The 56,223-nt window shown below is 75.2% G+C and carries 55 protein-coding genes (1 of these 55 only partly in view); 35 read left to right on the forward strand and 20 right to left on the reverse strand.

The window, feature by feature from the left end; genetic code table 11:
• Positions 1–128: 128 nt before the first annotated feature.
• The 3 genes from IEY75_RS17115 to IEY75_RS17125 all read right to left on the reverse strand — a co-directional run bounded on the left by IEY75_RS17115 (position 129) and on the right by IEY75_RS17125 (position 4,738).
• Positions 129–2,516, reverse strand: a complete 2,388-nt coding sequence (locus tag IEY75_RS17115; RefSeq protein ID WP_189115386.1) for a hybrid sensor histidine kinase/response regulator — start codon at positions 2,514–2,516, stop codon at positions 129–131.
• A 190-nt stretch (positions 2,517–2,706) separates the two neighbouring features.
• Positions 2,707–2,940 carry a DUF7455 domain-containing protein gene (locus tag IEY75_RS17120; protein ID WP_189115387.1) on the reverse strand — a complete coding sequence of 78 codons (234 nt, stop codon included), beginning with the start codon at positions 2,938–2,940 and terminating at the stop codon, positions 2,707–2,709.
• A 256-nt stretch (positions 2,941–3,196) separates the two neighbouring features.
• On the reverse strand, positions 3,197–4,738 hold the full coding sequence (locus IEY75_RS17125; RefSeq protein ID WP_229789821.1) for an RNA polymerase sigma factor: 1,542 nt from the start codon (positions 4,736–4,738) through the stop codon (positions 3,197–3,199).
• A 416-nt stretch (positions 4,739–5,154) separates the two neighbouring features.
• Between IEY75_RS17125 and IEY75_RS17130 the strand changes: the two genes are divergently transcribed.
• Complete coding sequence (locus tag IEY75_RS17130) at positions 5,155–5,964, forward strand: inositol monophosphatase family protein (protein ID WP_189115457.1); 810 nt, start codon at positions 5,155–5,157, stop codon at positions 5,962–5,964.
• 101 nt (positions 5,965–6,065) lie between these two features.
• Here IEY75_RS17130 and IEY75_RS17135 read toward each other — a convergent pair whose 3' ends face one another.
• Positions 6,066–6,596, reverse strand: a complete 531-nt coding sequence (locus IEY75_RS17135) for a LytR C-terminal domain-containing protein (protein ID WP_189115388.1) — start codon at positions 6,594–6,596, stop codon at positions 6,066–6,068.
• 424 nt (positions 6,597–7,020) lie between these two features.
• Here IEY75_RS17135 and IEY75_RS17140 point away from each other — a divergent pair, with 424 nt between their 5' ends.
• Both IEY75_RS17140 and IEY75_RS17145 read left to right on the forward strand, forming a co-directional pair.
• Complete coding sequence (locus IEY75_RS17140) at positions 7,021–7,317, forward strand: DUF4193 domain-containing protein (RefSeq protein WP_189115389.1); 297 nt, start codon at positions 7,021–7,023, stop codon at positions 7,315–7,317.
• Positions 7,304–8,104 (forward strand): hypothetical protein, encoded by an 801-nt coding sequence (locus IEY75_RS17145; protein ID WP_189115390.1) that lies wholly within the window; start codon positions 7,304–7,306, stop codon positions 8,102–8,104. The genes IEY75_RS17140 and IEY75_RS17145 overlap by 14 nt, the downstream gene beginning before the upstream one ends.
• Here the strand turns inward: IEY75_RS17145 and IEY75_RS17150 are convergent.
• Positions 8,073–8,576, reverse strand: coding sequence for a DUF3093 domain-containing protein (locus tag IEY75_RS17150; protein ID WP_189115391.1), 504 nt, complete (start codon positions 8,574–8,576; stop codon positions 8,073–8,075). The two genes, IEY75_RS17145 and IEY75_RS17150, sit on opposite strands and share 32 nt — an antisense overlap.
• A 93-nt stretch (positions 8,577–8,669) precedes the next feature.
• On the opposite strand from IEY75_RS17150, the gene dut reads away from it, so the two are divergent.
• Genes dut through IEY75_RS17170 form a run of 4 tightly spaced genes read left to right on the forward strand, consistent with a single transcriptional unit; the run spans position 8,670 to position 10,913 of the window.
• Positions 8,670–9,155: a dUTP diphosphatase gene (gene dut / locus IEY75_RS17155; protein ID WP_189115392.1), complete on the forward strand. Its 486-nt coding sequence runs from the start codon at positions 8,670–8,672 to the stop codon at positions 9,153–9,155.
• Positions 9,152–9,835, forward strand: coding sequence for a DUF3710 domain-containing protein (locus tag IEY75_RS17160; protein WP_189115393.1), 684 nt, complete (start codon positions 9,152–9,154; stop codon positions 9,833–9,835). The genes dut and IEY75_RS17160 overlap by 4 nt, the downstream gene beginning before the upstream one ends.
• Positions 9,832–10,203: an OB-fold nucleic acid binding domain-containing protein gene (locus IEY75_RS17165; protein WP_189115394.1), complete on the forward strand. Its 372-nt coding sequence runs from the start codon at positions 9,832–9,834 to the stop codon at positions 10,201–10,203. The genes IEY75_RS17160 and IEY75_RS17165 overlap by 4 nt, the downstream gene beginning before the upstream one ends.
• Positions 10,200–10,913 carry a DUF3159 domain-containing protein gene (locus tag IEY75_RS17170; protein ID WP_189115395.1) on the forward strand — a complete coding sequence of 238 codons (714 nt, stop codon included), beginning with the start codon at positions 10,200–10,202 and terminating at the stop codon, positions 10,911–10,913. The genes IEY75_RS17165 and IEY75_RS17170 overlap by 4 nt, the downstream gene beginning before the upstream one ends.
• Here the strand turns inward: IEY75_RS17170 and IEY75_RS17175 are convergent.
• The 3 genes from IEY75_RS17175 to IEY75_RS17185 all read right to left on the reverse strand — a co-directional run bounded on the left by IEY75_RS17175 (position 10,879) and on the right by IEY75_RS17185 (position 12,827).
• Entirely contained in the window at positions 10,879–11,403 is a 525-nt protein-coding gene (locus tag IEY75_RS17175) for a hypothetical protein (RefSeq protein WP_189115396.1), read from the reverse strand. The genes IEY75_RS17170 and IEY75_RS17175 overlap by 35 nt on opposite strands.
• Before the next feature lie 69 nt (positions 11,404–11,472).
• The gene (locus IEY75_RS17180) at positions 11,473–12,159 is read right to left on the reverse strand and encodes a potassium channel family protein (RefSeq protein ID WP_189115397.1); all 687 of its coding nucleotides are present in this window, start codon (positions 12,157–12,159) and stop codon (positions 11,473–11,475) included.
• A gap of 2 nt (positions 12,160–12,161) precedes the next feature.
• Positions 12,162–12,827, reverse strand: a complete 666-nt coding sequence (locus tag IEY75_RS17185; protein WP_189115398.1) for a potassium channel family protein — start codon at positions 12,825–12,827, stop codon at positions 12,162–12,164.
• A 169-nt stretch (positions 12,828–12,996) separates the two neighbouring features.
• Between IEY75_RS17185 and IEY75_RS17190 the strand changes: the two genes are divergently transcribed.
• A complete protein-coding gene (locus IEY75_RS17190) occupies positions 12,997–15,048 on the forward strand; it encodes an APC family permease (RefSeq protein ID WP_189115399.1) in 2,052 nt (683 codons plus the stop codon).
• Entirely contained in the window at positions 15,045–16,298 is a 1,254-nt protein-coding gene (locus tag IEY75_RS17195; protein ID WP_189115400.1) for a class I SAM-dependent RNA methyltransferase, read from the forward strand. Before IEY75_RS17190 ends, IEY75_RS17195 begins: the two co-directional genes overlap by 4 nt.
• Before the next feature lie 41 nt (positions 16,299–16,339).
• On the opposite strand, the gene IEY75_RS17200 is transcribed toward IEY75_RS17195, so the two are convergent.
• The gene (locus IEY75_RS17200) at positions 16,340–19,132 is read right to left on the reverse strand and encodes a hybrid sensor histidine kinase/response regulator (RefSeq protein WP_189115401.1); all 2,793 of its coding nucleotides are present in this window, start codon (positions 19,130–19,132) and stop codon (positions 16,340–16,342) included.
• 127 nt (positions 19,133–19,259) lie between these two features.
• On the opposite strand from IEY75_RS17200, the gene dxs reads away from it, so the two are divergent.
• Positions 19,260–21,365: a 1-deoxy-D-xylulose-5-phosphate synthase gene (dxs, locus tag IEY75_RS17205; RefSeq protein WP_229789823.1), complete on the forward strand. Its 2,106-nt coding sequence runs from the start codon at positions 19,260–19,262 to the stop codon at positions 21,363–21,365.
• On the opposite strand, the gene IEY75_RS17210 is transcribed toward dxs, so the two are convergent.
• Positions 21,362–21,772: a VOC family protein gene (locus tag IEY75_RS17210; RefSeq protein ID WP_189115402.1), complete on the reverse strand. Its 411-nt coding sequence runs from the start codon at positions 21,770–21,772 to the stop codon at positions 21,362–21,364. The genes dxs and IEY75_RS17210 overlap by 4 nt on opposite strands.
• A gap of 10 nt (positions 21,773–21,782) precedes the next feature.
• Complete coding sequence (locus IEY75_RS17215; RefSeq protein WP_189115459.1) at positions 21,783–22,157, reverse strand: helix-turn-helix transcriptional regulator; 375 nt, start codon at positions 22,155–22,157, stop codon at positions 21,783–21,785.
• Between the two features lie 269 nt (positions 22,158–22,426).
• On the opposite strand from IEY75_RS17215, the gene IEY75_RS17220 reads away from it, so the two are divergent.
• From IEY75_RS17220 to IEY75_RS17245, 6 genes are all read left to right on the forward strand, one after another.
• Positions 22,427–23,917, forward strand: a complete 1,491-nt coding sequence (locus IEY75_RS17220) for a ferredoxin reductase family protein (protein WP_189115403.1) — start codon at positions 22,427–22,429, stop codon at positions 23,915–23,917.
• A 24-nt stretch (positions 23,918–23,941) separates the two neighbouring features.
• Positions 23,942–24,430, forward strand: a complete 489-nt coding sequence (locus IEY75_RS17225) for an FMN-binding protein (RefSeq protein WP_229789824.1) — start codon at positions 23,942–23,944, stop codon at positions 24,428–24,430.
• Positions 24,431–24,441: 11 nt separating this feature from the next.
• Positions 24,442–25,200 (forward strand): FAD:protein FMN transferase, encoded by a 759-nt coding sequence (locus IEY75_RS17230; protein ID WP_229789826.1) that lies wholly within the window; start codon positions 24,442–24,444, stop codon positions 25,198–25,200.
• Positions 25,201–25,249: 49 nt separating this feature from the next.
• Positions 25,250–25,927 (forward strand): response regulator transcription factor, encoded by a 678-nt coding sequence (locus IEY75_RS17235; protein ID WP_189115404.1) that lies wholly within the window; start codon positions 25,250–25,252, stop codon positions 25,925–25,927.
• A complete protein-coding gene (locus IEY75_RS17240) occupies positions 25,924–26,967 on the forward strand; it encodes a sensor histidine kinase (RefSeq protein ID WP_229789828.1) in 1,044 nt (347 codons plus the stop codon). The genes IEY75_RS17235 and IEY75_RS17240 overlap by 4 nt, the downstream gene beginning before the upstream one ends.
• A 164-nt stretch (positions 26,968–27,131) precedes the next feature.
• On the forward strand, positions 27,132–27,311 hold the full coding sequence (locus IEY75_RS17245; protein ID WP_189115405.1) for an antitoxin: 180 nt from the start codon (positions 27,132–27,134) through the stop codon (positions 27,309–27,311).
• A 75-nt stretch (positions 27,312–27,386) separates the two neighbouring features.
• Here the strand turns inward: IEY75_RS17245 and IEY75_RS17250 are convergent, their stop codons facing one another.
• From IEY75_RS17250 to IEY75_RS17270, 5 genes are all read right to left on the reverse strand, one after another.
• Positions 27,387–28,088 (reverse strand): calcium-binding protein, encoded by a 702-nt coding sequence (locus IEY75_RS17250; protein ID WP_189115406.1) that lies wholly within the window; start codon positions 28,086–28,088, stop codon positions 27,387–27,389.
• Between the two features lie 130 nt (positions 28,089–28,218).
• Positions 28,219–29,322, reverse strand: coding sequence for an MBL fold metallo-hydrolase (locus IEY75_RS17255; protein ID WP_189115407.1), 1,104 nt, complete (start codon positions 29,320–29,322; stop codon positions 28,219–28,221).
• A 5-nt stretch (positions 29,323–29,327) separates the two neighbouring features.
• On the reverse strand, positions 29,328–30,044 hold the full coding sequence (locus IEY75_RS17260) for a TetR/AcrR family transcriptional regulator (RefSeq protein ID WP_229789830.1): 717 nt from the start codon (positions 30,042–30,044) through the stop codon (positions 29,328–29,330).
• A 70-nt stretch (positions 30,045–30,114) separates the two neighbouring features.
• Positions 30,115–31,377: an HRDC domain-containing protein gene (locus IEY75_RS17265; protein WP_189115408.1), complete on the reverse strand. Its 1,263-nt coding sequence runs from the start codon at positions 31,375–31,377 to the stop codon at positions 30,115–30,117.
• A gap of 75 nt (positions 31,378–31,452) precedes the next feature.
• A complete protein-coding gene (locus tag IEY75_RS17270; RefSeq protein WP_189115409.1) occupies positions 31,453–32,025 on the reverse strand; it encodes a DUF3000 domain-containing protein in 573 nt (190 codons plus the stop codon).
• A gap of 72 nt (positions 32,026–32,097) precedes the next feature.
• On the opposite strand from IEY75_RS17270, the gene hemE reads away from it, so the two are divergent.
• The 12 genes from hemE to IEY75_RS17330 all read left to right on the forward strand — a co-directional run bounded on the left by hemE (position 32,098) and on the right by IEY75_RS17330 (position 43,781).
• A complete protein-coding gene (gene hemE, locus IEY75_RS17275) occupies positions 32,098–33,147 on the forward strand; it encodes a uroporphyrinogen decarboxylase (RefSeq protein WP_189115410.1) in 1,050 nt (349 codons plus the stop codon).
• 146 nt (positions 33,148–33,293) lie between these two features.
• Positions 33,294–33,482 (forward strand): Flp family type IVb pilin, encoded by a 189-nt coding sequence (locus tag IEY75_RS17280; RefSeq protein ID WP_189115411.1) that lies wholly within the window; start codon positions 33,294–33,296, stop codon positions 33,480–33,482.
• A 125-nt stretch (positions 33,483–33,607) separates the two neighbouring features.
• A complete protein-coding gene (locus IEY75_RS17285) occupies positions 33,608–33,988 on the forward strand; it encodes a TadE/TadG family type IV pilus assembly protein (protein ID WP_229789834.1) in 381 nt (126 codons plus the stop codon).
• The gene (locus IEY75_RS17290; protein ID WP_189115412.1) at positions 33,976–35,112 is read left to right on the forward strand and encodes a pilus assembly protein TadG-related protein; all 1,137 of its coding nucleotides are present in this window, start codon (positions 33,976–33,978) and stop codon (positions 35,110–35,112) included. The genes IEY75_RS17285 and IEY75_RS17290 overlap by 13 nt, the downstream gene beginning before the upstream one ends.
• Before the next feature lie 15 nt (positions 35,113–35,127).
• Entirely contained in the window at positions 35,128–35,928 is an 801-nt protein-coding gene (gene cpaB / locus IEY75_RS17295) for a Flp pilus assembly protein CpaB (RefSeq protein ID WP_189115413.1), read from the forward strand.
• Positions 35,929–35,937: 9 nt separating this feature from the next.
• Positions 35,938–37,092 carry a CpaE/TadZ family protein gene (locus IEY75_RS17300; protein ID WP_189115414.1) on the forward strand — a complete coding sequence of 385 codons (1,155 nt, stop codon included), beginning with the start codon at positions 35,938–35,940 and terminating at the stop codon, positions 37,090–37,092.
• A gap of 1 nt (position 37,093) precedes the next feature.
• A complete protein-coding gene (locus IEY75_RS17305; RefSeq protein ID WP_189115415.1) occupies positions 37,094–38,497 on the forward strand; it encodes a TadA family conjugal transfer-associated ATPase in 1,404 nt (467 codons plus the stop codon).
• Positions 38,494–40,452, forward strand: coding sequence for a type II secretion system F family protein (locus IEY75_RS17310; protein WP_189115416.1), 1,959 nt, complete (start codon positions 38,494–38,496; stop codon positions 40,450–40,452). The genes IEY75_RS17305 and IEY75_RS17310 overlap by 4 nt, the downstream gene beginning before the upstream one ends.
• Complete coding sequence (locus IEY75_RS17315; protein WP_189115417.1) at positions 40,452–41,372, forward strand: type II secretion system F family protein; 921 nt, start codon at positions 40,452–40,454, stop codon at positions 41,370–41,372. The genes IEY75_RS17310 and IEY75_RS17315 overlap by 1 nt, the downstream gene beginning before the upstream one ends.
• Before the next feature lie 39 nt (positions 41,373–41,411).
• The gene (gene hemG, locus IEY75_RS17320) at positions 41,412–42,815 is read left to right on the forward strand and encodes a protoporphyrinogen oxidase (RefSeq protein WP_373290290.1); all 1,404 of its coding nucleotides are present in this window, start codon (positions 41,412–41,414) and stop codon (positions 42,813–42,815) included.
• On the forward strand, positions 42,805–43,515 hold the full coding sequence (gene hemQ, locus IEY75_RS17325; RefSeq protein ID WP_373290288.1) for a hydrogen peroxide-dependent heme synthase: 711 nt from the start codon (positions 42,805–42,807) through the stop codon (positions 43,513–43,515). Before hemG ends, hemQ begins: the two co-directional genes overlap by 11 nt.
• 83 nt (positions 43,516–43,598) lie before the next feature.
• A complete protein-coding gene (locus tag IEY75_RS17330; RefSeq protein ID WP_189115419.1) occupies positions 43,599–43,781 on the forward strand; it encodes a hypothetical protein in 183 nt (60 codons plus the stop codon).
• Positions 43,782–43,852: 71 nt separating this feature from the next.
• Here the strand turns inward: IEY75_RS17330 and IEY75_RS17335 are convergent, their stop codons facing one another.
• Complete coding sequence (locus tag IEY75_RS17335; RefSeq protein ID WP_189115420.1) at positions 43,853–44,290, reverse strand: GNAT family N-acetyltransferase; 438 nt, start codon at positions 44,288–44,290, stop codon at positions 43,853–43,855.
• 482 nt (positions 44,291–44,772) lie between these two features.
• Here IEY75_RS17335 and IEY75_RS17340 point away from each other — a divergent pair, with 482 nt between their 5' ends.
• Positions 44,773–45,495: a S1 family peptidase gene (locus IEY75_RS17340; RefSeq protein ID WP_189115421.1), complete on the forward strand. Its 723-nt coding sequence runs from the start codon at positions 44,773–44,775 to the stop codon at positions 45,493–45,495.
• Between the two features lie 305 nt (positions 45,496–45,800).
• On the opposite strand, the gene IEY75_RS17345 is transcribed toward IEY75_RS17340, so the two are convergent.
• On the reverse strand, positions 45,801–46,394 hold the full coding sequence (locus tag IEY75_RS17345; RefSeq protein WP_189115422.1) for a hypothetical protein: 594 nt from the start codon (positions 46,392–46,394) through the stop codon (positions 45,801–45,803).
• 276 nt (positions 46,395–46,670) lie between these two features.
• Between IEY75_RS17345 and IEY75_RS17350 the strand changes: the two genes are divergently transcribed.
• A complete protein-coding gene (locus IEY75_RS17350; RefSeq protein WP_189115423.1) occupies positions 46,671–47,138 on the forward strand; it encodes an LURP-one-related/scramblase family protein in 468 nt (155 codons plus the stop codon).
• A gap of 12 nt (positions 47,139–47,150) precedes the next feature.
• On the opposite strand, the gene IEY75_RS17355 is transcribed toward IEY75_RS17350, so the two are convergent.
• Positions 47,151–49,430: a WD40/YVTN/BNR-like repeat-containing protein gene (locus IEY75_RS17355; RefSeq protein ID WP_189115424.1), complete on the reverse strand. Its 2,280-nt coding sequence runs from the start codon at positions 49,428–49,430 to the stop codon at positions 47,151–47,153.
• Between the two features lie 196 nt (positions 49,431–49,626).
• Here IEY75_RS17355 and IEY75_RS17360 point away from each other — a divergent pair, with 196 nt between their 5' ends.
• The 4 genes from IEY75_RS17360 to IEY75_RS17375 are packed head-to-tail and all read left to right on the forward strand — an operon-like array spanning position 49,627 to position 53,817.
• Positions 49,627–50,517, forward strand: coding sequence for a carbohydrate ABC transporter permease (locus tag IEY75_RS17360; protein ID WP_189115425.1), 891 nt, complete (start codon positions 49,627–49,629; stop codon positions 50,515–50,517).
• Complete coding sequence (locus tag IEY75_RS17365; protein ID WP_189115426.1) at positions 50,514–51,830, forward strand: ABC transporter substrate-binding protein; 1,317 nt, start codon at positions 50,514–50,516, stop codon at positions 51,828–51,830. Before IEY75_RS17360 ends, IEY75_RS17365 begins: the two co-directional genes overlap by 4 nt.
• Positions 51,827–52,924 carry an ABC transporter ATP-binding protein gene (locus tag IEY75_RS17370; protein WP_373290289.1) on the forward strand — a complete coding sequence of 366 codons (1,098 nt, stop codon included), beginning with the start codon at positions 51,827–51,829 and terminating at the stop codon, positions 52,922–52,924. The genes IEY75_RS17365 and IEY75_RS17370 overlap by 4 nt, the downstream gene beginning before the upstream one ends.
• Before the next feature lie 23 nt (positions 52,925–52,947).
• Complete coding sequence (locus IEY75_RS17375) at positions 52,948–53,817, forward strand: carbohydrate ABC transporter permease (protein WP_189115467.1); 870 nt, start codon at positions 52,948–52,950, stop codon at positions 53,815–53,817.
• A 122-nt stretch (positions 53,818–53,939) separates the two neighbouring features.
• Here the strand turns inward: IEY75_RS17375 and IEY75_RS17380 are convergent, their stop codons facing one another.
• Positions 53,940–55,184 carry a trypsin-like serine peptidase gene (locus IEY75_RS17380; protein ID WP_229789836.1) on the reverse strand — a complete coding sequence of 415 codons (1,245 nt, stop codon included), beginning with the start codon at positions 55,182–55,184 and terminating at the stop codon, positions 53,940–53,942.
• Between the two features lie 818 nt (positions 55,185–56,002).
• Between IEY75_RS17380 and IEY75_RS17385 the strand changes: the two genes are divergently transcribed.
• Positions 56,003–56,223 carry the 5' portion of a RibD family protein gene (locus IEY75_RS17385; RefSeq protein WP_189115427.1) on the forward strand. The gene runs 469 nt beyond the window's last position, so the window shows 221 of its 690 coding nt (coding positions 1–221); its start codon is at positions 56,003–56,005; its stop codon lies off the right edge, out of view.

A 56,223-nucleotide genomic window follows, 5' to 3' on the forward strand; every position in this document is an offset into this window, starting at 1 on the left:
CCACATAGCCATGATCGACAACCTCGCCAGAAGAGTCACCGACGAAACCACCCCGACCTGGCGAGACCCCTACGACCCAGAAATATCACAAACTACGTGAACCAGACGCCCTCTCAGAGGTCGGCGCTTCAGACCCGGTACGCGCCGGTGTCGCGGCGGGCGGCGGCGGTCGGCTGGCCGGTGCGCGCCGCCTCGACCGTGCGGTGCAGGACGTCCGCCGCCACCGGCTTGACCAGGTAGGCGTCGGCGCCGTGCTCGCGGGCGCGCCCCCGCTCCTCCAGCACGCTGATGACGACGACCGGCACCGTGTCCAGGTCGGGGTCGGCGCGCAGCCGGCGCAGCGTCTCCCAGCCGCTGATCCCGGGCAGGCCCAGGTCGAGCAGGATCACCCGGGGCCGGTGTACGTGCGCGATCTCCATCCCGGTCTCGCCGCTGTCGGCCAGCACGACCCGGTAGCCGGCGGCGTGGAGCTGGCTGGTGAACATCTCGGCGGCGGCGGGGTCGTCCTCGATCACCAGCACCTCGTCGGCGACCGTCGGCGAGGCGGGGGCCGGCGTCGGGCCGGCCGGCTCGGGCGGCGCCAGCGGCAGGCGGGCGTCGGGGAGCTGGACGGTGAAGACGCTGCCGACGCCCGGCGTGGACCGCAGCGTGATGTCCCCGCCGTGGGCGTGGGCGATCCGTCGGACGAGCGCCAGCCCCAGCCCGGTACCGCCGGCCCGCTGGCCGGCCGCGCCGGCCTGGACGAACTCCGTGAAGATGCGGTCGGCGTCGGCGGGCGCGATGCCGACCCCGGTGTCGCTGACCTCCAGCAGGACGTCGCTGCCCCGCACCCGCGCGGCGACCCGCACCTCGCCGCCCTCGGGGGTGAACTTGATGGCGTTGGAGAGCAGGTTCTCGGCGATCTGGCGCAGGCGCAGCGGGTCGACCAGCGCCCGGACGGGGTCGAGGTCGGCGTGCAGCGTGACCCCGGCCCGGTCGGCCAGCGGGTGGAGGGAGTCGACGAGCTGGCCGATGCTGTCGTCCAGCCGGACCGGGCTGCGGTGCAGGTCGAGCCCGCCGGCCTCCACCTTGGCCAGGTCGAGCAGGTTGTTGATGAGCCCGAGCAGGTGCCGGCCGCTGGTCAGGATGTGGCCGACCCAGGCGGCGTGCTGGTTGTCGGTGCCCGGCCCGCTCCGGTTCAGGTCCGACTTGATCATGTCGGAGAAGCCGATGATCGCGTTGAGCGGCGTACGCAGCTCGTGGCTCATGGCCGCGAGGAAGGCGCTCTTGGCGTTGTTGGCGTCCGTCAGCGCGTGGACCGACGCGGTCAGCTCGTCGGCGAGCGCGTGCTGCACGGTCAGCGCGTTCTCGCGCTCGGCGAGTGCCGCGGCCCGCTGGGCCAGCAGGGCACCCCGCTCGGCGAGGACGGCCGCCTGGCCGGCCAGGTCCGCCAGCAGTTGCAGGTCGTCGTCGGTGAACAGGCTGCGCCGCTGGTGCCCGATCACCAGCGCCCCGGGGCCGCACCGGGACATCGGCAGGGCCTGCGCGTGCAGCAGCGGGGTACCCCAGCAGCGGTGCAGGTCGACGGTCAGCGGCGCGGCGCCCCGGACGGCGTCGACGGCGACCGGCTGCCGCGCGGCCAGCAGGGCCTGCAGCGACCCGGCGTCGCCCGCGGGGTCGGGGGCGTCGTCCGGGCGGGAGACGAGCCGGCCGTCGCGGGCGACCGCGAGCACCGCCACGTGGTCGGCGCTGGTGACGTCGCGGACGACGGCGGCGTACCGGCTCCAGAGCTGACCCGGCGTCTCCGTGGGGGAGGCGTCCAGCAGCCGGCTCGTCACGGTCCGCAGGGCCTCGGCGGCCCACACCCGGCGGAGGAACCGCGGCGGGACGAACGCCACGGCGTAGCCGACGACGGCCAGCACCACCGCGACGGTGAAGGCGTACCCGAACAGGACGCCGGCCCCGGTGGCGGGCAGGTAGCGGGTGAACCCGTCGTCCCGGGCGGCGCCGGTCACGTTCCCGGCGGCGGCGACGAACGTGGTGGTCGCGGACGCCCAGGTCGCGGCGCGGGCCCAGCGCAGCCGCCCGCGGGACGTGCCGGAGCGGCGGCGGGCCTCCACGCCGAACGCCCGCGCGGCCCACAGCGCCGTGGTCACGTAGTACGCCATGTAGGCCACGCCGAACGCCGCCGGGTACGGGCGGCCCAGGAGCATCGTCGGCGGGGCGAGCGCCACCATCGCGGCCCCCGCGGCGTACAGCCGCCACGGGCGGACGTGCCCGAGGTGCGCGGCCAGCCGCAGCGTCAGGAACGGCCGGGAGAGGTACAGGGTGCTGATGAGGGCGCCCACCACCGCGGGCGGCCGCGCGTCCAGCAGCAGCGCCAGCTCGACGGCCACGAACAGGACGCTCGGCGCGAAGATCAGCGCGACCAGCCCGTGCAGCGGGTCGCCGCCGCGCAGGTAGCGGCAGGCGGCGTAGAGGCACATGCCGGCCGCCAGCCAGCCGGCGAATGCCAGCAGCGCGTTGCTCAGTGCCACGTCGGTACCACCATCGCCGTCGCTCCGCGCCGCGGATGTCGGGCGGCGTCTCCACGCTACTAGGTGATCACCCTCCGCAGAGCCGGCAACACCTCGGTGCCGGCAATAAGTCGGACAATCTGGGATCAGATGTATGACGAGCGGGCGCCACCCTTCCGGGTGACGCCCGCTCTCGTCGTGTGTCGCGGCGCTAGGGCGCCATCTTCTCGGCGCCGCGCCAGGTGAACTCGGGGTCCGCGGCGTACTGCACCGCGGTCTTCACCAGCCGGTCGGCGTACTTGTTCGCATGGTGTCCGCAGAACACCAACTCGCCTCCGCCGGCCAGGCCCACGCGGAGCTTGGCGGCGGCGTTGCAACGGTCGCACCGTTCATCGGCGGCTGGTGGGGCCACCGCCTCGGGCGGCGGCGTGAGGGTCGGGGTCATCGCCTTCCTCCTCGGGTCGTCACCGATGAACACATCTGTTGTCCGTGAGCTCATCGTCATCGTCAACGCCGACGTCGCCATCGACGTTCCCGGTATGGCGCCGGGGGGACCTTCGTCACACCGAGGTCGACAGTCTGCCGTGCGACAAGGGTGCCACGTCAAGGATCGTGCGGCCGAGCCCGCCCCAGCCACATGGTCAGTTGGCCTCTGAGTAGCTAACCCATTACCCGCGGCTGAGGATTCCCTACCTGTTCGGTCAGTCGAGATAATCGCGCAGGACCTGGGACCGCGAGGGGTGCCGCAGCTTGGACATGGTCTTCGACTCGATCTGCCGGATCCGCTCCCGGGTCACTCCGTAGACCTGGCCGATCTCGTCCAGCGTGCGCGGCTGGCCGTCGGTGAGCCCGAACCGCAAGCGGACCACGCCGGCCTCCCGCTCCGACAGCGTCTGGAGCACCTGCTGGAGCTGGTCCTGGAGCAGCGAGAACGACACCGCGTCGACCGCCACGACCGCCTCGGAGTCCTCGATGAAGTCGCCGAGCTGGCTGTCCCCCTCGTCGCCGATGGTCTGGTCGAGCGAGATGGGCTCCCGTGCGTACTGCTGGATCTCCAGCACCTTCTCGGGCGTGATGTCCATCTCCTTGGCCAGCTCCTCCGGCGTGGGCTCGCGGCCCAGGTCCTGGAGCAGCTCGCGCTGGATGCGGCCGAGCTTGTTGATCACTTCGACCATGTGTACCGGGATGCGGATCGTCCGGGCCTGGTCGGCCATCGCCCGGGTGATCGCCTGGCGGATCCACCAGGTCGCGTAGGTGGAGAACTTGTAGCCCTTGGTGTAGTCGAACTTCTCCACCGCCCGGATCAGGCCCAGGTTGCCCTCCTGGATCAGGTCCAGGAAGGCCATTCCGCGACCCGTGTACCGCTTGGCCAGCGACACCACCAGCCGCAGGTTGGCCTCCAGCAGGTGGTTCTTGGCCCGCTCGCCGTCGCGGTTGATCCAGCGCAGGTCCCGGGCGAGCTGGTGGGCGATCGTCTCGCCCGCCTCCTCGGCGGCCCGAAGCTGCTCGGCGGAGAACAGGCCCGCCTCGATCCGCTTGGCCAGCTCGACCTCCTGCTCGGCGTTGAGCAGGGGGACCTTGCCGATCTGCTTGAGGTACGCCCGCACCGAGTCCGCGCTGGCGGTCAGCTCGGCGTCGCGGCGGGCCTGCTTGAGTGCCTCGGACTCCTCGTCGTCCCACTCGAAGTCCTTGCTGTCGGTCGCGGCGTCCGACGCGGCGGCCCGGGCCAGCTCGGCCGGCTCCTCCACCACCACGTCCTCGATCGCGGCCGCCAGCTCCTCCGGGTCGACCTCGCCCTCCGGGCCGGGGGCGGCGTCCTTGCCCCCCTTCTTGGCGGGGACCGCCTTCTTGGCCACCTTGGCCGCCGCCTTCGCGGGCACCTTGGCCGCCTTCTTTGCGGGCGCCCGGGCCGGTTCGGCGCCGGCCTCCTCTCCCCCCTTGCCGGCGGGTGCCTTGGCGGCCCTGGCGGTGGCCTTGGCCGTGGTGGCCTTCGACGCGGGCGTCGAGGCGCGGGCCGCGGCGACGCGGCGGCGGGTGCTGGTAGAGCCGTCCACCACCACCGTGATGCCGGCCTCGGCCAGCGTGCGCAGGATCTTCTTGGCCTGCGCTGGCGTGACGTCGGCGGACTCGACGGTCCGCGCCACCTGCGCCGAGGTCAACTGACCGCCGGCGGCCTCGGCGTGGGCGATCAACACATCGGTGATCGAGCGAACGTCGGCGCCGGTGTGGCGGGCTTCAGTCACGAAAGACCTTCCGGAGACGATTGAGCTGCGACGGCCGGGTGCGGCCGCGCCGTGAGCGTCCCGGGTGAGCGGTCGAGCCTGCGTGCCGCCGAACGTAAGACAAACGAACGGCCCGCGACTGGCCCGCCGATGGGACGGACTGGCCCGCCGTGGGACACAGGTGCTAGCCCGCTTCGTGGGACAGACGTGAATTGTAGCGCCGCATGGGACGCGGAGCCCGTCGCGCACGCCGAAGGGGTCGCCGCGCGTGCAGGGAACGCGCAATCACCCGCTCGGGTGACCGTTGCCCGATCATCCACCGACCGCGTCCCGCCGACGCGGCGTGTCGGGTCCGCGGGGCGCCTGGAAGGATGGCCGGCGACGGAAGGAGGCGGCCGATGCACACGGCGGGACAGGGGCGCGCAGCCACCCCGGACATGCCCGGCCCGGCGGCCCTCGCCCCCTTGCGGGACCTGGCCGTGGCGGTGGTCACGGCCGCGGCCGGCACGGCGCGCCGGATGCAGGCCGGCGTCGGCGGCGTGGGGACCAAGTCCACCCCCACCGATGTCGTCACGGCCGCCGACCGGGCGGTCGAGCGGCAGGTCGTGGCGGCGCTGCGCGCGGCCCGCCCCGACGACGCCGTCCGGGGCGAGGAGTACGGCACCGCGGGCGCCGCGGACGCGGAGGTCGCCTGGGTCCTGGACCCGATCGACGGCACGGTCAACTACCTGTACGGGCTCCCGCACTACGCGATCTCGCTGGCGGCCGAGGTGGGCGGCGTACCCGCGGTGGGGGTCGTCCACGAACCGGTCTCGGGTCGCTGGTGGACGGCCGTGCGCGGCGGCGGGGCGTTCGCCGACGGCCGCCGGCTGGCCGGCTCCCGCGTCACCGACCTGGGGCAGGCGCTCGTGGGCACCGGCTTCGCCTACGCGGCGGCCACCCGGCGCCGGCAGGCGGCCGTGCTGGCCACGGTGCTGCCCGCGGTCCGCGACATCCGCCGCCTCGGCTCGGCCGCCACTGACCTGTGCCTGGCGGCCGAGGGCGCGCTGGACGCGTACTACGAGAGCGGGCTGGCCCCCTGGGACCTCGCGGCCGGCGGGCTCGTCGCCGCGGAGGCGGGCCTGCGGGTGACGGGGCTGGCGGGGGAGCCGGCCGGGGCGGCCATGGTGGTCGCCGCCCCGCCCGCGCTGCACGGGCCGCTGCACGACCTCCTGCTGGCCGCCCGCGCCGAGGGTGCCGCGGCCTGAGGCGCGCCCGGCGCCGCGTCTTCCCCGGCGCCGCGTCTTCCCGGGGTCGAGCCTCGCCGGAGAGCCGAACCGCGCCGGTCGGCCCCCGGGTCGGCCCGCGGCTAGCTGTCGGCGTGGGTCGGGCAGGCGCGGGCCGGCAGCTCCGGTTCGCCGAGGATGCTGATCGCCTGGTTGACCTCGGTGGTGGTGCCGAGCTTCTGGTACGCGGCGCCGATCGTCACGTCCACGACCGTGCCCTTGCGCTTGGGGTCGTACTTCGGCTCGGCGCCGAGGAAGTACGCCTTGATCAGGTGGGCGGAGCCGACGGCCAGCGGGCCGTACTGGAGCATCGCGACGCCGTTGTACGAACGGGTCGCCGTCGTCACCCGCTCGTCGACCTGGAAGCGCCGGTTGCGGAAGTCCCCGGCGACCTGCTCACCGAGCTTGAAAATCTGGGTGCCGTTGTAGATGCGCACCTTCACGTCCTTGGGCACCGGGAAGCGGATGTCCGCCCGGACGTACCCCGCCGGGCAGCCCTCGACGGCCTGGGCGCCGCCCTGGGAGTCCCGGACGACCGCCACGACGACGAACACGATCGCCGCCACGGCCAGCGCGACGACGACGGCCAGTGCGCGTACGCGCGCAAAGCTCATATTCCGGTCTCCTGGTGCACGGTGCTCCATACGGCGCGCAGGGCCGCATCTGGTCTGCGGTGTCGCACCCGCCGCCCGGTGGGCCGGAGCTCCTCCGGCGGACCCCTCGGGGGTGGACACTGTCCTCAGGAGGCTAACGTCTCCACCCCCGCCAAGGAGGCTAGCGCGTCCGGTCGCCACCCATGAAAGGCCGAACGGATGCGGCGTGCCGACGATGATCCGCCGGGTCGGCCCCCTACTTTGGTGTCGCCTGAGTCACATCGGGAACAAGTACGGTCAGCCGGACGTACAACTACCGCACGCAAGGGGTAAGGTACCGCGCTCGCCGGGCAGTTTCCTTTACTGCCGAATTGGCCGGCAGCAGGAGTACCGTCGACCGCCAGCCGCGGCCGACGGCGAACGTCGATACGGGAGAGTGACACCGATGGCCACCGACTACGACGCCCCGCGTCGGGACGAAGTCGACCTCGGCGAGGACAGCCTCGAAGAGCTGAAGGCCCGCCGCACGGACGCCCAGTCCGGCGCGGTCGACGTCGACGAGACCGACGCCGGCGAGACCTTCGACCTGCCGGACGGCGACCTCTCCGACGAGGAGCTGACCGTCAAGGTCCTGCCGATGCAGAACGACGAGTTCCGCTGCGCGCGGTGCTTCCTGGTCCACCACCGCAGCCAGTTGGCGACCGAGCGCAACGGCGAGCTGATCTGCCGTGAGTGCGTCTGAGTCGACACCGGGGTCCGGCCGGGCCGAGACCGGCCGGACCGTCGCCGCGCTGACCGACGAGGCGGCCACGGCCGCCCACCGGGCGCGGCTGCTGGTCCGGCTCGCCGGGCACCTGGGCACCGGGCTGCGCCGCGGCCCGCGGGCGTTCCTGCAGCGCCTGGTCGACGTCGTCGCCGACGTGGTCCCGCATCTGCCGGTCCGGGACCTGGCGACCCTCCAGCGCCACCACGACGGCCTCAGCGGGGACGCGCTGGCCGCGCGCCTGATCCGCAACGCCGGGTACGTCACCGCGGGGGTGGGCGCCGCCGGCGGCGGCGTGGCCGCGGTCGAGTGGGCGGTGCCGCCGACGCTGCTCACCGCCCCGGTCCTGCTCGGGGCGGAGACCGTGGCCGTGGTCGCCGTCGAGGTCAAGCTCCTGGGCGAGCTGCACGCGGTGTACGGCGTCCCGCTGCCGCAGGCGCCCGGCGCGCGGGCGGTGGCCCTGATCCAGTCCTGGGCGCAGCGGCGCGGCTTCAACCCGGTCTCACCCGGCCTGGGTACCGGCTCCCTGCTCGGCGCCGCCGCGCGCGACCAGCTCCGCGCCCAGCTCCTGCGCCGCTTCGGCCGGAACCTGAGCACCCTCGCGCCGATGCTGGCCGGCGCCGCCGTGGGCGGCTACCTGAACCGGCGCGCCACCCAGTCGCTGGGCGAGGCGGTCCGCGCGGACCTGCGCCGCCGGGGTGCCCCCGCGGCGCGCGCCGCGCTGGCCGGGCCGCTCAGCGGGCCGGGGTCGACCGGCCAGCCATGACCGCCGAGGCCAGCGCCACCGGGTCGCGGCTGCTCACCACCCAGTACGGCGTGGGGTCCGCGGGGTCGTCCAGGACGACCTGGACGGCGCCGGCCACCCACGGACGCTGCACCACGAACGCCAGCGGGTCCGCCGCCGGCCCCAGCAGCAGCCGCCGGCCGGCGGCATCGATCGGTACCGCGTCGGCGACCTGCCGCAGCGGGATCCGCGCGTCGTCGACCCGCAGCTCGTCACCCGTAACGGTGATCTCCAACCGGCCCAGGCGCCACAGGCCCACCGCTGCCAGCGGCGGCAGCACGGCGAACGGCAGCCACCGGCGCACGCCGGAGCCGCCCAGCCACACCTCGCTGGCGAGCGCGGCGGCGACCAGCGCCGCCAGCAGCCACCACCACAGCGGGACCCGGAGCCGCTCGGCGTACCGGGGGCCGGCCGGCAGGGGCGCGGGGCCGGCCGGCGGGGGCGCGTCTGTCACGATCGTGGAGCCTACGCCGGCCCCCGGGCCGCCCGTCACCGCCTCGTGGCGGACCCCGCCCGCGGCCACCGCCGCCCCCGTCAGGAGTGCCCCGTGACCGAACCCGTCGCCGTCCTGCTCCAGCAGCTCGACCGGGACCTGCCGGTGCCGCGCTACGCCCACCCGGGCGACGCGGGCGCGGACCTCGTCGCCGCGCAGGACGTGGAGCTGCAACCGGGGGAGCGGGCCCTGGTGGGCACGGGCGTGGCCGTGGCGCTGCCGTACGGGTACGTCGGCCTCGTCCACCCGCGGTCCGGCCTGGCGGCGAAGCTGGGCGTCACGGTGCTCAACGCCCCGGGCACGGTCGACGCGGGCTACCGTGGCGAGATCAAGGTGAACCTGGTCAACCTCGACCCGCGCCACCCGGCCAAGATCGTCCGAGGTGATCGGATCGCCCAGCTTGTGGTACAGCGCGTGGAGCGGGCAAACTTCCACGTCGTCGACGCGCTTCCCGGATCGGGCCGGGGCGCTGGCGGACACGGGTCGACCGGCGGCCATGCGGGCCTGCGGGACGCCGCTCAGGAAGGGTTCAGACTGTGATCTTCAATCGACGTCGGACGGAGTCCACGGCGACCGGCACCGACAGCCGTCCGGCGAAGGCCGCCCGGCCGGCGGCGGCCCGGCCCGTACCGGCGCACGGCCCGTACGACGTCAGCGCGGCGCCCGCGGGCGTGGAGCGGCTCGACCTCGGCGCCATGCGGCTGCCCGCGGTGGACGGCGTCGAGGTGCGGGTCCAGGCCGACCCGGACGGCTCCATCCAGCAGGTCCTGCTGGTGGACGGCCGTAGCGCGCTGCAGCTCGGCGTGTTCGCGGCCCCGCGCACCGAGGGCATCTGGGACGAGGTCCGCGAGGAGATCCGCGAGTCGCTGGCGGCCGACGGCCTGACCGGCGAGGAGGTCGAGGGCGCGTACGGCACCGAGCTGCGCGCGACCGTCCCCAGCCCGGACGGCCCGGCCGACATCCGGTTCGTCGGCGTCGACGGCCCGCGCTGGATGGTCCGCGGCGTCTACCAGGGGGCCGCGGCGACCGACCCGGAGGCGGCCGGCGCGCTGGAGGTCTGCCTGCGCGAGCTGGTCGTCGACCGCGGCGACGAGCCCCGCCCGGCCAAGGAGCCGCTGACGCTGCGCCTGCCGCCCGAGGTGGTCGAGTCCGCGCGGGAGCAGGGCATCGACCCGACCACCGGCGCGCCGCTGGACGCCGACGCGCCGTCGGGTCCGTGAGCGGGCCGTCGCCGGTCCGCCGGCTGCTGCGGCGGCTGGCGTCCACGCCGGACGAGCTGGAGGCCTCGGAGCTGCGCGAGGGGAGCGCCGCCTCCGGCTGTACCCCGGTGGGGCAGTGCCGGCGCGGGCAGCTCGTCAGCGTCTCGGGGCGGCTGCGCACGGTCGTCTACCCGCCCCGCACCACGGCCCCCAACCTGGAGGCCGACCTGTACGACGGCAGCGACGTGGTCACGCTGGTGTGGCTCGGCCGGCGGTCCATCGCCGGCATCGAGCCGGGCCGGGCGCTGACGGTCAGCGGCCGGGTCGCCGTCCGCGACGACCGCAAGGTGATCTACAACCCGTACTACGAACTGGAGCCGCCCCGGTGAGCAGCGACGACCGGCCGGCGCCCGCCCCCCTGCCGACCATCAGCGAGCAGGTGTCGCAGCAGCTCGGCGGCTGGCGGGGCGCGGCGGAGGCCACCGTCCCCATCGTCGCCTTCATCGTCGTCAACGCCGCCGCCAAGCCGCTGGCCGCGGCGCTGGGCTGGACCGACGGGCTGACCGACGCGCTCGGCGGGAAGTACGCCCTGAAGCTCGCCGTGCTCGTCGCCATCGCGGTCGCGCTCGGCGTCGCCCTGCGGCGGCTGAGCCAGAAGCGGACCGTCCGGCACACGGTCAACGGCCTCGTGGGCGTGGCCCTGGGCGCCTGGCTGGCCTGGCGCAGCGGCGAGGCCCGCGACTTCTACCTGCCGGGCATCCTGTACGGCCTGGCCTACGGCGCGGTCCTGCTGCTGTCGGCGTTCTCCCGCTGGCCGGCCGTCGGGTGGATCTGGTCGGTGATGGCCGACGGCGGCCGGCACGACTGGCGGCGCAGCCCGCGGATGATGGCGACGTTCCGCTGGCTGACCGTGGTCTGGGGCGCCGTCTGGCTGCTCAAGGTCGGCGTTCAGGTGATCTTCTACCTGCGGGAGAGCGAGACCGGGCTGGCGGTCACCCGCCTCGTCTTCGGCTACCCGCCGTACCTGGTGCTGCTCGCGCTGACGATGTGGGCGGTCCGCCGGGTCAGGGCCCGCGAAGCGGTCGAGACCGGCGGCTAGGGAGCCCGCGGAGCAGGAGGACGGCCGCCGTCGTCAGCGCCCCCGCCACGAGCAGGCAGGCGACCGGCAGCAGCACCAGCATCACCATGCCGCCGCCGATGTTGGCGCCGATCACCCCGGCGGTCACCACCCGGTGCCCGAAGCCGGCCAGCGCGCCGGCCGCGGCGAGCGGCAGCAGGACGAACAGCCACCGCCCGTCCAGCCGGCTCGTGACGACCGCCCACAGCAGGGCCAGCGCCGCAGCCGGGGCGGCGAGCGCGGCGGCGGTAACCCACCGGCGGGCGGCCTGCGGCGACACGTCCAGCGGCGGGTACATCCGGTCCGGCCCGAGTGAGTCGCCCTCGGCGCCGTGGTACGTGCTCAGGTCGCCGACCAGCCCCCAGACCGCGACCGGTACGGCGACCAGGAGCAGGACGGCGACGGGGACCAGCCAGGCGGCCCGCCGCCCGCCGCCGGGGCGCAGCCCCACGAAACCGGTGTCACGATGCATTACCTGATCATCGACCGGCCGCGGCCCGGACACCTGAGTACGCGGGCCCAGGTCGGGCGCCCGCGCCGCTCACTCCGGCGGCGGCGTCGCCCGGTGGGTGCCGCCGAGGATCACGCCGTGCAGCGCGGCCTCCACGTCGACCGTGCACACGAAGTACAGCTCGTCGCCGGCCTCCAGCGAGTCGTCGCCGGTGGGCACCAGCACCCGGCGGCCGCGGGCGATCGCCACCAGGGCGGCGTCCGGGGGCAGCGGCAGGTCGCGCAGCGGCTGGCCCTGGTGCGGCGAGGCCGGCGGCAGGGTGATCTCCACGAGGTTGGCCTGGCCCTGCCGGAAGGTCATCAGCCGGACGAGCTGGCCGACCGTCACCGCCTCCTCGACCAGCGCCGCCATGAGCCGCGGCTTGCTGACCGCGACGTCGACGCCCCACTGCTCGGTGAACAGCCACTCGTTCTCGGCGCGGTTCACCCGGGCCACCACCCGGGGTACCGCGAACTCGGTCTTGGCCAGCAGCGACACCACCAGGTTGACCTTGTCGTCGCCGGTGGCGGCCACGACCACGTCGCAGCCGGCCACGTCGGCCTCCTGGAGGCTGGACAGCTCGCAGGCGTCGGCGAGGATCCACTCGGCGTCCGGCACCCGCTCCTGGCGCAGCATGGTCGGCCGGCGCTCGATGAGCATGACCTGGTGGCCGTTGCCGATCAGCTCGCTGGCGATGGACCGGCCGACGTTGCCGGCCCCGGCGATGGCGACGCGCACGGCTACTGCGCCCCTTCCGGCTCGTGGGCGGCGGCCTGCGCGACCACCTCGGCGATGTCGTCGGTGACCAGCATGTACACCTGGTCGCCGTCCTGGAGCACGGTGGCGGGCTGGGGGAGGGCGCCGACGCCGAACCGGGCCAGGTACGCGACCCGCGCGCCGGTGGCCGCCTCGAACTCGGCCAGCGGGCGGCCGAGCCAGCCGGTGTGCACCGGCACCTCGATGAGGGAGACGGTGCTGGTGGGGTCGCGGTACATCTCGATGGCGCCCTCGGGGACCAGGTGCCGGACGATCCGGTCGGCCGTCCACCGGACCGTCGCCACGGTCGGGATGCCGAGCCGCTCGTACACCTCGGCCCGCTTCTGGTCGTAGATGCGGGCCACGACCCGGTCGACGCCGAAGGTCTCCCGGGCCACCCGGGCGGAGATGATGTTGGAGTTGTCGCCGGAGGAGACCGCGGCGAAGGCGTCGGCGCGCTCGATGCCGGCCTCCCTGAGCGTGGCCGCCTCGAAGCCGACGCCGGTCACGGTGATGCCGGCGAAGTCGGCGCCCAGCCGGCGGAACGCGTTGGCCTCCTGGTCGACGATGGCCACCGAGTGGCCCCGCGCCTCCAGGCTGTGCGCCAGCGTCGACCCGACGCGGCCGCACCCCATGATCACCACATGCACCGCCGCGCCCTCCCCGGCAAATCGGTCGTGTGGCGACCGTACCCTGCCGACGTGGCCGCGGCGCCGCCGCACGCCCGACCGGCCCGGCCCGGCGGGTCCGGCGGCCGGGTCCGACCCGCCGGTCGGGCCGGGGCGCGCCGATGTGCCGTCAGTCGTACGCTTACGCCTTGTGGCTACCTCCAGTTCGCTGCTGAAGCGACTGCTCCTCGGCCGGCCGGTCCGCTCCGACCGACTCGACCACACGCTCCTGCCGAAGCGGCTGGCGCTGCCGGTCTTCGCCTCGGACGCGCTGTCCAGCGTCGCCTACGCGCCGGACGAGATCCTGCTCACCCTCTCCATCGCAGGGGCGAGCGCCTTCGCGTTCTCGCCCTGGGTGGCCCTCGCCGTCACGATCGTCATGATCACCGTGGTGGCGAGCTACCGGCAGAACGTGCACGCCTACCCCTCCGGCGGCGGCGACTACGAGGTCGTCACGGTCAACCTCGGCCCGCGGTACGGGCTGGTGGTGGCCAGCGCGCTGCTCGTCGACTACGTGCTCACCGTCGCCGTGTCGGTGTCGGCCGGAGTGACCAACCTGGGTGCCGTGCTGCCCTGGGTGGCCGAGCACAAGGTCGGCGTCGCCCTGGTCGCCGTCGCCGTGCTCACCGCCGTGAACCTGCGGGGGGTGCGCGAGTCCGGCGGGGCGTTCGCGGTGCCTACCTACGGCTTCCTGATCCTCATGGGCGGCCTGCTGGCCACCGGCGCGGTCCGGCTGTTCGTCCTCGGCGAGGACCTGCGCGCGCCCTCGGCCGGGCTGACGATCGCGGCCGAGGAGCTGGAGTTGAGCGCGCTGGCGATGGCGTTCCTGCTGCTGCGTACCTTCTCCTCGGGCTGCGCCGCGCTGACCGGCGTGGAGGCCATCTCCAACGGGGTACCGGCCTTCAAGAAGCCCAAGAGCCGCAACGCCGCCACCACGCTGATGCTGCTCGGCGGCATCGCCGTGAGCATCATGGTCGGCATCGTGCTGCTGGCCCGCGCCACGGGCCTGCAGCACGTGGAGGACCCGGCCCGGCAGATCGTGGGCGGTCCCGTCGACTACGTGCAGAAGACCGTCACCACCGAGCTGGCCGAGACCGTCTTCGGCGACGGGATCCTGCTGTACACCGTCGCCGGGGCCACGGCGCTGATCCTGTTCCTCGCCGCGAACACGGCCTTCAACGGCTTCCCGGTCCTCGGCTCGATCCTCGCCCAGGACCGCTACCTGCCGCGCCAGCTACACACCCGCGGCGACCGGCTGGCCTTCTCCAACGGCATCATCTTCCTGGCCGTCTTCGCCAGTGTGCTGATCACCTCGTTCCACGCCGAGGTCACCCGGCTCATCCAGCTCTACATCGTCGGCGTCTTCGTGTCGTTCACGCTGTCCCAGGCGGGGATGCTGCGGCACTGGAAGCGGCTGCTGCGCACCACCCGCGACCCGGCGGCCCGGCAGCGGATGAACCGGTCCCGGGCGATCAACGGCTTCGGCATGGTGATGACCGGCGCGGTCCTCGTGGTGGTGCTGCTGACCAAGTTCACCCACGGGGCGTGGATCGCCATCGCCGCGATGGCCGTGATCTACCTCGTGATGATCGCGATCCGCCGGCACTACGACCGGGTGTCCGCCGAGCTCGCCCCGCCGGCCGACAACCTGGTGCTGCCGGCCCGCAACCACGCCGTCGTCCTGGTCTCCAAGGTGCACCAGCCGACCCTGCGGGCCATCGCCTACGCCCGGGCCACCCGGCCGGACACGATCACGGCGGTGACGGTGAACGTGGACAGCGGCGACACCCGCGCGCTCCAGGAGGAGTGGGAGCGGCGGCGCCTGGCCATCCCGCTGACCGTGATCGACTCGCCGTACCGGGAGATCACCCGGCCGACGATCGAGTTCGTCAAGTCCCTGCACCGCGACTCGCCCCGCGACGTGGTGACGGTCTTCGTCCCCGAGTACGTCGTGGGCCGGTGGTGGGAGCACCTGCTGCACAACCAGAGCGCGCTGCGCCTGAAGACCCGGCTGCTGTTCGAGCCCGGCGTCATGGTCACCAGCGTGCCCTGGCAGCTACGGTCCACCCGGGACGTCGACATGGACCGGCGCGACCGCGGGCTGTCGGCCACCGCGCCCGCCCGCGGCCCCCGGCCCGGTCCGGCGAGCGCCGACGGCGCGACCGTCATCGAGGCCGACCCGGCGGAGCAGGGGAACCGGTGAGCGAGAGCCGGACCGCGCCCGCGCCCGAGGTCGGCGAGGGGGACGTCCTGCCGCTGACCGTCGGCGCGCCCGCGCACGGCGGGCACTGCGTGGCCCGGTTCGGGCCGCCGCCGGGCCGGGTCGTCTTCGTCCGGCACGCGCTGCCCGGCGAGGAGGTCCTGGCCGAGGTGACCGAGGTGCAGCGGGGGTTCCTGCGCGCCGACGCCGTCCGGGTCCTCACGCCGTCGCCGGACCGGGTGCCCGCGCCGTGCCGGTTCGCCCACCCGGGGGGCTGCGGCGGGTGCGACCTCCAGCACGCCTCGCGGGACGCGCAACTGCGCTGGAAGACCGCGGTCGTCCGCGAGCTGCTCGCCCGGCTGGGCGGCGTCGGCGCCGACGACCTCGACGCGCTGGACCCGCGGGTCGAGGCGCTGCCGGGCGACGCCGACGGGCTGGGCTGGCGGACCCGGGTCCGGTACGCGGTGGCCGCCTCCGGCCGTGCGGGCCTGCGGGTACACCGCTCGCACCAGGTCGTCGCCGTGGACCGGTGCGTAATCGCCCACCCGGCGGTCCAGGACTGCGACGTCCTGGACCGGGACTGGCCGCGCACGGACGCGGTCAGCGTCGTCGTCGGTGCCGAGGACGACCGCACGGTGCTGGCCGACGGTGCCGTCCTCACCGGCCCGGGCGAGGTCGTCGAGCGGGCCGGCGGGCGCCGGTGGCGGCTGCCGGCCACGGCGTTCTGGCAGGTGCACCCGGCCGCGGCGGAGACCCTCGGGTCGGCGGTGGCCGGGCTGCTCGCCCCGCGGCCGGGTGACCGGATCTGGGATCTGTACGGGGGCGCCGGCCTGTTCGCCGCGGCGCTCGCCGACGCCGCGGGCGGCCCGGTGGACCTGACGATCGTGGAGTCCGCGCCGGACGGCGTCGCGGCCGCCCGCCGGAACCTGGCCGACCTGGCCGACCTGCGGGTGGTCGCCGACCGGGTCGAGCCGGTCCTGCGCCGCCACCGGTTGCCCGCCGGGGTGGACCTGGTGGTGCTGGACCCGCCCCGCAGCGGCGCCGGCCGGCAGGTGGTGCGGGCGGTGGCCGCCAGCGGCGCCCGCGCGGTCGCCTACGTGGCCTGCGACCCGGCCGGGCTGGCCCGCGACGTGCGCACCTTCGCGGAGGCGGGCTGGCGGCTGGCGGCGGTGCGGGCGTACGACTGCTTCCCGATGACCCAGCACGTGGAGTGCGTGGCGCTGCTGCTGCCGGCCGGCCGCGACCCGGCCTGACCGGCGCCGGGCGGCGGACCCGCCGGCCGGCGGCTTTCGGATCAGGCCGGCTCCGTCGGCGGCGTTGGCCACGACTCGGCCGCCAGCGCGGCCAGCGCCTCCACCGCCGTGCGCGCCGAGGCGGCCAGATCCGCCAGTTCGGCGTCGGTCGGGGCGTGGCCCGCGGCGGCCTGCTCCTCGATCCGCTGGCACCGCCGGGCCAGGTCGTCGGCGCCCAGGTTGCCCGCCGAGCCCTGGAGCTGGTGGGCCCGGCTGGCCACGTCGCCGAGGTCGCCCCCGCGCGCGGCCCCGGCCAGCGCCGACACCTGTCCGGGCGCTCCCTCGACGAACGAGGCGATGATGCGGCTGATCAGCTCCCGCTCCGACGCGGACGGCCGCGGCCCGGTGATCTCCGCGAGCCGCTCCTGGAACGCCTCCCGCCGGCTGTCGGCGGCGGGGGCCGGCGGCGCGGCGGCGGCCCCCGCCCCGCCCCCGGCCACGACGGCGCCCAGGGCCGCCAGCTCGATCGGCTTGGACAGGTAGTCGTCCATTCCCGCCGCCCGGCACGCGGCCCGGTCCTCGGGCTGGGCGTTGGCCGTGACCGCCACGATCCGCGGCTGGCGCTCCGGCGGCAGCATCCCGCGGATCTGCCGGGTCGCGGTGAGGCCGTCCATCACCGGCATCTGCACGTCCATGAGGACCAGGTCGTAGGGCAGCCGGCGGACGGCCTCCACCGCCTCGGCCCCGTTGGCGACGGTGTCCACCCGGTGGCCCAGGCGGTGCAGCATCAGCCGCGCCACCCGCTGGTTGGTCGGGTTGTCCTCGGCGAGCAGGATCCGCAGCGGCCGGTCGTCCGCCGGTGCCCCCTGCGCCGGTGCCGCGCCCGGCCCGGCGACCGTGGCGCCCAGGGCGCGGGTCAGCTTGTCGCGCAGGACCGCGGCCCGCGCCGGCTTGGTCAGCAGCCCGTCGAACAGCGCCTGCTCGGTCGCGCTGAGCCGCCAGTGGACGCTGGAGAGCAGGACCAGCGGCAGCCGGCGGCCGACCCGCTCGCGGATGAGCTGCGCGAGCTGGATGCCGTTGGTGTCCGGCATCCGCATGTCCAGCACCGCGACGTCGAACTGCTCGCCCCGCTCCAGCAGCGCCAGGGCCTCGGCGGCGCCGGAGGTGACAGTGCAGGTCATGCCCCAGCCGGTGAGCTGCGCGGCCAGGACCCGCCGGTTGGTGGCGTTGTCGTCCACGATCAGCGTCCGCCGGCCCGCCAGCTCGCCGGCCGGTGTCCCCGCCGGCCCGCCGCCGGTCGCCGCCCTGACCCGCGCCGTGGCGGTGAACGTGGACCCCCGCCCGACCTCGCTGCGCACGGTCAGGTCCCCGCCCATCTTCTGGGCGAGCCGCCGGCTGATCGCCAGCCCGAGCCCCGAGCCGCCGTACACCCGGGTGGTGGAGGCGTCGACCTGGCTGAAGGAGCGGAACAGCCGGTCCATCCGGTCGGTGGGGATGCCGATGCCGGTGTCGGCGACGGTGAGCCGCAGGCAGTACCCGCCCTCGTCCGGGGTGGCCCCCACGGTGGCGACGATCTCGCCCCGCTCGGTGAACTTGACGGCGTTGGACAGCAGGTTGACCAGGATCTGCCGGAGCCGGGTGACGTCGCCGCGGACCCAGGCCGGGCAGTCGGCGTCGAGCTGGCCGACCAGCTCCAGGCCCTTGGCGTCGGCGGCGAGCGAGACCAGCGACAGGGCCGTGTCCAGGCACTCCCGTACGTCGAACGTCGCCTCCTCCAGGACGAACTCGCCACTTTCGATCTTGGAGAAGTCCAGGATGTCGCTGATGATCGCCAGGAGGGCGTCGGCGCTGTCGCGGACCGTCTCGGCGTACTCCCGCTGCTGCGCCTCCAGTTCCGTGTCCAGCAGCAGCCCGGACATCCCGATCACCGCGTTCAGCGGGGTGCGGATCTCGTGGCTCATGGTGGCCAGGAACGCCGACTTCGCGGCGGTCGCCGCCATCGCCTCGTCGTGGGCGCGGGCGATCGCGCGTACCGAGGTGTTGACCGCGGCGGCCATCTCCCGCAGCTCGGTCGGGCCGGACACCTCGGCGCGTTCGTCGAGGTCGCCCGCCGCCACCCGCTGCGCGGCCCCGGTGACCCGGGTGACCGGCCGGGTCACCGCGCGGATCACCCAGCGGGCGAACCCGGCCACGAGCAGGAGCGCCGCGAGGGACCCCCAGAGGATGAACCGGCGGGTGTCGGCGGCCTCCGCGGCGCTGACCCGCTGCCGGTCCGCGAGCAGGGTCTCCTCCTCCGTGCGCATCGTGTTGATGAGCTGCTCGATGCGGTCCATGTCCCGCGCGCCCCGCTCGGTCAGGACCAGGCGCTGGGCGGCGCCGAAGCCGGCGCTGTCGCGCAGCGCGACCGTCTCGGCCAGCTCGGCGAGCTTGTCCCGCAGCGGGGTCTCCAGGGCCGTCAGGGCGGACTGCTGGTGGGGGTTGTCCGCGGTCAGGGTGCGCAGCTCCTGCAGCGAGCCGGCGATGCGGGGCAGGGCCCGGTCGTAGGGCACCAGGTAGCTTCCCTGGCCGGTGAGCAGGTAGCCGCGCTGGCCGCGCTCGGCCGCCTGGACGTCCAGGTGCAGGGCGGCGAGCCGGTCGATCACCCGGTAGCTGTGCTCGACCTGCGCGCGGGCGGTCAGCAGCGCGCCGATGCGGGGGTAGGCGGAGCCGACCACGGCGGCCAGGGCCAGCAGCGCGACCACGTAGCCCAGCGTCAGGAGGGCGCCCACCGGCCACTGGCTCACCGCGAGCCGGCGGCGCGGGCGCCCGCCGCGCAGGGCCTCGGGGGAGGCCGCGTCCGGCCGGTCGCCTGCCACTGTTCGACCGTACGGGGCGAGCCGGGCGCGCGTGGACATTTCGGGTGGGGGTCGCCCGCCGACGCCACCCGGCCGGCCGACCGTCGCCACGGGGCGCACTGGCGGGTGACGGATAGACTGGTCCGCTATGAAGGCCGACCGCGCCCCGGGCGCCGACCGCGACTCCCGCACCGGCGACTCCCGCACCGGCGACCCCGGTGCCGGCGACAGCCGCCCCGGTGCCCCCCGCCCCGGCGGCCCTCCCGCCGAGGAGTCGTGCCGCCGCGAGCCCGCCCCCGCGCGTCCCGGAAGCGCCCCTGGCGCGCGCCCGGCGCCGGAGGCCGGCGAGCCCGCACCGCTGTCGGCCATCCGCGGCCCGGGCGACCTGCGCCGCCTCGGCCCCGCCGAACTGCGCACCCTCGCCGGCCAGATCCGCGACTTCCTGGTCGCCAAGGTCGCCCGCACCGGCGGCCACATCGGCCCCAACCTCGGGGTCGTCGAGCTGACCCTGGCCCTGCACCGGGTGTTCGACTCGCCGCACGACCGGCTGCTGTTCGACACCGGCCACCAGGCGTACGTCCACAAGATCGTCACCGGTCGGCAGGCCGGCTTCGACCAGCTTCGCCAGCGCGACGGCCTCTCCGGCTACCCGAACCGGGCCGAGAGCGAGCACGACATCATCGAGAACTCGCACGCCTCGACCGCCCTGTCCTACGCCGACGGGCTGGCCAAGGCGTACGCGCTGCGCGGCGAGAACCGCCACGTCGTCGCGGTCGTCGGCGACGGCGCGTTGACCGGCGGCATGTGCTGGGAGGCGCTCAACAACATCGCCGGTGCCGGCAACCCGGTGGTCGTCGTCGTCAACGACAACGGCCGCTCGTACGCGCCCACCATCGGCGGCCTCGCCGACCGCCTGGCCACGCTGCGGCTGACCCCCGGCTACGAGCACACCCTCGACAAGGTCCGGGACGCGCTGGACCGCACCCCGCTGGTCGGCAGGGCGACCTACGAGGTGCTGCACGCGGTCAAGAAGGGCGTCAAGGACGTGCTGGCCCCGCAGGGCATGTTCGAGGACCTGGGCCTGAAGTACGTCGGCCCGGTCGACGGCCACGACGTCGAGGCGGTCGAGTCGGCGCTGCGGCGGGCCAAGGCGTTCGGCGGCCCGGTGATCGTGCACGCCGTCACCCGCAAGGGCTACGGCTACCGGCCCGCCGAGGAGGACGACGCCGACTGCTTCCATGGTCCCGGCGCGTTCGACGCCGCGACCGGGGTCGCGCTGGCCAAGCCGGCGGTGAAGTGGACCAACGTCTTCGCCGACGAGCTGGTCGCGCTCGCCGACGAGCGCCCGGACATCGTCGGCATCACGGCGGCGATGGCCGGCCCCACGGGCATCGCCCCGCTGATGCGCAAGTACCCGCAGCGCGCCTACGACGTCGGCATCGCCGAGCAGCACGCGGTCACCTCGGCCGCCGGCCTGGCCCTGGGCGGGCTGCGCCCGGTGGTGGCCGTCTACGCGACGTTCCTGAACCGCGCCTTCGACCAGGTGCTGCTCGACGTGGCGATGCACAAGCTGCCGGTCACGTTCGTGCTCGACCGGGCGGGCATCACCGGCCCGGACGGCCCCAGCCACTACGGCATGTGGGACATGTCGATCTTCGGCGTGGTGCCCGGCCTGGCGATCGCCGCGCCCCGCGACGCGGCCACGCTGCGCGAGGAGCTGCGCGAGGCGGTGGCCGCCGACGGCCCGACGATCGTGCGGTACCCGACCGGTTCGGTCGGCCCGGACCTGCCGGCGCTGCGCCGGGTCGGCGGCGTCGACGTGCTGGCCGAGGGCGCCGCCCCGGACGTCCTGCTGGTCGCGGTCGGCGCGTTCGCCCACCTGGCCGTGGCCGCCGCGGCCCGGATCGCCGAGCACGGGTACGGCGTCACCGTCGTCGACCCGCGCTGGGTCCGCCCGGTGCCCGACGCCCTGGTCGGCATGGCCGCCGGCCACCGCCTGGTCGTCTCCGTCGAGGACGGCGTGCGCGAGGGCGGGGTCGGCACCGCGATCGGGCAGAAGCTGCGCGACGCCGCCGTGGCCACGCCGCTGCGCGACCTCGGGGTGCCGGCGGCCTGGCACCCGCACGGCAGCCGCGGCGAGATCCTGGCCGCGCTCGGCCTGACCGCGCAGGACGTGGCGCGGGACGTCACCGGCTGGCTGTCCACCCTCGACGACGCCGACGACCCGCTGGCCCTGCGCGTCGACCGGCGCTAGCGCTTCTGGGTGAAGCGCACGATGTTGCCGGCGGGGTCGCGGAACGCGCAGTCCCGCACCCCGTACGGCTGGTCCATCGGCTCCTGGAGCACCTCGCCGCCGGCGTCGCTGACCCGCGCGAAGGTGCCGTCGCAGTCGTCGGTACCGAACACCAGGCCCCGCAGCAGCCCCTTGGCCAGCAGCGTGCCCAGCGCCTCCCGGTCGGCGGGGGAGGCGTCGGGGTGGGCGGCCGGCGGCTCCAGGACGATCTCGGGGTGCGGCGCCCCGGGCAGGCCCATGGTCACCCAGCGCATGTTCTCGGCGCCGACGTCGTTGCGGACCTCCAGACCCACGGCGTCGCGGTAGAAGGCGAGCGCCTTCTCGTGGTCGTCAACGGCGACGAAGCAGTACGTGAGAGTCAGATTCATGCAGGTCACGCTACTGGGCGACGGCCGGTCCGGCTTCTCCGTTCCTGACCGGTCGGGTGAGAATCTTGGCCACGCACGGCGGTACGGCCGCGGCCCAGTCGTGCCGCCGCGCCCGGTAGGCGCTGGGGGTCTCGCCGACCAGCGCGGTGAACCGGGCGCTGAAGGAGCCCAGCGACGTGCAGCCGACGGCGACGCACACCTCGGTCACGCTCAGGTCGCCGCGCCGCAGCAGGGTCTTGGCCCGCTCGATCCGCCGGGTCATCAGGTACTGGTACGGCGTCTCGCCGAACGCCGCCCGGAACCGGCGGGAGAAGTGCCCGGGCGACAGGTACGCCGCCCGGGCGAGCGCCGGCACGTCGAGCGGCTGCGCGTAGTCCCGGTCCATCAGGTCCCGGACCCGGCGCAGCCGGATCAGCTCGGCGAAGGTCACCGGCCCACGGTAGCGCCCCCGCCGCCCTGCCGATTTGTCTTGATAACCGGAATTCACTTGTTTTCGTGTCTCTGTAGCGACTACTGCCCCCGCGCCGTCGTTCGGCGGGATGTGCGGAGGAGGAGGAACCGGGCCAACTGACAAATGTGGCCCGGGTTCGAACTCTCCGCCGGTGGCGCCCGTACCCCGGTGCGACCAGATCACCCGGGGAAGGGGTACGCGACGTGACCAGCAGCGCCACGCGGGCGGTACCGAGGCCGGCGACGGCCGGCGGCGCCGTCGGTGTCGCCCGGCCCGTACCCCGCCCGGCCCGCGGCCCCGGGGTACCGCCGCCGGCCGCTGGCGAGACCGGGAACCTGCTCGTGGGGGACCGCCGGATCCGCCGGCACCGCCTGCGCAGCGACGAGTCGGCCGGCAACGGGCTGCTCGTCGGGATCATGTTCTGGGCGATGCTGGCGACCAGCGTCGCCGTCTGGATCTTCGACACCGCGCCGGGCAGCCTCGCCACCCCGGCCGACCAGATCGTCGCCGCCGGCCGGGTCACCGGCATGGTCGGCGGCTTCCTCCTGCTCGCCCAGGTGGTCTTCGCCAGCCGGCTGGCCTGGCTGGAGGAGGCCGTCGGCGGCCACGAACTGATGCGCTGGCACCGCGGCATCGGTACGTCGCTGCTGGTCATGCTCGTGGCCCACGGTGCCCTGATCACCTACGGCTACGGGCTGCGCGCGCAGCTTCCGCTGCTGGGCCAGGCCCGCGCGTTCCTCGCGGTACCGGACCTGCTCAACGCCACCGTCGCCACCGGCATCCTGGTGCTGATCGGCCTGCTGGCCGTCCGCGGCATCCGCAAGCGGATCCGCTACGAGCTCTGGCACACGCTGCACCTGGGCACCTACGGGGTACTGATCCTGTCCTACGGCCACCAGTTCACGATGGGCGCCAACCTGACCGACGGCTTCGGCTACTGGTACTGGACCGCCCTGTACGCGGTCGCCGTCTCCGCCCTGCTGTGGGGCCGGGTGATCGACCCGGTCTGGTTCAACCTGCGGCACCGGCTCACCGTCGGCGAGGTTGTCGTCGAGTCCCCGGCCGCCTTCTCCCTCTACCTGACCGGACGCGAACTGGACCGGCTGCCGGCCAAGGCCGGCCAGTACTTCCGGTGGCGCTTCCTGACCGCCGACGGCTGGTGGCAGTCGCACCCGTTCTCGCTGTCAGCGGCCCCCAACGGCCGGTGGCTGCGGCTGACCATCTCCGCGGTGGGCGACCACACCCGCTCCCTGCGCGACCTGACCCCGGGCACCCGCGTCCTCGCCGACGGTCCGAACGGCGTCTTCACCGCCGACCGCCGGATCCGCAACAAGGCGCTGCTCATCGCCGTGGGCTCCGGCATCTCGCCGGTGCGGGCGCTGCTGGAGGACGTACCCGCCGACACCGTCCTCGTCTACCGGGCGCGCACCGAGTCGGACCTGGCCCTGCGCCGCGAGGTCGAGGCACTCGCCGCCCGCCGCGGCATCCGGGTCGTCTACGTACTCGGCCAGCGCGACGACCGCGGTCCCCGCGAGCTGGCCACCCCCGACGGCCTGGAACGCCTCGTCCCCGACATCGGCGACCGGGACGTGTACCTGTGCGGGCCGCGCGGCTTCGTCGGCGACACCGTGGACAACCTGCGCCGCCTGGGGGTGCCCCGCCGGCAGATCCATCTCGACCCGTTCGAACTGTAACGGCAGACCGTCCAGGAGGACCTTGTGCGACGTACCACCGCCGCCGTCATCGGCACCGTGGCCGGTGCCGCCATGCTGCTCGGGGTCCGGCTGACCGCGGCGCCCGTCGCGCTGGCCGGCAACGAGCCGGTCGCCGCCGGTGCACCGGAGCCCGCGGCCCCCGACGACCGCCAGCGCGACGACCGCCGGGGCGACTCCCAGGGCGGCGACCGCGCCGGTGGCGGGGGCGGGGGCGGCGGCCGGGACGGCACCTTCCGCGGCGACGCGGTGACCAACCCCTACGGAACCGTGCGGGTGTCGGTCACCGTCGAAGACGGCAAGATCACCGCCGCCGACGCGAGCTACCCGACCGACGGGAACTCCGGCACCGTCAACGGCAACGCGATCCCGCGCCTGCGGGAGGCGACGCTCCAGGCACAGAGCGCCCGGATCGACGCGGTCTCCGGCGCGACGTACACCAGCGCCGGGTACCGCAGGTCGCTCCAGTCGGCGCTCGACGACGCGGGACTGTAGGAGGCGGGCACATGCGACACGTCGAGCACGTGATGGGCACGGCGGTCAGCATCGAGCTGGCCGACCCGCTGCCGGCCGCGACCAAGGTCGGGATGATCGACCAGACCGTCGCCTGGCTGCACGAGGTGGACCGCCGCTTCAGCACCTACAAGCCGCACAGCGAGATCCGCCGGCTGGGCCGCGGCGACCTGACCGTCGCCGAGTGCAGCAGCGACGTCCGCGAGGTCCTGGCGACGTGCGCCGAGCTGTGGCGGGAGACCGACGGCTTCTTCGACGCGTACGCCACCGGCCAGCTCGACCCGTCCGGGTTCGTCAAGGGCTGGTCGGTGGAGGTGGCCTCGCGGTGGCTGGCGGCCAACGGGTCCAGCCACCACTGCCTCAACGCCGGCGGCGACATCCGCGCCCGCGGCTGCCCCAGCCCGGGCCGGCAGTGGCGGATCGGCGTCCGGCACCCGTGGCAGCCGGACAAGCTGTCCTGGGTGGTGACCGGCAACGACGTCGCCGTGGCCACCTCGGGCATCTACGAGCGCGGCGAGCACGTCATCGACCCGGTCCGCGGCCGGCCGGCCACCCAGCTCCAGTCCGTCACCGTCGTGGGCCCCGACCTCGGCCGCGCCGACGCCTACGCCACGACCGCCATGGCGATGGGCCGCACCGGCCTGGCCTGGCTCGCCCGCCTCGACCAGGCCGGGTACGCCAGCGCCGCCGTCACCGCCGACGGCCGCGCCTACACCTCCCGCAGCCTGCCCGCCACCGCGCTGGCCGCCTGAGCCGCCCCGCCTCACCGCCGGCTCACCCGGGGCGGGGGAGGATGGGCGCGTGCGGGTACTGGTGGTCGAGGACGAGCGGAATCTGGCCGACGCGATCGCGCGCGGCCTGCGGCGGCACGGCATGGCCGTGGACGTGGCGTACGACGGCGACGCCGGACACGAGATGGCCTTCGTGACCCGGTACGACGTGCTGGTGCTGGACCGGGACCTGCCCGGCCGGCACGGCGACGAGATCTGCGCCGACCTGATCTCCTCCGACGCGCTCACCCGGGTGCTCATGCTCACCGCCAGCGGCACCGTCGCCGACCGCGTCGAGGGCCTGCAATTGGGCGCCGACGACTACCTGGGCAAGCCGTTCGCGTTCGACGAACTGGTCGCGCGCGTCCAGGCGCTCGGCCGCCGGGCCACCCCGGCCGCGCCGCCGGTGCTCACCGCCGCGGACCTGGAGGTCGACCCCGCCCGCCGCACGGTCACCCGCGCGGGCGCCGCCGTCGAGCTGACCAACAAGGAGTTCGGGGTCCTGGAGCAGCTCCTGCGGGCCCGCGGCGCCGTGGTCTCCAGCGAGGAGCTGCTCGACCGGGTCTGGGACGCCAACACCGACCCGTTCACCACCATCGTCCGGGTCACCATGCGCACGCTGCGCCGCAAGCTCGGCGACCCGCCGCTGATCGACACCGTCGTCGGCGCCGGCTACCGCCTCGTCGCCGAGGCGGAGGCCGCCCCGTGACCCGGTACCCGTTCGGCCGCCCGCCGGGCCTGCGGCTGCGGCTCAGCCTGCTCATCGGCTTCCTGCTGTTCGACGGCGGCGTCATCCTGCTCGTCCTGGCCTGGACCTTCGCCGACCTGGGGACCCTGACGCTGCTGGAGGGCATCGGGGCCATCGTCGTCATCACCCTGGCCGGGATGCTCGCCGGGTACCTGCTCACCGGCCGCGCGCTGCGGCCCATCCACCAGGTCACCGCTACGGCGCGGCGGCTCTCCGAGCAGACCCTCGACCAGCGGATTGGCCCCCAGGGCTCCGACGACGAGGTCGCCGAACTGGCCGGGACCTTCGACGCCATGCTGGACCGCCTCGCCCAGTCGTTCGACTCCCAGCGCCGGTTCGTCGCCAACGCCTCCCACGAGCTGCGCACGCCGCTGGCGGTCATGCGCACCGAGATCGACGTCACCCTCGCCGACCCGGACGCCGACGCCGCCGAGCTGCGCCGGATGGCCGGCGTGGTCCGCCAGGCCTCGGAGCGGGCCAACGGCCTCATCGAGGCGCTGCTGGTCCTGGCCCGCAGCGAGGGCCAGCGCGGCCGGCTCGCCCGCACGGCGTCGGTGGACCTGGCCGACGACGTGGCGGCGGCGCTCGCCGCGATGCGGTACGAGATGGACCGGGTGCAGATCGAGGTCGACTCGGACCTGCGGCCGGCGCCGGTCCAGGGTGACCCGGACCTGCTCAGCCGCCTCGCGGGCAACCTGGTGGAGAACGCGGTCCGGTACAACCACCTGCACGGCCGGCTCTGGGCCCGGACCGGGGTCGACGGCGGCCAGGTGTTCCTGGAGGTGGGCAACTCCGGCTTCGAGGTCGCCCAGCGCGACGTGCCGGGGCTGTTCGAGCCGTTCCGCCGCGGCGGGCGCGAGCGCACCGGGGCGCGCGGTTCGGGGCTGGGGCTCTCGATCGTGCGGGCGGTCTGCGACGCGCACGGGGGGACGGTCGCGGTGACCGCGCACCCCGCCCCGGACGGCGGGCTGACCGTCGCGGTCCGCCTCCCCGCCGGCTGACCGCGAGCCCGACGCCGGTTGGCGCGGTGGGCGGCCGACCCCGCGGGTGCGGCGCCGATGCCGGCCGGCACGCCGCGCGACGACTGTCAGGGAACGGGAGGAGAATGCCCGACACCGCGGCGACACCGGCACCCGCGTCACCGCGCACCGAGGAGGAGAGAGACATGGCAGGTTTCTTCGACAAGATCAAGAAGCTCGCGGCCAAGCACGACGACAAGGTCGACAAGGTCATCCGCAAGGCGGCGGACGAGGCCGACCGCCGCACGGGCGGCAAGTACCGCGGCAAGATCGACAAGGCGGCCGAGGCCGCACAGAAGCACACCCGGCCCGAGGGCACCCACTGACGCCGGTGGCGGCGGGGCCCGCGACCTGCGCGGACCCCGCCGCCACCGAACCCGCCGGCCCGGCCGGCGGGGCCGTCAGCCCACCAGTTCGCTGGTGTCGCCGTCGGTGGGCGTGTAGTCGACCAGCGCGTCGCCGGTGCCGTGCACGAAGCGGTCGGCCTGCGCCCCGCCGGTGAGCTGGTCCGCGCCGCCGCCGCCGTCGACGGTGTCGGCGCCGTCGCCCCCGTACAGGAAGTCGGCGCCGTCGCCGCCGTCGACCACGTCGTCGCCCGCGTTGCCGCAGATGACGTCGGTGCCGCCCATCCCGCGCAGCGTGCTCGCGGCGCCGGTGCCGACGATGAAGTCGCTGACGCCGGTACCGGTCATGGCGACGTACCCGATGCGGTAGGTGAGCAGGTAGTCGGTCACCCCGCCCTGGCCGTCGGAGACGGTGATGACCAGGTCGGCGACGCCCTGCGGGTTGGCCGGGTGGTTGAAGGTGATCCGGTGCTCGATGCCCGCGGTCCACCAGGGGGTGTCCTCGAACAGGGCCGGGTTGCCGTTGTAGGAGATCGTGTAGTGGAGCTGCTCGCGCGGCGTGTGGTCGTCCCACAGGCGCAGCCGGACGACGGTCCGGCGGTTGCCGCACAGGCCGCCGGCGATGTGCACGGTCGGCTTGTGGTTGACGACGGCCGGCGTCGCGGACGCGGCGGCCGGCGCCAGGGCCGGCACGAGGCCGGCGCTCAGGGCGGCGGTGCCGGCCGCGGCGGCCAGGCGGGTACGGGTGGACGGGCGCACAGGGCCTCCCGGTGGGTGGGGGGCATCGGGGGGATGCCGGAACGCCCCGACGCTAGCGGTGCCCCGACCGATTTGCCCCGATTGCCGCCCGCCCGAAAAGGTGCAAACCAAACCCCGTCCGCCCGTCACCTCACGGGTGCTGCGGCGCGTCCACCAACTCGCCGATCGGCAGCCGCGCCGGCCGCGGGACGCTGGCCACCGCCCGCCACCAGTGGTCGACCGCGGGCGGCGCCGCGACGTCGATCGGCTGGCCGGGCCGCGGTACCGCGACGGGGACCCCGACCTTCGCCGCGCTGCTCAGCAGCCGCTCCACCGGCTCGCTCCAGGCGTGGAAGGCGAGGCTGAACGTACCCCAGTGCACGGGGACCAGCAGCCGCCCGCCGACGTCGCGGTGCGCGGTCAGGCCGTCCTCCGGCGTCATGTGGATGTCCGGCCACGACACCCCGTACGCGCCGACCTGCACGAGGGTGGCGTCGAACGGCCCGTGCGCCGCGCCGATCTCCGCGAAGCCGGGGAAGTAGCCGGTGTCGCCGGTGTAGAAGACGCGGCGGCGCTGTCCGGCGACCACCCAGCTCGACCAGAGCGTCGGGTTGCGGGCCAGGCCCCGGCCGGAGAAGTGCTGGGCGACCGTGGAGGTCAGGCGCAGCGCGCCGAGTTCGGCGTGGCCGTCCCAGTCCAGTTCGATCACCCGCTCCTCGGGGACGCCCCAGCGGCGCAGGTGGCCGCCGACGCCCAGCGGCACCACGAACGGCGCCCGCTGCCGCCGGGTCAGCGCGGTCACCGTCGCCAGGTCGAGGTGGTCGTAGTGGTCGTGCGAGATGACGATCGCGGTCAGCGCCGGCAGGTCGGCCAGCGCCATCGGCACGGCGTGCATCCGGCGGGGACCCACCCCGGGGACCGGGGAGCACCGGGCGCTCCACACCGGGTCGAACAGGACGGCGTGCCCCTCGATCTCGACCAGCGTCGTCGCGTGCCCCAGCCAGGTCAGCCGCAGGTCGTCACTGGTTTCCCCGGCGCGCCCGCGGACCAGCGGCACCGCGCCCGCCGGCTGCTGCGGGCCGCGCTCGCGCCACTGGCGCACGATGCCGCGGCCGCCGGGCCGGTGCGCCCCGGGGGCCCGGCCGTCGTAGGAGCGGTTCTGGAACGCGCCGTCGCGGTAGTTGGGGGACCGGCCGAGCCGGACGGCGTCGGCGGCCGTCGGTACGGCGCCCATCGCGCGGGGACGGTGCCACATGTGCCTCACCTGCTCCTTCGGTCGGGGGATCGGGGGTCGGGCCAGTCGGGGGAGTCGGCCCTGTCGGCGGGGCGCGGCAGGTCGGGCGGTCCGGCCGGCGGCGGCTCGGGCAGTCCGGCCCGGAGCTGGGCGAGCGCGTCGACCAGGACGTCCGCGGCGCTGCCGGCGCCGCTGGTGCCGTCGGCCCAGAGCTGCATGGCCGCGAGGGCGGCGCTGGACACCGCGGCCACCACCAGCCGCGGGTACAGGTCGCGGTCGGGGTCCAGCCCGGTGCGGGCGGCCACCGCCTCGACCAGGACGCGGTCGGTGGCGTCGCTGACCTGGTAGTGGTGGGCGCGCAGCGCCGGGGTGGACAGGACGAGGCGCTGGGCGGCCACGGTCTCCGCCACGTCGGCGTACCCGCTGGCGAAGCGGCGCAGGGTCACCGCCGTGACGGCGTCCCACAGCGGTTCGTCGGCCGGGCGGGCGCGCAGGTCGTCGGCGAGCGCCCGGGTCCGGGCCTCGACCGCCGCGGCGACCGCCTCTTCCTTACTGCCGAAGTAGTTGTGGAACGTCCGGGGGGAGACGCCGACCGCCGCGGCGACGGCCTCGGCCGTCACCTCCGCGAGCCCCTGCGCGATGGCCAGCCGCAGCGCGGCCTGGCTGAGGGCCCGCCGGGTGGCCGCCTTCTTACGTTCGCGCAGGCCGGCGCCCTGCGCCAACACCGCCGTACCGTGATCCACTACCTCAGGGTAGCGATGTTGCGCGCGTACGCAATATTTCCGCGCGTGGCACTTTTCCGCGCGCCGCCGCTCAGTCGGCGGCGGCCAGCGCCACCGCCAGGTCGGCGGCGACCAGCTTCACCTGCCACTCCCGGGCGCTGTACCCGCGCAGGTGGGCGGCCACCGCGTCCCGGGTGACCTCCTCGGGCGGGGTCCAGGCGAGCCGGCGGATGCTGTCCGGGCTGATCAGGTTCTCCGGCGGCAGGCGCAGCGCCGTGGCGGTCGCGGTGACGCTCTGCCGGCAGCGGGCCAGCCGGGCGGCCGCGGCCGGGTCGCGCTCGGCCCACCGGTGCGGCGGCGGCGGGCCGTCGGCCGGCGGCGGCGTCGGCAGCTCCCCGTCCGGCAGCGCCCGGGCCTCCGCCAGCGCGTCGAGCCAGACCTTGGCCAGCCGGCGGGTCGCCCGGCCGTTGAAGCCCGTGATGGCCAGCAGCGCGCGCTCGTCCCTGGGGTCGGCCTCGGCGGCAGCGACCAGCGCCGCGTCGGGCAGGACCCGGCCCGGCGCGGTGTCCCGGCGGCGGGCGAGCTGGTCGCGGGCCGTCCACAGCGCGCGGACCCGGGCCTGCGCCCGCGGCCCCCGCAGCCGGTGCACGCCGGAGGTGCGCCGCCAGGGGTCCGCCCGCGTCCTGGGCTGCTGGCCGCCCCAGCGCACCAGCGCCGCGAACTCCTCGGCCGCCCACTCGTCCTTGCCCTGGGCGCGCAGGTCCGCGGCGAGCGCGTCGCGCAGGTCCAGCAGCAGCTCGACGTCGAGCGCGGCGTACGTCAGCCACGACTCCGGCAGCGGGCGGGTGGACCAGTCCGCCGCCGAGTGGTGCTTCTCCAGCGAGTACCCGAGCAGGTTCTCGGTCAGGCTGGCCAGGCCGACCCGCTCCAGGCCGGCGATCCGGGCCGCCAGCTCGGTGTCGAACAGCCGCCGGGGACGCAGGCCCAGGTCGGCCAGGCAGGGCAGGTCCTGGCTGGCCGCGTGCAGGACCCACTCGGCGTCGGCGATGGCGGCGTCGAGTGCCGCCAGGTCGGGCACGCCGACCGGGTCGATCAGGGCGGTGCCGGCGCCCTGGCGCCGCAGTTGCACGAGGTAGGCGCGCTGGCTGTACCGGTAGCCGGAGGCCCGCTCGGCGTCCAGGGCCACCGGGCCGGCGCCGGTACCGAAGCGCGCCACCAGGTCGGCCAGCGCGCGCGGCCCGTCGACCGGCGGCGGGGTGCCGTCGCGGGGGGCGGTGAGCGGCCGCGACTCCCGGGCCGCCGACTCCTCGGCCGCTGCCGGGGCCTGGGCGTCGGTGGGTGGCTCGTCGGTCATCCGTTAACCGTACGTGTCGACCGATGTAGCCCTGCGGAGGGTGGGTCGGCGCGTCCTGCGCGCCGTTCGCGGGGCCTATCCGGTAGGGGCGCCGCGGCGCTCGCGCAGCGCGGTGACCCCCGGCGGCGGCAGGCCGGCCGTCGAGGCGAGCAGGGCGCACCACGCCGCCATGTGCGCCGCCAGGTCGTCGTCGGCCGGGCTCCACGACGCCCGCAGCTCGATGTCGCCGGTGGCCGGGGGGCCGGCCAGCTCCCCGAACCGGGTGGAGATCGTCTGCGTGACCGTGCCGCCCGCCGCCCGGTACGCCGCCCGGTGGTGGGCCAGCGCGTCGACCAGCCAGCTCCAGCCGACCGCCGGCAGCATGGGGTCGGTGGCCAGCTCCGGCTCCAGGTCGGCGCTCAGGTAGGTCACCAGGCGCAGCGAGCCCTCCCACGCCTCGTGCCCGGCCGGGTCGTACAGCAGGATCAGCCGCCCGGTGGCGACCTCGTCGCCGTCGCGGTGGACCTCCGCCCCCAGCGCGAACGCGTACGGGGCCAGCCGCTGCGGCGCCGGCACCTCGGTCAACGTGATCTCCGGGCGCGGCGCGTGCGCGCGCAGCCCGGCGACGGCCGCGGAGAAGACCTCGGGGGTGTCGTCGGGCGCCTGCATGAGCGCCAAGCCTAGGGCGCCCGGGCGCGCGGGCGGCCCCGGCACGCCGAGGCGCGGGCGGGTCGTGCGAGCATGGCGGCGATGAGTAGCGAACCGCGCGCCGCCGCGCCCTTCCTCGTCGCCTGCCGGCGCGGCACGCCCGCGCACACGCCGGTGTGGTTCATGCGCCAGGCGGGGCGTTCGCTGCCGGAGTACCGGGCGCTGCGCGCGGACGTCGGCATGCTGGAGTCCTGCCGCCGGCCCGACCTGGTCACCGAGATCACCCTCCAGCCGGTCCGCCGGCACGGGGTGGACGCGGCGATCCTGTTCAGCGACATCGTGGTGCCGGTGGCGGCGGCGGGCGTGGACCTGGACATCGTCCCCGGCACGGGGCCGGTGGTCGCGGCGCCGGTCCGCGCGGCGGCCGACCTGGACCGGCTGCGCCCGCTGGCGGCCGGCGACGTGGACTTCGTCGCCGAGGCGGTCCGGCTGCTGGTCGCCGAGCTGGGCGACACCCCGCTGATCGGGTTCGCGGGGGCGCCGTTCACGCTGGCCAGCTACCTGGTGGAGGGCGGCCCGTCCCGGCACCACGCCCGGACCAAGGCGCTGATGTACGGCGACCCGGCGCTCTGGCACGCCCTGTGCGGGCGGCTGGCGCAGATCACCGGGGAGTTCCTGCGGGTCCAGGTCGAGGCGGGGGTGGCCGCGGTCCAGCTCTTCGACTCGTGGACCGGGGCGCTGTCGGAGGCCGACTACCGCCGGTTCGTGCTGCCGCACTCGCGCGAGGTCCTGGCGGGGCTCGCCGCCGCGGGGGTGCCGCGGATCCACTTCGGGGTCGGTACCGCGCACCTGCTGCCGGCGATGGCCGAGGCCGGGGCGGACGTCGTCGGCGTGGACTGGCGCACGCCGCTGGACGCCGCCGCCGCCGCGCTGCCCGCGGACGTCGCCGTGCAGGGCAATCTGGACCCGTGCCTGCTGTTCGCGCCGTGGCCGGTGATCGAGGCGGAGGTGCGCCGGATCCTCGCCGAGGGCGCCCGGGCGGCCGGGCACGTGTTCAACCTGGGCCACGGCGTGCTGCCCGAGACCGACCCGGACGTGCTCACCCGGGTCGTGGCCCTCGTGCACGCGCTGAGCGGACGCTGACCGCCACGCCCCTGGCCGGTTTCGTCCCGTCGGCAGTCGGCCGTCCGGCCTGAGCGCACCCGAAGACTAATAACTCTCAGGGTTCGCCCGATCACACTCTGCGTCCGGCCCTACGGAAGGGGCCGTTTAACGCAGAAGGAGATCCTATGCTGGCCTACCTCTCGGTGCTCCTCGACCGCGCCCGCGGCGACCGCGGCGCCACCGCCGTCGAGTACGGCCTGATGGTCGCCCTGATCGCCGCCGTCATCATCATCTCGGTCATCGCCCTCGGCGACAACCTGGACGCCCTGTTCGGCGGCGTGGCCGACGACGTCGCGGACAACACGCCGGCCTGACCGGCCCGCCGCCCGCCGCGCCCCGGCCGCCGCCGGCGGTCCGGCCGACAGCCGCGGGGTCCCGGATCCGCGCGCGCCCGCACGGGCGGATCCGGGACCCCGCGCCACGACCCCGGGAGTCCACAGTGCGCCACCTGCCGCGCGGCCACGCCGCCGGCGCCGACCGCGGCGCCGCCGCCGTCGAGATGGCCCTCGTCCTGCCGCTGCTCGCCGCCGTCCTGTTCGGCATCATCGACTTCGGACGGATGTTCAACGCCCAGATCAGCCTCACCGAGGCCGCCCGCGAGGGCGCCCGCGCGGTCGCGCTGGGACTGGACCCGGACACGCGGATCGCGGCGACCCTCGGCGCGGTCCCCGGCACGCCCGAGGTGACCGCGTGTGCCGGCGACCGCGACGACGACGCGGTCGTCGCCCTGCGCCAGGAGTTCGAGGCGATCACCCCGGTCGACGCCCTGCTCGGCGGCGTCACCCTCACCGCGACCGGGGTCATGCCGTGCGCCGGCTGACCGCCGCCTGGCGCGGCCGGGTGCGCGCGGCGCTGACCGGCCCGGATCGGGACCGCGGCGCCGCCGCGGCGGTCGTGGCCATCGTCGCCGGGATGGGCCTGCTGCTGGGCATGGCGACCGTCGTGGTCGACGTGGGCCGGCTGTACGCCGAGCGCGAACAGCTCGTCGGCGGCGCCGACGCCGCGGCCCGGGCGGTCGCCGAGTCCTGCGCCACCGACGGCGGCGCCTGCCTGGACCGGGCGGAGTCCGCGGCGGCGTACGCGGCCGCCAACGCCGCCGACGGCGCGGCCGACGCGCCGGTCGTCTGCGGTCGGACCACCGGCCTGCCGGCGTGCCCGGCCGACGCCGCCAACCGCGCCGCCTGCCTCGGCGAGCCGCCGCCCAGCCCCCGCCCGTACGTCGAGGTGCGCACGGCCACCCGGATGGCCGACGGCACCACCCTGCTGCCGGGCACCTTCGCCGCGGCGCTCAGCGGCGGCGCGTACGAGGGCAGCACCGTCGGCGCCTGCGCCCGCGCCACCTGGGGCGCGCCCCGCCGGGCGCGCGGGCTGGCCGTCACGTTCTCGCTGTGCGAGTGGAACCTGATGACCGGCGGCGGCGCGACACTGTGGATGACCCCGGACGCCGGCCTGCCGCCGGTCGGCGCGGAGCGGGCGGTGCGGCTGCACGACTCGCAGGGCAACGCGTCCTGCCCGGCCGGGCCGTCGGGCTGGGACCGGCCCGGCGGCTTCGGCTGGCTCGCCGACCCGGACAAGACCTGCGAGGCCGAGGTCCAGGCCGACGGCACGTACCAGGGCGACACCGGCAACTCCGTCTCCAAGCCGTGCAAGGACGTGCTGCCCCAGGTCCGCGCCGACCGCGCCGTGTCCGCGATCCCGATCTACGACACGGTCCGGGGCAACGGCTCCCACATCACGTACCACCTGGCCGGCTTCGCCGGCTTCGTGATCACCGGCTACCGGCTGTCGGGGATGGCCCAGGCGTCGTGGCTCAGCAATACGCACCTGTGCTCCGGCCAGGAGCGGTGCCTGTACGGCTACCTCGTCCGCGATCTGCGGGCGGGCGCGGACACCGAGATCGGCGGCCCGGACCTCGGGCTGGCCGTCATCGACCTCATCGGCTGAGAAGGGACACGACGGATGAAGCGGCGCCTGCTCGCGGTACTGGCCGCGTTCCTGCTGGCGGCGGTCGGCTGCCTGGCCGTCGTCGCGTACGTGCGCGGCGCCGACGCGCGGGCCGTGGCGGGCAAGCAGGCGGTGACGGTACTGGTGGCGGCGAAGCGGATCCCGGCCGGCACCACCGGCGCCAAGCTGCGGGCCGGCGACCTCACCGAGCGGGTCGTCGTACCGGCGCAGACGGCCCCGGCCGACGCCCTGGACGCCGTCCCCCCGGCGCTGGACGCCCTGGTCCTCACCGCCGACCTCCAGCCGCGGCAGCTCGTGCTGCGCGGGGCGTTCGGCGAGTCCACGAAGTCCACCGGCGGGCTGCCGCTGCCCGCGGGCAAGCTGGCGGTCAGCGTGGAGCTGTCGGCGGCCGAGCGGGTCGCCGGCTTCGTCCGGCCGGGGGCGAGCATCGCCGTCTTCAGCACCTTCACCACCCGCGCCGGGCGCGGCCGGGTGCCCTCCGGCGAGACCAGCGTCGTCAGCGGCGCCGCGAACGTCCACGCCACCCGGGTCCTGCTGCCCCGGGTCGAGGTCCTGGCCGTGGGCGGGCAGGGCGCGCCGGGCGCGGTGGCCGGCGCGAACCCGGCGCCGACGCCCGGCGGCAAGGCGGACAAGGGCGCCGACACCCCGCTGCTGGTCACCGTCGGCGTCACCCAGCCCGAGGCCGAGCGCCTCATCCACGCCACCGTGACCAGCACCCTTTACCTCGCCCTGCTCGACAGCGCGACGACCGTGGCCCCCGGCACCGGCGTCGACACCAACACCCTGTACCCCTGAGAGGCCACGATGACGATCTACTGCGAGGTCCCCGGCGGGCTGCCGGCACCGCCGTCGCTGCCCGGCGCCCTCCGGGCCGTGGACAGCGTCGCCGCCCTGGAGCGGGAGCTGGCCGGCGGCGGCGACGAGCAGCTCGTCGTGCTCGGCCCGCTGCTCCCGCTGGCCGAGGCGCTGCGGCTGGGCGCCAGCCTGCGCATCGCCCGGCCGACGCTGGGCGTGGTGCTGCTGCGCGAGGCGGTGGCGGTGCCAGTGCTGGCCGAGGCGATCCGGGCGGGCATCCGCGAGGTCGTCCCGGCCGACGACCCGGCCGCGTTGGCCACGGCGTGCGCCCGGTCGCTGGACGTCTCCCGGCAGCTCGGCGCCAGCATCGCCCCCGCGGCCGGCCCCCGGACCGCGCAGGTGGTGACCGTGTTCGCCGGCAAGGGCGGCTGCGGCAAGTCCACCGTGGCCACCAATCTCGCCGTGACCCTCGCCGACGGCGGCAACCGGCGGGTCCTGCTGGTGGACCTGGACCTCCAGTTCGGCGACGTCGGGATCATGCTCCAGCTCGAACCGGAGCGCAGCATCGCCGACGCCATCGGCATGGCCGGCCGGCTCGACCCCGACGGCTTCACCTCACTGCTGACCAAGTACCGGCCCGGCCTGGACACCCTGCTGGCCCCGGCCGGCCCCGCCGAGGGCGACCACGTCACCCGCGAGCTGATCGGCGAGCTGATCGGGGTGGCCCGGCAGATGTACGACTTCGTCGTCGTGGACACGCCGCCGTACTTCAGCGACCAGGTGCTGGCCACGCTCGACCTCACCGACCACTTCGCGCTCGTGGTCACCCCCGACCTGCCCACGCTCAAGAGCATCAAGCTGACCCAGGACATGTTCGACCTGCTGGAGTACCCCCGCGAGCGCCGCCTGGCCATCCTCAACCGGGCCGACTCGCAGGTGGGCCTCAGCGTCACCGACATCGAGCGGGCCGTGGGGATGGCGATGGCGGTGCACATGCCCTCGTCGCGCGACGTGCCGCTGTCGGTGAACCGGGGCATCCCGCTGGCCGTCGACCAGCCGCAGCACGCGGTCAGCCGGTCCATCCGCGAGCTGGCCGACCGGTGCGCCGGCCACGCGCGGGCGCCGCAGCGGCGGGGCCTGCGCCTGTTCGGGCGGCGGGGCTGAGATGGGGCTCGCCGACCGGATCTCCGGCGGTGTCCCGCGCGACGCCGACGAGTCCCCCCGGCCCGCCCCCGCACCGGCGGACGCCGACGCCCCGCGCGCGGGCGACCGGTACCGCGCCGCCGGGCGGCAGGCCAGCGACAGGGTCGCCGAGGTGCGGGCCCGGATCCAGCGCAGCCTCGCCGAGATCCTCGGGCCGAAGCTGTACGACTCGGAGAACTCCACCGACCTGGCCGAGCGGGTCCGCACGACGCTGCTGGAGCTCCTGGCCGCCGAGGAGACGCCGCTGGCCGGCGGCGACCGCACCCGGATCATCCAGGAGGTCACCGACGAGATCCTCGGCCACGGGCCGATCGAGCCGCTGCTGCGCGACCCGGAGGTCACCGAGGTGATGGTCAACGGCCCGCAGCGGGTGTACGTCGAGCGCCGGGGCCGGCTGGTGCCGTCCGACGTGGAGTTCGCCGACGAGGCGCACCTGCGCCGGATCATCGACCGGATCGTCTCCCGGGTCGGGCGGCGGGTGGACGAGTCCAGCCCGATGGTCGACGCCCGGCTGCCCGACGGCTCCCGGGTCAACGCGGTCGTGCCGCCGATCGCGCTGGACGGCTCCTCGCTGACCATCCGCAAGTTCGCCACCGACCCGTTCACGGTCGAGGACCTGGTCACCTTCGGCACCCTCACCCGGCAGACGGCGACGCTGCTGGAGGGCTGCATCCGCGGGCGGCTGAACGTACTCGTGTCCGGCGGCACCGGCTCGGGCAAGACCACCACCCTCAACGTGCTGTCCGGCTTCATCCCCGCCGACGAGCGGATCGTCACCGTCGAGGACGCCGCCGAGCTGCAACTGCACCAGGACCACGTCGTCCGGCTGGAGTCCCGGCCGGCCAACGTGGAGGGCCGCGGCCAGATCAGCGCCCGGGACCTGGTCAGGAACGCGCTGCGGATGCGCCCGGACCGGATCGTCGTGGGCGAGGTCCGCGACGGCGCCGCCCTGGACATGCTCCAGGCGATGAACACCGGCCACGACGGGTCGCTGACCACCCTGCACGCCAACACCCCGCGCGACGCGCTCGCCCGGCTGGAGACGATGGTCCTGATGGCCGGCATGGACCTGCCGGTCCGCGCGATCCGCGAGCAGGTCGCCTCGGCCGTGGACCTGATCATCCAGGTCAGCCGGCTCAAGGACGGCAGCCGCCGGATCACCCACATCTCCGAGGTCGTCGGCATGGAGTCCGAGATCATCACTTTGCAGGACCTGTACCTGTTCGACTTCCGGGCCGGCCACGACCCCGACGGCCGGTTCCGCGGCACCCTGGAGCCGACCGGCCTGCGGCCCCGCTTCCTGGACACCCTCGCCGCCTACGGGGTCGCCCTGGCCCCGGACACCTTCATGGCGGCCCGCCGGTGACCGCCGCCCGCCGCGCCGCCGGGCCGCGGGTCGCCGCCCGGCTCGCGGCCGCGGTCGCCGCCGGGGGCCTGGCGGCCGGCGGCGGGGTACCGGCCGCCGCCGCCGGCCCGGCGCTCGCCGTGACCAGCGTGCAGACCGGCCCGGGTACGGTGTCGTTCCTGCTCGCCGGGAGCGAGCTGCCCGGCGGGGCGCTCGCGGGAGCCCGGATCACCGTGGCCGCCGACGGCGTGGATCTGCCGGCGACGGTCGCGCCCGTGGCCGGCGCGGCGGGCTCCGGCGTCCGCCGGGCCGTCGTCCTGGTGCTCGACACCAGCGGCTCGATGGCCGGCGCCCGGATCGCCGCCGCCCGCGCCGCCGCCGCCGACTACGCCGCGGCCGCCCCGGCCGGCGTGGCCCTCGGCCTGATCGCGGTCGCCGACACCGCCCGCACGGTGCTGCCGCCGACCGCGGACCGCGCCGCCTTCCGCGCCGCCGTGGCCCGGCTCGCCGCCGCCGGCAACACCGCCCTGTTCGACGGCGTGGCCCGCGCCGCCGCCGCCCTCGACCCGGAGGTCGACCCCGCCGCGGGCGCCTACGTGGAGCGCCGCGCCGTCGTGCTCTCCGACGGGGAGGACCGCGGCTCGCGCACCAGCGCCGCCGCCCTGGCCGCCACGCTCGCGGCCAGCCCGGTCGTGGTCGACGCCGTCCGCTTCGGCGAGGCCTCCGACGCCCAGCTACGCGGCTTCACCGCGCCGACCGGCGGCCGGGTCGTCGGGGCGGGCGACGCGGCCCGGCTGCGCGCGGTGTTCCGGTCGATGGCCGCCGGCCTCGGGCCGCCGGTCCGGGTCTTTGCGGCGGTACCGCCGCAGCTCGCCGGCCGGCCCGCCACGCTGACGGTCCGGGCCGTCGCGGGCGGGGTGACCGCCGGCGGGCAGACCCCGGTCACCTTCCGGGTGGACACCTCGGTCGGCGGCGGGCCGCGGGTGTACGCCGCGGCCGGGCCGGGTCCCGTGCGGGCGTGGCACGTGGCCGCCGCCGCCGGGGCGGCGCTGTTCGTCCTGGTCCTGCTCGTGGCGCTGCCGCTGATCGGCCGCAGCGAGGTCCAGCGGCGGCTGGCCCAGCTCGACGCGTTCGTCCTGCACCGCGGCGGCGCGCCCGCGGCCCGCGGCGGTACCGGCCCGATGCTCCAGGCGGCGCTGTCGTTCTCCGCGCAGGTGGTCCGGCGCCCGGGCCGGCGCGAGCGCATCGAGCAGGCCCTGGACCGGGCCGGCAGCAGCCTGCGCGCCGAGGAGTGGATGCTGGTCCGGGCCGCGGCGGCCGGCGGCGGCGGCCTGCTCGGCCTGCTCCTGCTGCCGTGGTGGGCGGGTCTGCCCGCCGGCCTGCTGCTGGGCTGGCTCGGCAGCGGCGGGTACCTGCGCACCCGCGCCAACCGCCGCGCCCGCGCCTTCGCCGACCAGCTCCCCGAGGCACTGCAACTGGTGGTCGGCTCGCTGCGCTCCGGCTTCTCCCTCGCCCAGGCGATCGACTCGCTGGTCCGCGAGGCGGGGGAGCCCGTCGCCGGGGAGCTGGGCCGCGCCCTGGCCGAGACCCGCCTCGGCGGCGACCTGGAGGACGCCCTGGAGCGGGTGGGGACCCGCAACGGCAGCCAGGACATGGCCTGGCTGGTGATGGCGATCAGGATCCAGCGGGAGGTCGGCGGGAACCTGTCCGAGACGCTGGAGACCGCGGTGGAGACGATGCGCGAGCGCGGGCGGCTGTTCCGGCACGTGCGCGCCCTGTCGGCCGAGGGCCGGCTGTCGGCGATGGTCCTGCTCGGGATGCCGGTGGTGCTCGGCGCGTGGATGTTCTTCTTCCGCAACGAGTACGTCCGTCCGCTGTACACCACGGGGCTCGGCGCGGCGATGCTCGTCGGCGCGGTGGTCATGGTGTGCGTCGGCGCACTGTGGATGCGCAAACTCATCCACGTGGAGGTCTGATGTCCCCCGTCCTGCTCGTGGGCATGGCCGCCATCAGCGGCGCGATGGTCATCGCCGTGCTCACCCTCGCCGGGGCGCGCGGGGCCCGCGCCGACATCGCCCGCTCGCTGGCCCACCTCGAACGCACCCGCCCCGGCGGCTACCTCGCCCCGCGCGACCGCCCGCTGCGGGACCGCCTCGGCGCCCCGCTCGGCCGGCGGCTGGGCGGCGTCGGGCGGGCGCTGACGCCCACCGGCGCGGTGCTCCGGCTGCAGCGGCACCTCGACTACGCGGGCAACCCGGCCGCCTGGCCGGTCGAGAGGGTGGTCCCCGCCAAGGGCGTGGGCCTGGCCGTCGGCGCGGTGCTCGGCGGCTTCCTCGGCACCGCGCTGGGCGGCCTGCGCGGCGGCCTCGCCGGCACCCTGCTCGGCGCCGCGGCCGGCCTGTTCGCGCCCGACCTGATGATCTACAACCTGGGTCTGAAGCACCAGCAGGAGCTGCGCAACTCGCTGCCCGACGTCCTGGACACGCTGGTGATCGGCGTCGAGGCGGGCCTGGGCTTCGACGCGGCCCTGGCCCAGGTGGCCCACCACGGGCGCGGGCCGATGGCCCGCGAGTGCGTGCGGGTGCTCCAGGAGATGCAGATCGGCACCGCGCGGGCCGACGCCCTGCGGGCGCTCGGCGACCGGACGACGGTACCGGAGCTGCGGACGTTCGTCTCCGCCGTCGTCCAGGCCGGCGAGCTCGGCGTACCGATCGGCTCCGTCCTGCGCGAGCACTCGCGGGAGATGCGGCTGCGCCGCCGGCAGCGCGCCGAGGAGCTGGCCCAGAAGGTACCGATCAAGATTCTTTTTCCGGTGCTGCTGTTCATCTTCCCGTCCCTGTTCGTCGTCATCCTCGGCCCCGCCGTGCTGGAGATCATGCAGATCTTCCGGCGCTGAACCGGCCCGGTGGCCGCGCTCGCGGGGCGGCCTGAGAGGCTGGGGCGCATGATGGAGGTGGCGGTGGTCGGCGGCGGCATCGCCGGCCTGGCCGCGGCCCACCGGCTGCGCCGGCACGGCGGCCCCGACCTGCGGATCACCGTCTACGAGGCCGGCCCGGCCGTCGGCGGCAAGCTGCGCACCGGGCGGCTCGCGGGCCAGCCGGTCGAGTACGGCGCCGAGGCGTTCCTCACCCGCGATCCGCTGACCGGCGGCGACTCCGCGGCCCTGGACCTGGCCCGCGCCGTCGGCCTCGGCGACGCGCTGTGCCACCCGGTGACCGCCCGCGCCGCGATCGCCGTCGACGGCGCCCTGCACCCGGTGCCCGCCGGCACCCTCGTCGGCGTCCCCGGCGACCTCGCCGCGCTGCCGCCGCTGGCCACCGCCCGCCCCGAGCCGCCCCCGGCCGCCGGCGCCCCGCCGCTGCTCGGCCCGCACGAGGACGTCGCCGTCGGCGCCCTCGTCCGGGACCGCCTCGGCGACCAGGTCGTCGACCGGCTCGTCGCCCCGATGCTCGGCGGCGTGTACGCGGGCGACGCCGACGCGCTGTCGCTGGCCGCCACGATGCCCGCGCTGGCGCGCGCGTGCCGCGGCGCGCCCACCCTGACCGGCGCGGTCCGCGCCGCCCTCGCCGCCCTGCCGCGCCCGGCCGGCGCACCCGTGTTCACCGCGGTGGCCGGCGGCCTCGGCCGGTTCGCCGCGGCCGTCGCCGCGGCCAGCGGCGCGACCGTCCACACCGGCCAGGTCGTGCGCGCCCTGCACCCCGCCGGCGACGGCTGGCGGCTCACCCTCGGCGCCACCCGCGACCCCGTCCACGTCACCGCCGACGCCGTGGTCCTGGCAGTCCCCGCCCGCCCGGCGGCCCGGCTGCTCGCCAGCGCCGCCGAGCCCGCCGCGGACCTCGTCGGGCAGCTCGACTACGCCAGCGTCGCCCTGGTCACGTTCGCCCTGCCCGCCGGTACCGCGCTGCCCGAGCTGTCCGGCCTGCTGGCGCCCGACGGCCTGGTCAAGGCCGCCACGTTCGTCAGCCGCAAGTGGGGACGGCCCGCCCACACGCCTGTCCTGCTGCGCGCCTCAGCCGGCCGGTACCGGGAGGAGGCGGCCCTGCAGGTCGACGACGACACGCTCGCCGCCGCGGCGCTCGCCGCCGTCGGCGACCTCCTCGGCGCGGCCCTGCCGGCGCCGCTCGCCTCCCACGTCCAGCGGTGGGGCGGCGCGCTGCCCCAGTACCGGCCCGGCCACCTCGACCGGGTCGCCGCCGCCCGCGCCGCCCTCGGCCCGGGGCTGGCGCTGGCGGGCGCCGCCTGCGACGGCATCGGCATCCCGGCGTGCGTGGCCTCCGGCCGCCGCGCCGCCGACGAGATCTGGCAGCACCTCACCTCCAGGAGGCACCGTGACCGCTGAGAACCCGCAGACCAACGCCGCGCGGATCAGGGAACTCAACGCGACGATCCGGTACACCATGTGGTCGGTGTTCCGCGCCGCCGACCGCCTGCCCGCCCAGCGCGACCCGCTCGTCGCGGAGGTGGAGGCCCTGCTCGCGGACCTCGCCGACCGCGACGTCGTCGTGCGCGGCGTGTACGACGTGGCGGGCCTGCGCGCCGACGCCGACCTGATGGTGTGGTGGCACGCCGAGACGGCCGACGCGCTCCAGGACGCCTACGCCGCCCTGCGCCGCACCGCACTGGGCCGGCACCTGGCGCCGGTCTGGTCGCAGGCCGCGCTGCACCGGCCGGCCGAGTTCAACCGCAGCCACCTGCCGGCGTTCCTGGCGGGGGAGCAGGCCCGGGCGTACGTGTGCGTGTACCCGTTCGTCCGCTCCTACGAGTGGTACCTGCTGCCCGACGCCGAGCGGCGCGAGCTGCTCGCCGAGCACGGCCGGATGGCCCGGGGCTACGCCGACGTGCGCGCCAACACCGTCGCCTCGTTCGCCCTGGGCGACTACGAGTGGATGCTCGCCTTCGAGGCCGACGAGCTGGACCGCATCGTCGACCTCATGCGCGACCTGCGCGCCTCGGGCGCCCGCCGGCACGTCCGCGAGGAGGTCCCCTTCTACACCGGCCGCCGCCGGACGGTCGCCCAGATGGTGGCCGACCTGCCCTGACCGGGCCGCCGCCGCGGACCGCGGGCGTGTCCGGGGCGCTGCCGCCGGTTTGCGGCGGCGCCCCGGCGGGGTAGTCGTCGGCCATGAGCAGAGAGACGCCGACACCGGCCCCGACTCCGCCGCCCGCCCTGACCGATCCGGCCCTGGCCGAGGACGAGCCGGACATCGCGGGCGAGCACCAGTACGCCAAGACCGACCGGGACACCGCGGCGGGCCGCAGCGAGCGGGAGCCCGAGAGCCCGCACGGCCTCGCCGGCATGGACTGACCTGCCGGCACGGGACTGAACCTGTCAGGCTGACCTGCCGGCACGGGCCGACCTGCCGGCACCGGCCGACCTCAGTCGGCGTCGCGTCGCATCGGGAGGTGCGGGATACCGTCCTCGTCGAACCCAGGGCCGCAGGCCCGGTACCCGAAGCGCGCGTAGAAGCGCTCCAGGTGCGCCTGCGCCGCCAAGACGCTCGGGCGGGCGCCGATGTGGGCGAGCGCGGCGTGCATCAGGCGTTGGACGACACCGGTGCCGCGCGCCGCGCCCCGCACCACCACGCGGCCGATGCGGGCCGTGCCGTCGGGCTCCTCCAGTACCCGCAGGTACCCCAGGAGCGCCCCGTCGCCCGTGCTCCACACGTGGAGGGCGGTGGGCTCCACGTCGCGGTTGTCGAGGTCCTGGTACGGGCAGTCCTGCTCGACCACGAACACCTCGGCCCGCAGCCGCAGGACCTCGTACAGGGTGTGCGGGTCGAGCTGCGCGAACCCGGCCTGATGCACCTCGACCATGCGGTGGATGGTACGCGAGCCCCCGGCGGCCGGTCGCCGCCGTTCCCGCGCGGCGGCCGCACCGCTGCCGAGTGGGGGAGCAGCGTGGAGCGGGTCCACCATGGGAGCGAGACGGGGAGACGTGCGCCCGTGCCGTCCTGGTGTTGGCTTCGTTTGGCGACATCGGCGCCAGATGTCGACTTTCGGCGCCATGTCGAGGGCGCTGACGGGATCCCGTCGGCGGCAGCTCGCTGACGAGCGGGTACCACCTATTCCCTACCGCTGGAACAGGCCCTACGGCCCGGCGTGCCCGGGCGCGTCGCCGCGTGCTGACCACTTGTGAGCGCGTCGAAGGCAGTCATATATTGATGCACGTCTTCGTGAATGTCCATGCGCCTCCGGTGCCCCGCGTGCCGGAGCCGCCTGCGCAGATCGCGCCCCGCGCGGCGTCGGCTCACCCCCGGATGTCGCCGTCCCCCCACCCGCACCCGATCGGAGCGTTGATGATGGTTCGCAAGCACAGCGCCGCGGTAGTCGCCGTACTGGCCGCCCTCGGCATCCCCACACCTGCACAGGCCGCCACGAACCCGATGCCCGGCGACGGGCGCATCGTGGACGGCAAGGTGACCGAGAGCGCCCCGTGGGCGGCGCAGTTCTACCGCGGCGACGGCAGCGCCAGCGGTCCGTCCTGCTCCGCCTCGATCATCGCCGTCGACTGGGTCCTGGTGGCCGACCACTGCCTCACCTACGGGCACACCGGCAAGGTCTTCTCCGTGAAGGTGGGCAGCCTCAAGCGTGGGGAAGGAACGCTGTACCAGGTCGAGCGGTACCTCAGCAAGTACGACGTGACCCTGCTCAAGCTCGCCACGCCGATCCAGAACCCCGTGATCGCGCCGGTGGCGGACGCCGTTCCGACCAACGGCTCCGAGGTGGAAATCTACGGCTGGGGCAAGACCTGCCCCGTCAGCCAGCAGTGCCCCCCCTCGCCGGTACTCAAGCAGGCGACGCTGCGGATCGACGGAGCGGCCAAGGACCACAAGGGCGGGCCGGCGCTCCAGTTGACCCACGTCACCGGCAACGCCTCCAACGGTGACTCCGGTGGTCCGGCGTGGTTCGGCGGCAAGGTCGTCGGGGTCGCGTCGACCGCCGGTACGCGCAACGCGCAGTACTCCAGCATTGCCGTGGCGGGTACCCGCCAGTGGATCCGGTCGAACGCCGGCGTCTGAGCGTCGGCTCCGGTCTGCCGCCGTGCCCCGTCGGCACCACACCGACGGGGCACGGCATCGCGGCCGAAGGCGGGGGCTGAACCGTGACGAGGGGGCGCCGCTGCCCCGGCGCGCGCCGGCCTGGCCGGCCCGCGCGGCCTGGCCGGACCGCGGCACGGCGGCCATGAACGCCTTCGAGATCACCTGTGCCAGCCGCCCCGCACCGTCACGGTGGCGGCATGTCGACTGACCGCGTCGTCCATTCCGCAGACCGTCGAGCATTCCGCAGGCCGTCGAGGGACGGTTCGGGGCACCCGCCTCCCCGCTCAGCCGATGTCGGCGAATCCGGCCTCGGGCGCGGCGTCGGAGCCGGTCGGGGAGTCGTCGTCCTGGGCGTCGAGGTCGTATGACGTGTCCACCTGGTATCCGGCCCGGGCGGGGTTGCCCAGACAGGACAGGGGCACGGTCGCGACGTGGGCGTTGTTCGTGTACGTCGCTGTTCCGGTGCACAGCACCGGCGGGTCGTCGTGGTCGTCGGCCTTGGTGACCTCGGCGTACAGGGCGCCGTCGGCGAGGCCGTAGGCGACCGTGAAGTCCTCCTTGCCGTCGTTGTCGGTGTCGAGCGTGAAGTCGGTGTGGGTGTCCTCGCTGTCCCAGTTCGGGTCGTGGAGCGGGCTGAGCGCCTGGGCGGTGGTGTAGCGCAGCTCCAGCTTGTCGCCGATCCTGCGGCCGTCGGCACTGACGATGTCGGCGTACGGGGCGGTGACGGCGGTGTCCTCGTCGTCGGTGACGTCGCCGGCCGGGTCGGTGATCGCGGTGCGGAGGGTGGGCGCGGCGTGCGCCGGTGCGAGCAGGCCGACTCCCAGCGCGGGGGCCAGGGCGAGCGCGGCCACGGTGAGCGGGTTGATGAGGCGGGTCATGCGGAAGCCCTTCGTGTGGTTGGCAACTCCGCCGCTGACGGTACAAAGGGCGTCGATGTGCCGACAGTGGAGGGAGCGGAATTTGCGGCATGGCCCAGAACGGGTGCCGGTCGCCGGCGGTACCCGTGGGCGGCCGGCGGTGGCCTCGGCGTGGTGGGGCGCGGCGGCCTGATCCGGCCTCTCCGGACCTTGCCGGGTCACTGTGCGCGGGTGAATGAGCGCTGTGTGTGAGCTGTGTTCCGGCGCCCGCAGGCGGCACGCCGGTACCATCGAGGGGTGCTGACAGCGCGTAAGGCCAGCTTCTGGCGTAGCCGATACGAGGTCCTCGCCGACGGCCGGGTGGCCGCGGTGTGGGACGGGGCGTTCTGGCGCAGCGGCGGCCGGTTCTCCCTCGACGGCCGCGACTACGAGGTGCGCGGCAACGTCTGGGGCACGCGCTTCACGCTCACCGACGCCACCGACGGCTCGGGGGCCGACGTCGCCCTGGCCACGGCGGAGCGGGTGGGCCGGCGGCGGTGGACGGTCGAGGCCGGCGGCCGGACCTACCGGTTCCGCCGCGCCTCGATGTGGAGGGACGTGCAGGAGCTGTACGACGACTCGGGCGCGGTCGGCACCGTGCGGCGGGTGAGCATGTGGCGCGGCGACGTCGCCGCTGACCTGCCCGGACTGCCGCCGGCCGTGCGGATGTTCGTCCTCGGCGTCGTGATCACGATGTGGGAGGCCCAGGCCGCCTCGGGCGCCTGATCGCGGGGGCGCTCACCGGGTCGGGGTGAGGCGCCACACCCCCAGGCCGAAGGTCCCGGCCGTCAGGACGGTCCGCCCGCCGACGACGTTGGTCACCAGGTCCGCCACCGGCACCTGCGGCAGGCCGGTGCCCGAGGGGGTCCACGCGCGGCCGTCCGCCGAGGAGTACACCCCCACGTCGGTGGCCACGTGCAGCGTCCGCTTGTCCACCGGGTCGATCATGATGTCGTTGACCGGCGCGTCCGGCAGGTTCCCCGCCAGCGGCGTCCACGTCCTCCCGCCGTCGGTCGTGCGGAACACGTGCGCCGCCGACTCGCCGCTGCGGTACCCCGACACCGTCACGTACGCCGTGTCCGCCGTCGCCGGGTCGACCGCCACCTGGGTGATCCACCGGTCCGGCAGGCCGGCGTTGATCTGCGTCCAGGTGCCGCCGGTGTTGCGGGTGATCCACAGGTTGCCGTCGTTGGTGCCGACGTAGATCACCCGGCCGTCGCTGCGGGCCGGCGCGATCGCCGAGATCGTGCCCCACCGGCTGTCGCCGCCCTGGCCGCCCTTGCTCAGGTCCTTGCTGATCGCGGTGAAGGCGGCGCCGGAGTTGGTGGACCGGTTCAGGACGTTGCCGCCGTAGTACACGACCGCCGGGTTGGCCGGGTCCAGCTCCATCGGCGTCAGCCACGCCCTGCGGGCGGAGGTCGTCGCGCCCAGGGCCTGCATCGAGTTGCCGCCGTCGGTGGACCGGCTGCACGCGCCGTCCTGCGAGCAGGCGTAGATCTTCTGGTGGTTCGTCGGGTCGATGAGGTTCTTCAGGCCGTCGCCGCCCAGGTGCGAGCCCCAGCCGGACCACGAGCGCACCGAGCCGTTGTCCTGGAGGCCGCCGCTGATCCGCGACGGGTCCTGCTGGGAGACGGCGATGGAGTAGAACTGCATGTTCGCCAGGCTGGTCGTCTTCGTCCACCGGCCGTCGAGCGAGGCGTTGTCGGTGGAGGCGTACACGCCGCCGTCGTTGCCGAGGAACGCCCGCCGCGGCACCCGCGGGTCCCACACGACGACGTGCTGGTCGGCGTGGAAACCGGTGCTGCTGCTGCGCCAGCTCGCGCCCGCGTCCACCGACTCCACCAGCGCCACGCCCGTGACCAGGACGTGCCGCGGGTCCTTCGGGTCGACGTACAGCTTGCTGAACCACCAGCCGTAGTCGGCCTGCGCCGAGGACACCGCGCCGGTGTTGGCCAGCCGCTGCCACGCGGTGCCGCCGTCGGTGCTGGTGTACATGCCCTCGAAGCGGCCCTCCGCGGTCATCGCCACGACGTACAGCCGCCGCGGGTCGCTCCGGGCGCTGACCACGCCCATCCGGCCGAGGTCGGCGCTCGCCGCCGGCAGGCCGCCGCCCAGCCGGGTCCAGGTGGCGCCCCCGTCGGTGGACCGGTAGACGCCCGAACCGGTGCCGCCGTACACCCGCCGCTGCGGGGTGCGGTAGTGGTCCCACATCGCCGCGTACAGCGTGTTCGGGTCGGCGGCGCTCATGTCCAGCTCGACCGCGCCGGTGGTGGGGGTGGTCCCGGCCAGGAGCTGCTTCCAGGTGGCGCCGCCGTCGACGGTGCCGTAGACGCCGCGCTCGCCGCCCTTGCTGAACAGGCCGCCGGTGGCGGCGACGAAGATGCGGGCGGGGTTCTTCGGGTCGACGACGACGGCGCCGATCCGCGCGCTGCCGGTCAGGCCCAGCGACGTCCAGGTGGCCCCGCCGTCGGTGGACCGGTACACCCCGGAGCCGCTGACCGTGGTGCTGCCGCCGCCGGGGTTGGCCTCGCCGGTGCCCACGACCAGGGTGCCGTCGTCGGCGACCGCCATGGCGCCGATGGCCTGGGTGGCGCCGCGGTCCCAGGCGTAGGTGAAGGTGCGGCCGGCGTCGGTGCTGCGCCAGACCCCGCCGGAGGCGGCGCCCGCGTACACGGTGTCGGGGCGGCTCGGGTCGACGACCAGGTCCGGCACCCGGCCGCCGAGCTTGTCGGGGCCGAGGTTCTGCCAGGCGGCGGCGCGGCGCAGGTCGCTGCGGGCGGCCACGGCGCGCGCCTGGCCCCGGGCGCGCCCGGCGAGCGCGTCGAGGTCCCGCGCGGCGTGCGGGTACGTGCGCTGGAGCTCGTTCCACTCCGCGCCGCCTGCCGGGCCCTGGACGTCGGCCTCGACGAACGTGCCGCCGATCGTCCGGTCGGCGGGTCGGGCGGCGGCGCCCCCGGCCGCGGCCAGCATTCCCAGGCCTAGTGCGGCCACGCCGGCCGTCCGCAGCGTCAATGTCACGACTGTCCTCCCCGAGCGGGCCGTGCGGGTGGCCCGCAGCATTGGTTGGCTTCGATATTGTGCCTGTTCGGGGGACCGTGGGGGAAGGCTTGATCTCGGTCGGGCCGCGATGGGATATTCGCGCTGTTCCGTACGCGGTCCGGGTCGGACCGGGCCCGCGCGACCGCGGGCGTCCGCACGAGTTCCCGAGGGGGCCATGGAACGCCACACGACGCGCGGTCCGGCCGCCACGCGGCGCGCCGTCGCCCCCGTGCGCCGCCGCCGTCGCCCCCCGCCGGACATCCGGCGCCACGCCATCACCGCCGTGCTGCTCGCCTTCGGCCCGCCCCTGCTGCTCCTGCTCTCGGCGTCGCTGCGGCCGCCGGGCCTGCCGCCGCCGGCCGCGCCCCCGCTGCTGCCCACCCACGTGACGCTCGCCGCCTACGCCGAGGCGCTCGGCATCGGCGGCCTGGGCCGCGCGGCGCTGAACTCCCTGGCCGTCTGCCTCGTCGCCGTACCGGTGAGCGTCCTCGTCGCCGCCTGGGCCGGCTTCGCCACGACGCGGCTGCCGCGGCGCGCCGCCCAGGGCGTGGTGCTGCTGTCGCTGACCGCGCTGATGGTGCCGGCCACGGCGTTGCTGGTGCCGCGGTTCGCGCTGTACCGGGCACTGCACCTGACCGACACCCTCGTGCCGCTCATGGCGCCCGCGCTCATCGCGACCTCGCCGCTGTACCCGCTCGTGTACTACGTGGCCTTTCGCGCCGTCCCCGCCGACCTGTACGAGACGGCGCGGCTGGCCGGGTTCGGCCCGTGGCGCACCTGGTGGCGGGTGGCGATGCCGCTGGTCCGGCCGGTGACCGTCGCGCTGGCCACGTTCACCTTCGTGCTCACCTGGTCGAACTTCCTCGACCCGCTGCTGTACGTGTACGACCGGGACCACTTCACCCTGCCGGTCGCGCTGCGGTCGCTGTCCACGCTGGACCCGACCGACTTCCCCGTCTTCCTGGCCGGCGCCGTCCTGGCGACGCTGCCGGCCCTGCTCGTCTTCGCGGCGGCGCAGTGGTACATGCGCGGCCGCACCGGCTCCTCCGAAGGGACAGTCACATGAGAATCCGCGTCATCGGGGCCGCCGCCCTGCTCCTGGCCGGCCTGGCCGGGTGCGGCGCCGACCGGCCGGCGGCCGGCGACCCGGTCCGGCTGATGGTCTTCGGCACCCCCGAGGAGCTGGCCTCGTACCGCACGCTCATCAGCGCGTACGACAAGGCCGTGCCCGGCCGCCCGGTCCAACTGGTGGAGGCCTCCGACCGCAAGGACCTCATCGCCCGGCTCTCCACGGCCGTTGCCGGCGGGGCGCCGCCCGAGCTGTTCCTGATGAACTACCGCTACTACGGGCAGTTCGCCGCCCGCGGCGCCATCGACCCGGTGGACACGCGGCTGGCGTCCTCGACGGCGATCGCCGCCCGCGACCTGTACCCGCAGGCGCTGGAGGCGTTCCAGTGGGCGGGCCGCCAGTACTGCCTGCCGCAGAACGTCTCCAGCCTCGCCGTCTACTACAACAAGCGGCTGTTCGCCCGGTACGGCGTCGCCCCGCCCAAGCCCGGCTGGCACTGGAACGACATGGTCGCCACCGCCACCGCGCTGACCCGGGACGTGCACGGCAACGTCGCCAACGCCGTCGAGGCCGAGCAGGCGCCCGCGCCGGTCGACGTGTACGGCCTGGGCACCGAGGCCAGCATCGTCCGGCTGGCGCCGTTCGTCTGGTCCCACGGCGGCCAGGTCACCGACGACGACCGGGCGCCGACGCGGTTCGCGCTCCAGACCCCCGCGGCCCGCGCCGCCGTCCAGCAGTTCCTCGACCTGCGGCAGCGCTTCGGCGTGACCCCGCCCGACGAGGAGGTCGAGAGCATGGACGACGAGTCCCGGTTCGTCAACGGCAGGCTCGCCATGCTGCTCAGCTCGCGCCGCTCCACCACGACCTTCCGCGCCGCCTCCGACCTGGACTGGGACGTCGCCGAGCTGCCCCGGCACACCGCGCCGGCCAACGTGCTGCACTCCGACGCGTACTGCATGACCAAGGGCGCGAGGAACCCCGACGGGGCCTGGCGGTTCCTGGAGTTCGCCCTCAGCCCGGCGGGGGCGCGGATCATGGCCGAAACCGGCCGCACCGTCCCCTCGCACATGGCCGTGGCCCAGTCGCCGGCCTTCCTCGACCCGGCCCGCCCCCCGGCCTCGGCGCGGGTGTTCCTCGACGCCATCGGCCACATGCGCCGCACCCCGACGGTCGCCACCTGGCCGGAGGTGGAGGACATCGCCGCCGACCTGTTCGAGAACGCCTTCTACCGCGGCGACCCGCTGGACCGCGTCCTCGCCGACCTCGACCGCCAGACCCGGCCGGTGTTCGCCCGGGCCGGCCGCCCTTGACCGCTGCGCCCGGCGGGCCGGTCGACCCGGGCGGCGGCCTGCGGCTGTCCGGCGTGGAGGTGCGGCACGGCCGGGTGGCGGCGCTGCGCGGCGTCGACCTGGCCGTGCGGCGCGGCGAGCTGCTGGTGGTGCTCGGGCCGTCGGCCGCCGGCAAGTCGACCCTGCTGCGCGTCGTCGCGGGCCTGGACCGGGCCGCCGCCGGCACGGTCCACCTGGCCGGCCGGGACGTGACCGCGCTGCCGCCGGGCGCCCGCGACGTGGCGATGGTCTTCCAGTCGTACGCCCTGTTCCCGCACCTGGACGTCGCCCGCAACATCGCCTTCGGGCTGTCGGTGCGCGGCGCCGGCCGCCGGGCGGCACGCGAGGCGGCGGCGGCCGCCGCCGCGGTGGCCGGCTGCGCGCACCTGCTGGACCGGCGGCCCGGCCAGCTCTCCGGCGGCGAGCGCCAGCGCGTCGCCCTGGCCCGCGCGCTCGCCCGCGAGCCCGCGGTGTTCCTGCTGGACGAGCCGCTGTCGCAGCTCGACGTGGAGCTGCGGACCAGCACCCGGGCCGAGCTGCGGGCGCTGCACGACCGGGTCGGCGCCACGACGCTGCACGTCACCCACGACCAGGCCGAGGCGATGGCGCTGGGCGACCGGATCGCCGTGCTGCGGGCGGGCCGCCTCGAACAGGTCGCGCCGCCCGCGCAACTGTGGCGGCGGCCGGCGACCCGCTTCGTGGCCGGCTTCGTCGGCGCGCCGTGGCTGACGGTCCTCCCGCCGGGGCTGGTCGCGGACGCGCCGGCCGGCGCCGCGGAGCTGGTGGTCCGGCCCGAGGACCTGCGGCTGTCCCTGCCACGCGACGGCGCCGACAACGCCGGCGGCGGCGCCCTGCTCGCCCCGCGGGCGACCGCGGTGCGGCGGGAGCTGGCCGGCGCCGACACGTTCGTGCACCTCGCCGCGGCGACCGGGCCGGTGACGGTCCGGGTGCCGACGGGGGCGCGCACCGGGGAGGTCGGTGCGGAGTACGCGGTCACGGCGGCGCGCGACGCGCTGCACTTCTTCGCGGCCGACGGCGCCCGGGTCGCCGACCCCGCGGGGGAGGGGACGTCGTGAGCGACCGGCGGCAGGCGGCGGCGATGCTCGCGCCGTACGCGGCCGGTTTGGCCCTGCTCGTCTTCGCGCCGGCCGCGGCGACGGTGGCCCTGGCGTTCACCGAGTGGGACGCGATCAGCCCGCCCCGCTGGGTCGGCCTGGCCAACCTGCGCGAGCTGTGGGGGCACGAGCCGTTCCACAAGGCGCTGACCAACTCGCTGGTGTTCGCCGCGGTCGCGGTGCCGGCGCGCCTGGCGCTCGCCCTCGGCCTGGCCCTGCTGCTGCACCGGCCCGGGCGCCGGGTGGGCCTGGCCCGCACCGTCGCCCTGCTGCCCACGGCCGTTCCGGAGGTCGCGTACGGGCTGCTCTGGCTGTGGCTGTTCAACCCGCTGGCCGGGCCGGTGAACCGGGCGCTGACGGTCGGCGGCGGGAACGGCCTCACCGCCTGGGGCGCGCTCCCGCCGCAGTGGCTCACCATGCCGACGCCCGCCCGCGCCGCGATCATCATCATGAGCGTCTTCACCGTCGGCGAGCTGTTCGTCCTGCTGCTGGCCGCCCGCAGGGTGCTGCCGGCCGAGGTGTACGAGCTGGCGGCGGTGGAGGGCGCCGGCCGGTGGCAGGTGTTCCGCCGGGTGACGCTGCCGCTGGTGGCGCCGGTGCTGGGGCTGCTCGCCCTGCGCGACACGGTGCTGAGCTTCCAGGTGTCGTTCACCCCCGCGCTGGTGGTGACCGACGGCGGCCCGCCGCAGGGCGCCACGACGTACCTGTCGCTGTTCGTCTACCGAACCGGCTTCGAGTACCTGCGCCATGGCTTCGCCGCCGCGGCGACCGTGGTGGTCCTGCTGCTCACCGCGGCCGCCGTCGCCGCGCAGTGGTGGCTGCTCGGCCGGTACCGCAGCCGCTACGTGCCCTGAAACCGGCGGGCGCCGCGGGCACCCGCCCGGGTGCGCCGGGGACACGGAAATGCCGCCCCCCGCGAGGTGGTGGCTCGCGGGGGGCGGCATCCGCCGGTGCGTGACTCAGCCGCTGGCGTGCCTCAGCCGTTGTTGTCGATCATCGAACCGATCTCGGCCATGATCCGCGTGGTCATGTTGCCGCTGTTGTTGTTCGGGCAGCTCCCCAGGTTGTGCAGCGCGATCACCTTGTGGGAGGTCGCCGAGAACACCGGCGAACCGGAGTTGCCGCCCGAGGTGTCGCAGTTGTACACGACGCGGGTACCGGACAGCGAGTAGACGGTGCACGGGGCGCCGCCGTCGACCTCGTCGAAGATGGCGATCTTCTTCGGCTTGGCGTCGCCGTGCCCGGGGATGTAGATCTTGTCGCCGGCCTTCGCGGGGTTCGTCTCCAGGAACAGCGTGCCGAAGCTGCTGATGCTGTCGAACTTGTCGACGGAGACGAGCGCGTAGTCCAGCGCCTTGTTCGTCTTGAACAGCTCCGTGCCGCCGACCTTGGTCGGGACGCCGGGGTCGTTGCCGCCGCAGGTCGCGCAGTCGTAGCTGAACTGCATCTCGCTGGACTTGGCGGCGGCGTTGTCGGCGATGCAGTGGTTGTTGGTCAGCATCCGGTTGCTGTTGCCGACCCGCCACGCGGTGCAGTAGCCCTTGCCGTTGAGCACGGCGCGGGCGACGGCGCGGCTCTTGCCGTACTCGGTGGGGAACTTGTCCTTGTAGCAGACCATGTCGCGGCGGGCGTCCTTGCCGCAGACCTTGCGGGTCTTCTGCTGCTGCGCGGCGAACTCCGCCGCGCTGAAGCCGCGCCACACCCGGTCGATGACGACGCCGTAGCCGGCGCGGTCCAGGGCGGCGGCGGACTGCCGCGCGCTGCCGGCGCGGTGGACGGTGACGACCGCGGTGTCCCCCTCGACGGACATGGCGGCGAAGCCGCGCGTGCGGTGCACGGTGTGCGAAGCGTCGCCCGCGGCGGCCTGGCCGCGCGCGGTGGGGTCGCCGTGGTACGTGTGGACCTCGCGGCCGGTCCGGTCGGCGACCGTGAGGTAGTCGCCGGGCGCCAGCCGCAGCGAGTTGATGTGGACCTTGACGTACGACGAGCCCGGGTGCGAGATCGTCTCCTGCGGCGCGGCGTAGCGGACGCGGGTGGTGCCCACGACCTCGGCGCCGCCGAGGTCGCCGGAGACGCCCTCGGCGACGGTGGGGGTGCCGAAGTCGACGGCGGCGGCAGGGGCGTCGGCGGTGTCGGCGAAGGCGGTCGCCGTCACCAGGGGAACGGACAGGGCTGCCGCGAGAACGGCGATACGGGTGGTGGCGCGCATGGGGGTACGCATCCCTTCGGGGTGGGTCGCCAAAGTCTTCCCAATCTATGTGACCCATCACATGAAATCAATGCGAGTCAATGCGTCGCCTGAACGGTCTCGGACAGTGCTGTCCGATATATTATTTAAGTTCTAAATATTAGTAATCGAACAGGTGGCCAGCCTGTCGCCGTCACTGGCGCTTCCCCCTGTCCTTGCGAGGTCGGCAACCCGATCCCTCATCCGGTTGGGCTCAGTTCATCTCCGGCGCCACCGCAGGTCGGCTACGTACCTCGTTCCGGCCGAGCCGTGTGGAGATCGCGACCCTTGTTCCCGCCTTCACCGTGCCGAGCAGTGAGCTGAGCGCCCCTCGCTGTTCCTTTGTAATCTTGGATGTGAACGACGCCGACGGGGCTGGCGTGGTGGGCGCAGCCGTGGACGGCGGGAGCCCAGCGACAACCAGTCGCCCTCGTCGTAGCGCCTGTCGCCGACGGCTGTCACAGTGACGAGGATGCTGCCCTGCCCTGTGCGCCATTCCTTCTCGCGCAGGATCAGCACGTCACCCCGGCGGAGCATCGGAGCGGCCTCCTTGTTGTGCGAGCGGGGGTGGGGCGAGGTGCTTGTCCGCTACGCTGCTCGCGTCCATGAGCCCCGTCCCGAGCAGGTACAGGTGGCGCGACGGAAGACTTCTGACCCCAGTTCTGTGCAGCGGTCTTCCTGGCGGCGTGACGACGCCCAGCGTGTCCGGGCCTGGCTCAGCCCTGACACCTTCGACCAGCTCGGCGACTGCACCGCGCCGCCGACTACGCACGCCTCGTGGATCAGGTCCTCACCCTTGGGAGCGTCAAGAAGTGACTGAACGCCCGTACGTCCTGCTGTCCTGCGCCGTGTCGATCGACGGTTACCTGGACGACGCCACCGACAAGCGCCTGCTGCTGTCCAACGGCGAGGACCTCGACCGGGTCGACGCAGTGCGCGCCACCTGTGACGCCGTCCTGGTCGGCGCGAACACCATCCGGCGGGACAACCCCCGGCTCCTCGTGCGCTCGCAGGAACGGAGGGACCAGCGGAC

This window comes from Pilimelia terevasa (genome assembly GCF_014647915.1).
Taxonomy (GTDB): domain Bacteria; phylum Actinomycetota; class Actinomycetes; order Mycobacteriales; family Micromonosporaceae; genus Pilimelia; species Pilimelia terevasa.

Coding starts and splice junctions, on each gene's coding strand:
- IEY75_RS17120 (WP_189115387.1), bottom strand. CDS start 2,940: ATGACCCCGACCCTCACGCCGCCGCCCGAGGCGGTGGCCCCACCAGCC.
- IEY75_RS17130 (WP_189115457.1), top strand. CDS start 5,155: ATGCCCGGCCCGGCGGCCCTCGCCCCCTTGCGGGACCTGGCCGTGGCG.
- IEY75_RS17135 (WP_189115388.1), bottom strand. CDS start 6,596: ATGAGCTTTGCGCGCGTACGCGCACTGGCCGTCGTCGTCGCGCTGGCC.
- IEY75_RS17140 (WP_189115389.1), top strand. CDS start 7,021: ATGGCCACCGACTACGACGCCCCGCGTCGGGACGAAGTCGACCTCGGC.
- IEY75_RS17175 (WP_189115396.1), bottom strand. CDS start 11,403: ATGCATCGTGACACCGGTTTCGTGGGGCTGCGCCCCGGCGGCGGGCGG.
- dxs (WP_229789823.1), top strand. CDS start 19,260: ATGAAGGCCGACCGCGCCCCGGGCGCCGACCGCGACTCCCGCACCGGC.
- IEY75_RS17210 (WP_189115402.1), bottom strand. CDS start 21,772: ATGAATCTGACTCTCACGTACTGCTTCGTCGCCGTTGACGACCACGAG.
- IEY75_RS17215 (WP_189115459.1), bottom strand. CDS start 22,157: ATGGACCGGGACTACGCGCAGCCGCTCGACGTGCCGGCGCTCGCCCGG.
- IEY75_RS17230 (WP_229789826.1), top strand. CDS start 24,442: ATGCGACACGTCGAGCACGTGATGGGCACGGCGGTCAGCATCGAGCTG.
- IEY75_RS17245 (WP_189115405.1), top strand. CDS start 27,132: ATGGCAGGTTTCTTCGACAAGATCAAGAAGCTCGCGGCCAAGCACGAC.
- IEY75_RS17255 (WP_189115407.1), bottom strand. CDS start 29,322: ATGTGGCACCGTCCCCGCGCGATGGGCGCCGTACCGACGGCCGCCGAC.
- IEY75_RS17265 (WP_189115408.1), bottom strand. CDS start 31,377: ATGACCGACGAGCCACCCACCGACGCCCAGGCCCCGGCAGCGGCCGAG.
- IEY75_RS17270 (WP_189115409.1), bottom strand. CDS start 32,025: ATGCAGGCGCCCGACGACACCCCCGAGGTCTTCTCCGCGGCCGTCGCC.
- hemE (WP_189115410.1), top strand. CDS start 32,098: ATGGCGGCGATGAGTAGCGAACCGCGCGCCGCCGCGCCCTTCCTCGTC.
- IEY75_RS17280 (WP_189115411.1), top strand. CDS start 33,294: ATGCTGGCCTACCTCTCGGTGCTCCTCGACCGCGCCCGCGGCGACCGC.
- cpaB (WP_189115413.1), top strand. CDS start 35,128: ATGAAGCGGCGCCTGCTCGCGGTACTGGCCGCGTTCCTGCTGGCGGCG.
- IEY75_RS17300 (WP_189115414.1), top strand. CDS start 35,938: ATGACGATCTACTGCGAGGTCCCCGGCGGGCTGCCGGCACCGCCGTCG.
- IEY75_RS17305 (WP_189115415.1), top strand. CDS start 37,094: ATGGGGCTCGCCGACCGGATCTCCGGCGGTGTCCCGCGCGACGCCGAC.
- IEY75_RS17315 (WP_189115417.1), top strand. CDS start 40,452: ATGTCCCCCGTCCTGCTCGTGGGCATGGCCGCCATCAGCGGCGCGATG.
- IEY75_RS17330 (WP_189115419.1), top strand. CDS start 43,599: ATGAGCAGAGAGACGCCGACACCGGCCCCGACTCCGCCGCCCGCCCTG.
- IEY75_RS17335 (WP_189115420.1), bottom strand. CDS start 44,290: ATGGTCGAGGTGCATCAGGCCGGGTTCGCGCAGCTCGACCCGCACACC.
- IEY75_RS17340 (WP_189115421.1), top strand. CDS start 44,773: ATGATGGTTCGCAAGCACAGCGCCGCGGTAGTCGCCGTACTGGCCGCC.
- IEY75_RS17345 (WP_189115422.1), bottom strand. CDS start 46,394: ATGACCCGCCTCATCAACCCGCTCACCGTGGCCGCGCTCGCCCTGGCC.
- IEY75_RS17360 (WP_189115425.1), top strand. CDS start 49,627: ATGGAACGCCACACGACGCGCGGTCCGGCCGCCACGCGGCGCGCCGTC.
- IEY75_RS17365 (WP_189115426.1), top strand. CDS start 50,514: ATGAGAATCCGCGTCATCGGGGCCGCCGCCCTGCTCCTGGCCGGCCTG.
- IEY75_RS17375 (WP_189115467.1), top strand. CDS start 52,948: ATGCTCGCGCCGTACGCGGCCGGTTTGGCCCTGCTCGTCTTCGCGCCG.
- IEY75_RS17380 (WP_229789836.1), bottom strand. CDS start 55,184: ATGCGTACCCCCATGCGCGCCACCACCCGTATCGCCGTTCTCGCGGCA.